This window comes from Streptomyces sp. NPDC055254, from assembly GCF_053606025.1.
The window spans coordinates 64695-120802 of the sequence record NZ_JBSGQV010000006.1; the positions used below are offsets into that span (position 1 = coordinate 64695).

Here is a 56108-nt window from a genome sequence, read left to right on the forward strand (position 1 = left end):
CGTCACGGCCAGCGGATTCTGGTCCAGCGCGGCGGCCAGCAGGGCCCGCCACGGCGTCAGCCGGGTCCAGGCCAGGTCGGTGTCGCCGGGCCGGTAGGCGGCGGCCCGCTCGGCGAGCACGCCGATCGGGTCGACGGCCGCCGCCGCGTCCGTGATCCGGCGCTGCGCGAGCGCGCCGATCGGGTCCCCGGCCACGTCGGCGGGGGCCTCGCCCGGCCACCAGGCCACCACGGGCGCGTCGGGCACGAGGAGCGGCAGGACCACCGAGCCCGCCTGATCGGCCAACGCGCCGTGCAGGCGCAGCAGTACGGTCTCGCCGGTACCGGCGTCCGTGCCGACCCGCAGCTCGGCGTCCAGCCGGCTCACCCGGCGCCGGTGCGGGCCGCGCGCGGTCCGCTTGATCACCGCGAGGATGCGGCACGGGTGCTCGCGCGCCGCCTCGGAGGCCGCCCGTACTGCGTCGTAGGCGTTCTCCTCGTCGGTGACGACGACGAGGGTCAGGACCAGCCCCATGGTGGGGCTGCCTATGGCCCGGCGGGCTGCGAGCAGGGCCCGGTCGACCTTGCTGGACGTGGTGTCGGTGAGTTCGGTCCGCATGCGGCGAGTCTGTCAGCGCCAACCCGGCGGCCGGCATTCCGGTTCGGCCGCAACGCCTCGCCCGGAACGCCTCGGGCCGGGCGTACGGGCCGAGGCGTACGGGGCGTACGGGCCGAGGCGTACGAGGCGTACGGGGTCACCTGCGCTTGCGCGCCGTCCCGAAGATCGACCGGGAGATCTCGCGGCCCACCTGCGTACCGATCGACCGGGCCAGCGAGCGGAACAGTCCGCTGCCCGCCACCTGTTCGGCCAGTGAGGGATCCCGTGCGGGCGCGCCGCGCGCCGCCTTCGCCGCCTCCCCGGACTGCTTCCGCGCCACCTTCTCGGCCTTCTCGACCGCTTCGGCAGCCGCGGCCGCCTCCGCCGCCGCCTCGGCGGCGGCCTGCTCGGCGCTGATCCTCTCGTACGCCGACTCGCGGTCTACGGGCTCCGCGTAGCGCGAGTAGAGCGGCGAGGCCTTCACCGCCCGCTCCAGCGCGGTCGGCTCGATCGGGCCCATCAGCGACCGCGGGGCGCGCAGCCGGGTCGCCGCGACCGGGGTCGGGGCGCCCTTCTCGCCGAGGACGGTGATCACGGCCTCGCCGGTGCCCAGCCCGGTGAGCAACTCCTCCAGGTCGTAGGCGGAGTGCGGGAAGGTCCTGACCGTCGACCGCAGTGCCTTCGCGTCGTCGGGGGTGAAGGCGCGCAGCGCGTGCTGCACGCGGTTGCCGAGCTGGGCGAGCACGTCACCCGGCACGTCCTTGGGGGTCTGCGTGACGAAGAAGACGCCGATGCCCTTGGAGCGGATCAACCGGACCGTCTGGGTGATGGAGTCGAGGAAGGCCTTGGAGGCGCCGTTGAAGAGCAGGTGGGCCTCGTCGAAGAAGAAGACGAGCTTGGGCTGCTCCAGGTCGCCCACCTCCGGCAGGTCGTGGAAGAGGTCCGCCAGCAGCCACATCAGGAAGGTGGAGAAGAGCTGCGGCTTGTCCTGGACCGCCGGGAGTTCCAGTACGGAGACGAGCCCGCGGCCGTCGGGAGCCGTACGCAGGAACTCGCCCGTGTCGAACTCCGGCTCCCCGAAGAAGTCCGCCGCGCCCTGCTGCTCGAAGGCGGTCAGCGCCCGCAGGATCACCCCGGCCGTCACCGTGGAGAGCCCGCCGACGCCCTTGAGCTCGGCTCTCCCCCGGTCGGAGACGAGGAAGGCGACCACCGCCCGGAGGTCCTTGAGGTCGATCAGCTCCAGGCCCTTGGCGTCGGCGTAGTGGAAGATCAGGCCGAGGGACTGCTCCTGCGTCCGGTTGAGCTGGAGCACCTTCGACAGCAGCACCGGGCCGAAACTCGTCACGGTCGACCGGATCGGGATGCCGGGGCCGATCCCGCCGAGCGAGTAGAACTCACTGGGGCAGCCGGTGGCCTCCCAGCGCTGGGCCACCTCGGCGGCGCGTTCCACGACCTTGGGGCCGGCGGCGCCGGGCGCCGAGATCCCCGAGACGTCGCCCTTGATGTCGGCGAGGAAGACCGGGACGCCGTGGGCCGACAGCTGCTCGGCGATGAGCTGCAGGGTCTTGGTCTTTCCGGTGCCGGTGGCGCCCGCCACCAGGCCGTGGCGGTTGAGCACGGACAGCGGGATGCGGATCTGGCGGTCGGGCAGGCACGCGCCGTCCCACAGGAGGGCACCCAGGTCGAGCGCGGGACCGGTGAAGGCGTAACCGGCGGCGATCTCGGACGCCTCGGGGCTCGCGGAGGGTCCGGAGGTCGCGGAGGGTCCGGAGGTCGCCACAGGGACGTCGGTATCGGCGGGGTCGGTGCTCTCGCTCATGGATCACTCCCGAATTAGCGCTGTCTGCCACTTTTGCACCACCGGCGCACGGCTGCGCCCGCAGGCACCGGCCCGGTAGGCTTTCCGTGTGATCTTCAAGCGCATCGGTAGCGGGCGGCCTTACCCCGACCACGGCCGCGAAAGCACGCGGCAGTGGGCGGACGTCGCGCCACGCCCGGTCCGGCTCGACCAGCTGGTGACGACCAAGGGACAGCTGGACCTCGAAACGCTGCTCGCCGAGGACTCCACCTTCTACGGCGACCTCTTCGCCCATGTCGTCAAGTGGCGGGGCGACCTCTACCTGGAGGACGGGCTGCACCGCGCCGTGCGGGCGGCCCTCCAGCAGCGCCAGGTGCTGCACGCGCGCGTCCTCGAAATGGACTGACGCGCGCCGACACCGGGCCCCGGAGCGGGCCGCCGTGCCGAGCCCAAGCGGGCCGCCACGAGGTCGACTCGCGGCCCGCTTGGGCTCGGCACGGGCCGGCGCGGGGTCCGCCGTCGCCGCGCCATCGCGCTGACGTGCGGAAACACGCTTCGGCCGGGCGCCGACGGCCGAGGACGTCCACCGCGGCGCGGCTGCGGGCTGCGCCGGAGGCCGCTTCCCCTTTCGTGGCGTATTGCGCCTTTCGGGTCACCATTGACCTATCAGCAGATCATTTAGTAGGCATCGCCCCCGACCGGCACTACGCTGCGCCCATGAGCATGCTCACTCCCCCCGGCATGGGCGGAAAGTACCGCGTCACGGGAGCTGCCTACCCCCGCATGAGCCGTAAGCGGAGCCGCCGTCGGATCGTCTTCGCCGTGCTCGGCTCGGTCCTCGCGCTCGCCCTCCTCGGCTACGGGGCTCTGCAGCTCATCGATGTGTTCCGCGGCGACAGCCCCAAACGGACCACGGCGGCCGGCGCCAAGGACTGTCCGACACCAGCCGCGAACGCCGCGGTCAAGGGCGGCCCCGCCGCTGCCTCGACCCCGCCCAAACCGGCCGTCGTGCTGCCCAAACCCGGCGACATCACGGTCAACGTCTACAACGCGACCCCGCGCGCGGGCCTCGCCAAGGCGGTCGGCGACGAGCTGCGCAACCGCGGCTTCCTCATCGGCAACGTCGGCAACGCCCCGGCCGACTTCGACAAGAAGGTCCCCGGCACCGGGATACTGCTGGGCTCCCCCGCGACCGACAAGGCGGCCTTCTCCGTCCTCGGCACCCAGCTCCCCGGCACCGCCCAGCAGACCGACACCCGCGAGGGCGCGGACATCGACCTGATCCTGGGTGACGCCTTCAAGGAGCTGAGCACCAAGGAGGACGCCGACAAGGCGTTGGCCCTCCTGGCCAACCCCGTGCCCGCGCCCGCGACCTGCTGACCCCGCCCCACTGAACCGGCCGGACCGCGTGCGCGGTCCGGCCGTATCCCCCGACGTGTCCTGTTCGGCGGAGCCGACGTGTCCTGTTCGGCGGAGCCGACGTGTCCTGTTCGGCGGAGCCGACGTGCCCTACTCGGCGGAGCCGTACATGCGGTCGCCCGCGTCGCCCAGCCCCGGCACGATGTAGCCGTGCTCGTTGAGCCGCTCGTCCACGGCGGCCGTCACGACCGTCACCGGCGTGCCCGCGAGCTCGCGCTCCATGATCTCGACGCCCTCGGGCGCGGCGAGCAGCACCACGGCGGTGACGTCGTCGGCGCCGCGCTTGATCAGCTCGCGGATCGCCGCGACGAGCGTGCCGCCGGTGGCCAGCATCGGGTCGACCACGTAGACCTGCCGCCCGGAGAGGTCCTCCGGCATGCGCGTCGCGTACGTGGACGCTTCCAAGGTCTCCTCGTTGCGGACCATGCCCAGGAAGCCCACCTCGGCGGTCGGCAGCAGCCGGACCATGCCGTCGAGCATGCCGAGGCCGGCCCGCAGGATCGGCACCACGAGCGGGCGCGGGTGCGAGAGCTTCACGCCGGTGGTCGGGCCGACGGGGGTCTCGATGTCGGCCTGCTCGGTGCGCACGTCGCGGGTGGCCTCGTACGCGAGGAGGGTCACCAGCTCGTCCGCGAGTCGGCGGAAGGTGGGCGAGTCGGTGCGCTTGTCACGCAGCGTGGTGAGTTTGTGCGCCACCAAGGGGTGATCGACGACCTGCAAACGCACAACTTCCTCCAAGACTCAGCTGCAGGGCTTCGACCTGCGACCTGCGACCCCGCTACCTGCAAAAACGGCCGCGGGACGCGACCGTCACCCAAAAGGCTACGCGCTGTCGCGGCCGCTTCGCGTCCCGAGCCGCGCCACGCCCCTGACGGCCTGCGGATGCGCCCCTCCCGGACCCCCAGCACGCTGGACTGGTGAGCAACACACCGGTCATAGCCGCCGTCGACGGATCCGAACACAGCCTCAGGGCCCTGGAGTGGGCACGGTCCGCGGCCCGCCGGCACGGCGCGTCCCTGCTGATCGTCCATGTCCTACCCGACCACGCCCAGTTGTACGCGGGGCGTCGGGCCTCACTGCACGACCCCGCGCAGCCGGAGCGGTTCGCGGACCCGGTCGAAGAGTGGATCCGGGCCCTGTTGGGAGGTGGCTCGGAGCTGCCGGACGGGGTCCGGTACGAGGCGCTGGAGGGCTCCGTGCCCGAGGCGCTGCGGGTGATCGGGTCCGGGGCCCGCATGCTGGTGATGGGCTCGCGGGGGCGCGGCGGGTTCGCCACCCTGCTGCTGGGGTCGAGCAGCCGGGCGGTGGCCACGACCGCACCGTGCCCGGTGGTGGTGGTCCCGCACGCGGAGCGGAGCGCGGAGGCCGCCGATGCCTCCTCGGACGCGGGCGGCGGCGAGGGGGCCGGCGGCGGTTCTCCCGGTGTCGGGCCTTCGGCCGGGCGGGTGGTGCTGGGGCTGCACGCGGCGGAGACGCCCGAGGACGTACTGGGGTTCGCCTTCACGGAGGCGGCCGCCCGGGGGACCACCGTCCAGGTGGTCTCCGCGTACGCCGTGCCGCCCTCGCCGACCCTGGTGATCGACAGCCCCTTCGCGGTGATCGCGCCGGAAGGGCTGGCGGACGAAGGGGACGGCGTACCGGCGGAGCGGGAGATGCTGCGCGCCCAGACGGAGCGCCTGGGGCCGTACCGGGAGCGGTTCCCGGACGTGCCGGTCGAGCAGGCCGCCGTACCCGGGGACGCGGCGGGGCGCCTCGTCGACGCCTCCCACTCCGCGGCGCTGGTCGTCGTCGGCCGGCACCACCCGCGCCGCCGGCCCAGGTCGCTGTGGATGGGCTCGGTCGCGAACGCCGTCCTCCAGCACGCCCGGGGTCCGGTGGCGGTCGTCCCCGCCCTCACGGACGATGCCTGACCTGCGCGGGGGTGGCATCAATCGCACCGTACGGGGGAAGGTGGTTGCGGGGGGTCTGCTTCGCGCCGGCGAAGGAGGAAGACCGGATCAGCCGGGGTGGTGGCGGATGCCCGACACGCAGCCGAGCGAAGAGTACGAGACGCCGGAGACGGCGGCGCAGCGCCGAGCGCGGCGCGCGCAGTTCTTGCGCGAGCTGAACGAGGCGCGCGAGCTGCGGGAGCGGGTCCAGCCCCGCCGCGCCCGTGCGGCCCGCATGCGCCAGCAGATGCGGATGCGCACCTTCCGCTGGTAGCCGGCGCCGCCCGCCGCCGCGTCCCGGGCAGGAACCGCCGAGCCGCGCCCGGCCGTACGCATGCCCGTGCGCCCGCGCCGCCGCCGCGCCGGGGGCGGCGCGCACCCGGACCCGTACCGCCCGCGCGGCGCGGCCGGCAGGGCGCCCGGTGGCGACACGGCCGAGCGGGAGTCGCCCGGAACCCGGGCTGCGCGGCCCGGCGCGCCCGGGGAGCGCCGGGTGCCCGCGGGCCCCGCGGAGGGCGGCCCGGGCAAGCCCCGCCAGGGATCCGGCCCCGGCACGGCACCGCCGCCCCACGGCCCCCGCCCGTGCCGCACGGCACGCGGCACGGCGCGACGCAAGCGCGGAAGACCTCTCGCAAAGCCGCCGTTTCTGCCACGATGCCGATTGGGCGGGGCACGGACGGCGAGCACACGGCCGCTTTGCCCCGGCCTCCGGCCGGGGGGACCTCCAACCGGCACGCCTAAGACCAGTGGGAGAGTCACGGTGTACTTCGCCGCACTGCTCGCGCGCACCGAAGACGGGTGGGAAGCGAGCGACATGGAACTCGACGACGTCGAGTCCCTCAGTGATCTGATCGATCTCGCCCGTTCCGCCGCTGTCGACGACGACACGGTGGTCGCCCTCATCGAGCAGGAGGACGCCTGGTTCGGCGTCGTCCGCGTGGACGGCGAGGAGGACCCTCGGTACTTCGTATCGAACGCCTCCGCGGCCGCCCGCAGCTCCTACGGCTCGATGCTGACCAAAGAGCTGCTGGGCAACGACGAGGAGGACGACGACGAACTCGACGAACTCGACCTCGACGGCACCGAGGACGGCGAGGAGGAGAGCGTCGCCGCCTTCACCGACGAGGACGACGACGTGGCCGGGACGGGCGGGACGGGCGCGGAACCGGTGCCTGCCGGTCCGCTCGGTGACCCCCGGCTGCTGGACGACCTCGGGGTGACCCACAAGGAACTGATGGCCCTCGACGGAGACGCCCTCTCGGAGATCGCCGACTCGCTCGGCGCCACCGAGGTACTGGAGGCCGTCCGCTAGTGACCGGCCCGCAAGTGACCCCTACCACCGACCCGTACGGCACGAACGGCATGCACGACGACACGAACGGCACGCAGGACACGCACGACTCGCACGACCCCGATCCCGTACGGGACCCGTGGCGGGCCTCCATGCGCCTGGCGCTCCAGGAGGCCGCCCGGGCGGTGCCGGCCGGCGACGTGCCGGTCGGCGCCGTCGTGCTCGGTCCGGACGGGGAACTCCTCGCCACCGGACACAACGAGCGCGAGGCGACCGGCGACCCCACGGCGCACGCCGAGGTGGTGGCGCTGCGCCGGGCGGCCGCCCGGCTCGGGGAATGGCGGCTCCCGGGGTGCACCCTCGTGGTCACCCTGGAGCCGTGCGTGATGTGCGCCGGCGCGCTCGTGCAGTCGCGGGTGGCCCGGGTCGTCTACGGCGCGGACGACGAGAAGGCGGGTGCTGCCGGGTCCTTGTGGGACCTCGTACGGGACCGCAGGCTCAACCACCGGCCCGAGGTGGTCCGCGGGGTACTCGCCGAGGAGTGCGCGCGGCAACTGACCGGCTTCTTCCGCACCCTCTGAGCCCGCCGGCGGCGGGCTCAGACCGGCGTGCGACCGGCGTGCGACCGACGTCCGACCGCTCCGCCGGATACGGATTTCAACACACAGGGCACCTTGGGCTAAGCTCTCTCTCGGTAGCGTGTCCGAGCGGCCGAAGGAGCACGCCTCGAAAGCGTGTGATGGTGCAAGCTATCCGTGGGTTCAAATCCCACCGCTACCGCTCTGATCGAGAGCCCCGCCCCGCAAGGGTCGGGGCTCTCGGCGTATGTCCGGTGCCCGGTGGCGCGTACCTCCGGCGGCCGCGGCCGGCCCCCGGCGGCCCCGCGGACGCGTCTTTCCCGAGGATTCCCGCGTGACCGCCCGTCGCTTCGGCCGTTGTCACGGCATGACCAAGACCCAGCGCATGCTCGCCGCCATCGCCCTCGCGGGGGCCGCCGCGGGCCTCGCCGCACCCGCCGCCTCCGCCGCCGAGCTCGCCCCCATCACCCTCCCGGACCTGCCGACGGCGGCTCCGGGCATGCCGGCGGGGGCCACTCCCGGCTCCGTCCAGGAGATCGGCGCCAAGCTCAACGAACTGAACCAGCTCAACCAGCTGATGGACCTGCCCAACCAGCTGTCGCCCGTGATCGACCCCGTACAGCCCGTCCTCGGCCTGGCCGGCGGCCTGGAGTAGCAGCGAAGTGAAGGTCCCGACCGAGGTCGGGACCTTCCACGTGGGGGACGGGGAAGTGGCACCGTGGGACAAGCCACTTCCCCCGACGAGGACAGACCTGCCGGTCCGAGCCGCCGTCAGGGGAAGCTCGCGGCCCGGACCCCGCAGTGAAGTCCCGTCCCTCACCCGCCGACTTCCTGCCAGAACCGGTGGGCTCACATCCGTTCTGCGCCCTGCCCGCCACCGTCCCGGCGGCAAAGGACCCGGACCGCCGGGTCATTGGTCCTGGAAGGGCAGGTGAGTGTCCAAACCTGACCGGTTAGACTCACCCGACTTTGCAGGACCGGTTGGGGAGGCCGACACCGCTCATGGACACCAAGAAGCTCGCCGTGGGTGCGCTCGTCGTCTTCGTGCTCTTCGTGATCATCACCCAACCGGTCAAAGCCGCCGACTTCGTACAAATAGGCTTCCAAGGGATCTCGGATGCCGCGTCCGGGATCGGCGAGTTCATGACCGAACTGGTGAACTGACCCCGTACGCTGAAGCGGCTTCCGGACTTCCCGGCCCCCCACTCCGACGGGTGGGGGGCTTTTTGCGTACCCACCGCTGGTCGCGATATCCCGATATGCCCAACTTGCCGTCAACACGGCGTTATCCGGTGCTTGCGTAGAGTGCACATCTCTTGTGATGCTATGACCGCTTTTGACGGATAAATTGACCGAAGGGGTGGCGTGACCGTGCCGGCCAGTACTGCGCCTCAGGTGCCACCCCAGCAGGACCCCCAGGTGCCGCTCCAGCAGGAGTCCCGGCAGGGACCCCGGCACGAGACCCAGCAGGAGGCCCGTCAGGAGCAGGCCGAGGAGCCTCCGGCCGCACTGATCGCGCCGACCGCACCGCCCTCGGCGACCGTGCCCGTCGCGCCGCTCACGCCGACCGCGCCCGTCGCACCGAGGCCGCCGAGCCGGGGTGCGGACACCCGGGCGCTCACCCAGGTCCTCTTCGGGCAGCTGAAGGGGCTGCAACCGGGCACCAGCGAGCACAACCGGGTGCGCGGAGCCCTGATCGAGGCCAACCTCCCGCTCGTCCGGTACGCGGCGGCCCGCTTCCGCAGCCGCAACGAGCCGATGGAGGACGTGATCCAGGTCGGCACCATCGGCCTGATCAACGCCATCGATCGCTTCGATCCGGAGCGCGGCGTGCAGTTCCCCACCTTCGCGATGCCGACCGTCGTGGGCGAGATCAAGCGGTACTTCCGCGACAACGTCCGTACCGTCCACGTGCCGCGCCGCCTGCACGAGCTGTGGGTGCAGGTCAACGCCGCCACCGAGGACCTCACGACCCTCCACGGCCGTACGCCGACCACCTCCGAGATCGCCGAGCGGCTGCGCATCACCGAGGACGAGGTGCTGTCCTGCATCGAAGCCGGGCGGAGCTACCACGCGACCTCTCTGGAGGCCGCCCAGGAGGGCGACGGCATGCCCGGCCTGCTGGACCGGCTCGGGTACGAGGACCCCGAGCTGGCCGGGGTCGAGCACCGCGACCTCGTGCGCCATCTCCTCGTACAACTGCCCGAGCGCGAACAGCGGATCCTGCTCCTGCGGTACTACAACAACCTGACGCAGTCCCAGATCAGCGCCGAGCTGGGAGTGTCCCAGATGCACGTCTCCCGCCTCCTCGCCCGGAGCTTCGCCCGGCTGCGATCCGCAAACAGGATCGAGGCGTAACCGGAACGAGTGGAGATCATCCGCATGTTTCCCGACAGATCGGACTCGCCCCTTCTGTCGCTGGAGATATATGTCGACTTGGCGCTACAGCGTGTTGCCGACATGTGACATTCTGCTGGAACCGCGTTTGCCGCAGCTCCGCCTCCGGTATTCAGGTGGAGGCTGCGTTCCTCCGACGGGCGCGCCGTACGCGACCGTCCGCGACCTCAAGGGGGTGGCATGTCCGTAGACCAGGGCAGCTCCAAGGTGCTCACGCTCGTCAAGAGCACGACGCCGGCAGCTCCGCCGGCGCCTGACCGCTCGGAAGCCATCGACACCCGCACCCTCTCCCGCTCCCTCTTCCAGCGGCTCGCCGCCCTGGACGCGGACAGCCCGGACCGGGTGTACGTACGCGACACCCTGATCGAGCTGAACCTGCCCCTGGTGCGGTACGCCGCCGCCCGGTTCCGCAGCCGCAACGAGCCGATGGAGGACATCGTCCAGGTCGGCACCATCGGCCTGATCAAGGCGATCGACCGGTTCGACTGCGAACGCGGCGTGGAGTTCCCGACGTTCGCGATGCCGACCGTCGTGGGCGAGATCAAACGATTCTTTCGGGACACTTCCTGGTCCGTGCGCGTCCCGCGCCGCCTCCAGGAGCTGCGCCTCGCGCTGACGAAGGCCAGCGACGAGCTCGCCCAGAAGCTGGACCGCTCGCCGACCGTGCCGGAGCTCGCCGCCGTGCTCGGAGTGTCCGAGGAGGACGTCGTCGACGGCCTCGCCGTGGGCAACGCCTACACCGCCTCCTCGCTCGACTCGCCCTCCCCCGAGGACGAGGGCGGCGAGGGTTCGCTCGCGGACCGGCTCGGCTACGAGGACACCGCGCTCGAAGGCGTCGAATACCGGGAGTCCCTCAAGCCGCTGCTCGCCAAGCTCCCGCCCCGGGAGCGGCAGATCATCATGCTGCGGTTCTTCGCGAACATGACGCAGTCGCAGATCGGCGAGGAGGTCGGCATCTCCCAGATGCACGTCTCCCGGCTCCTCACCCGGACCCTCGCGCAGCTGCGCGTGGGCCTCATCGGCGAGTGAACCGACCCCGCCCGGCCGGGCGGGGTTCACAATTAACGGAGCGTCAGGAACACTGGCGCGATGCGAACGGGATTCCGCACGCCCGCACTCCTCGTCCTGTGCTGCACGGCGGCCGCAGGCCTCACCGGCTGCGGCGGGCCGGCGCGGGACGGATACGTCGCCGTGGGCCCCGCGGCCCCGGGCCCCGAACGGGGCGCGGGGGACAACGTGGCGCCGCGGGGGCCGGTGGAGTTCCAGCGGCTCGGCGGCCCGTCGGCGGCGGGCGGCTCCCCGGAGTCGGCCGGTAGGCCCGCGGGCACCTCGGCGGACGCGTCGACCGGCACCCGCAGCGGTACGTCGGCAAGTGCCCCGGGGGCTCAGCAGCCGCTGGGCGGCAGCGGCGGCGGAACGCCAGCCGGCGCCGGGCCCGGGCGCACCGCGGCACCCGGCACGCCCTCGGCACCGGGCTCGTCGGCGGGCGCCGGTACGCCGCAGAGCCCGCCGGGCACTCCCGGCTCGCCGACGGACCCGGGCACCCGCCCCGGCACGACGCCTCCGGCCACCGCGGCGCGGCTGACGCTGTCCGCCCCGGTCAGGGCGGCCGCGGCCGACCGCTGGTGCGAGCGGGTCACGGTCACCTTCGTCAACGCCGGTACGATCGCCGCCCGTTCGGGGACGATCAGCTTCGCGACGCACATCATCGGCGCGCTCGGCGTCGACTGGGCGACGATCACCACCGCCCAGCCACTGCCCGCACCGATCGCGGGCGGGGCCTCGAAGACGCAGACCTACACGGTGTGCGTGGATTCCTGGCGGGTTCCGCTCGGCATGCGGGTCGAGACGCGGAAGGTCACCGCCACCTGGAGCTGAGCCGGGATGGCGGGACCGAGCGCGTGCTCCGATGCTCGGGCCGGCGCGGGCTCAGCGCAGGACCACCCAGAGCGCCGCGCCGAGACAGAGCGCGAGCGCGACGACCAGCCCCACCCGGACGGCCTGGTTCGAACCGCCCTCCTTCTGCTCCGCGCGGCGCTGCTGCCGGGCTCCCGGCCCCGCCTGCCTGGCCGGAGCGGCCTCCTCGACGAACGCCCGGAACATCTGAGTGCTGCCCGCGGGGTCGTAGTTTCCCTCGGGGCCCTGTGAGTTGTTGTTCGCAGCCATGGAGCAGGACCCTAGCGGGTTTTCCGATTCCTTTACCGCCCCGCCCCTGCGATTCATTTGCGTGTAGCAACCATCCGCTTCTATGGTTGCTCTAAGCAACAAGATGAGGGGCTGCCCGGTGACCACTCCCACCACAGAGCACACGGCCGCGGCGGGCGCCGACACCCGGTACCGCGAGCTGGCCCGCCAGCTCACCGGGATCGGCGCGGTCAAGCGTGAACTGGCCCGCAGCCTGCCCCCGCACTGCCCGGCCGGCGCCGCGGCCGTCCTCACCGTCCTCGACCGGCACGGCGAGATGCGGCTGAGCCGACTGGCCGAGTTCATGGCGGTCGACATCTCGGTGACCAGCCGGCACGTGGCGCACGTGGCCGACCGGGGGTGGATCGCGCGTGAGCCCGACCCGGGCGACGGCCGCTGCCGGATCCTGCGGCTCACCCCCGCGGGCCGGGACCTGCTCACCGAGCTCGGCGCCCGGTACACGGGCGCGCTGGAGAGATCACTGGCCGACTGGTCGGCCGAGGACGTCGACGTACTCAACACCCTGCTGGCTCGACTCCGATCGAGCTTCTCGTACCTCTAGTACCTAAGGAACCACATGGCTACGACCACACCCACCGGCGTGCGGGGAGGCGACGGCCGGTCGGAGACGACGTCCGACAGCACGTCCATGACCCACCCGCAGATCATGAAGGCGCTGTCCGGGCTGATGCTCGGCATGTTCGTGGCGATCCTGTCCTCCACGATCGTCTCCAACGCCCTGCCCCAGATCATCAGCGACCTGGGCGGTACGCAGTCCTCTTACACCTGGGTGGTGACGGCGGCCCTGCTGTCCATGACGGCGGCGACCCCGCTGTGGGGCAAGCTGTCCGACCTCCTCAGCAAGAAGCTGCTGGTCCAGATATCCCTGGTGATCTACGTCCTCGGCTCCGTGGTCGCGGGCATGTCCCAGAACACGAGCATGCTCATCGCCTGCCGCGTGGTGCAGGGCATCGGCGTCGGCGGCCTGTCCGCCCTGGCCCAGATCGTGATGGCCGCGATGATCTCCCCGCGCGAGCGCGGCCGGTACAGCGGCTACCTCGGCGCGGTCTTCGCCGTCGCCACCGTCGGCGGCCCGCTGCTGGGCGGGGTCATCACCGACACCTCGTGGCTGGGCTGGCGCTGGTGCTTCTACGTGGGCGTACCCTTCGCGATCATCGCGCTGATCGTGCTCCAGAAGACGCTGCGGCTCCCGGTGGTGCGCCGTGACGTCAAGGTCGACTGGCTCGGCGCCCTCCTGATCAGCGGCTCCGTCTCGCTGCTGCTGATCTGGGTGACCCAGGCCGGCGACTCCTACGCCTGGATCTCCTGGCAGACCTGGGCCATGACCGGCGGCGCGGTGGCGCTCGGCCTGCTGTTCGTCCTCGTCGAGTCCCGCGCGAGCGACCCGATCATCCCGCTGCGGCTCTTCCGGAACAAGACCATCACGCTCGCCTCGGCGGCCTCGCTGTTCGTGGGCATCGCGATGTTCTCCGGCACCGTGTTCTTCAGCCAGTTCTTCCAACTGGCGCGCAACGAGTCCCCGACGATGTCCGGGGTCCTCACGATTCCGATGATCGCCGGGCTCTTCGTCTCCTCCACCCTTTCCGGCCAGGTGATCACCAAGACCGGCAAGTGGAAGGCCTGGCTCGTCTCCGGCGGCGTGCTCCTGACGGCGGGTATCGGTCTGCTCGGCACCCTGCGGTACGACACCCCGTACTGGCACATCGCCGTCTACATGGCGCTCACCGGCCTCGGGCTCGGCATGATGATGCAGAACCTCGTCCTCGCGACCCAGAACCAGGTCGCTCCCGAGGACCTGGGCGCGGCGAGCTCGGTCGTCACCTTCTTCCGCTCGCTGGGCGGCGCGATGGGCGTTTCCGCGCTGGGCGCGGTGATGGCCACCCGGGTCACGCACTACGTGCAGGACGGGCTCGCCGCACTGGGGCCGAAGGCGGCGGCCATGGGCCACGGCGCAACCGGCGGGGGCGCGATCCCCGACCTCGACAAGCTGCCCGCGCCGCTGCGCGAGGTGGTCGAGTCCGCGTACGGGCACGGTGTCGGCGACGTGTTCCTCTACGCGGCCCCGTTCGCGCTGCTCGCTCTGGTGCTGGTGCTGTTCATCAAGGAGGTCGCCCTGAAGTCCGACCCGGCCGCTCCGGCCTCCCCGGCGGCCTCGTCCGCCGCGCCGGTGGACCTCCCGGCGGCGGCGGAGCGCGCGACCACGACCCCCGCCGGAACGGCCGCCAAGGCCTGACGCGCTGCCGGTCCACGACCGGCGCACGGGGCCGAGGCCGCTCCTCCGCAGAAGGCGGGCGCTCCAGAAGGCCGCTCCCTCCTCAGGGGGCGGCCTTCGGCTGGATCCCGGCGACCAGGACATCGAGCGCGAGGCAGAAGTCGCCGTCCGGCACCTGCCGGTGGCCGCGCGCCAGCGAGCGCAGCCGCGCGGGCCAGTCGTGCGTCGCCCGGAGGTCGGGAGGGCGAGCTCGCCCAGGGCCCTGTCCAGGGCGAGTTCGAGCAGATCGTGCTTGGTGTCCACGTACCAGTACAGGGACATCGTGGTGACCCCGAGCCCGGCGGCGAGCCGCCGCATCGAGAACCGGGCCGGCCCCTCCGCGTCGAGCAGCGCCACGGCGGCGCCGGTGATCCGTTCCCGGTCGAGGCCGGAAGGGGCCCCCGCCGGCGCCCGGCACGGGCGGTGGTCCTCGCGGCCGTCCACACACTGGTCCGGATCCCAGGCGTCGGCCGCGGTCACCATGGAGGGACCCTCCTCACGAAAGGTGGATCAGCCCGGAATGCCCGGTCCGCCCCCTTGATGCTAGGGCTTGTCCCCCGGATCGCGGGCGATCCGGGCCCGGGCCGAACCCGTCACGGCCCCGCTCCCGGGCCCCTCACGACGGAGGCCCGGGAGCGAGGGAGGCGGGTCAGGAGGAGCTCTGCGTCGGGGTGGTCAGGTCGTAGAACGTGGCGCCGCCCACGGTGGACGCCGTGAAGGTGGCCTTGACCCAGTTCTCGATGGCCGTGCCGCTCGCACCGCCCGGGCCGCCGCCCCGGGCGCCTGCCTCCGCGCCGCCGGCGGTGCCGCCCTGCGCGATGAACCAGTGGATCTCGCCGGCCTTCACGTACTCCTGGAACCGCTCCAGGGTCGGGGAGGGGTCACTGCCGTTGAAGCCGCCGATCGGCATCACGGGCGCCCCGGAGGCCAGCTGGTAGCTCGCCGCGTTCTGCGAGCCGATGGCGGCCGCCGCCCACGTGTACCGCGCGGCGTCGGCGCGCAGCGCCGCGGTGGCCTCCGCCGCGACCCGGGTGCCGCCGAGCAGCCCGCCGGGACCGCCCGGGGCGCCGCCGTTCCGCTCGGAGCCGCGACCGTCCTGAGCGCCGCCCCGGCTCCCGGGGCCGTCCTGGCCGCCCGCCCGGCCGTCCGGGGCTCCCGCTCCGGGCCGGGTCGGCGCGTTCGGCCCGGCGCCGGCGCCGGCCGGCATGCCGGGACCGCCCTGGCCGCCCTGGCTGCCCGGCGGCACGCCCGTACCGCCCTGCTGCTCCCCGCCGAAGGGGGCCCGCATCATGCCGCCCGGCCCGCCCCGGGACCCCGCCACCGCCGGTCCGGCCGTGACGATGGAACCGGTGTGCGCCGTGTCCACGGTGGTCAGGCAGTACGCGAACGGCCCGGCCAGCGCCGCCCCCAGCGCGAGCGCCGCCGTGGCCGGCACGAGACGTCGGCCCACCCGGACCGCGAACGGCAGCGCGACGGCGGCGAGCAGCCCGGCCACCAGCACGGTCCACCGCAGCCACGGCAGATAGCCGGTGGCCCGGCCGAGCAGGACGTACGACCAGACGGCGGTCAGGGCGAGGACGCCGGACAGGGCCAACACCGCCGCCCGGCTGCCCCGCTCCTCCCACAGCATCGCGACCCCCATCCCCACCAGCGCGGCCACGAACGGCGCCAGCGCCACCGTGTAGTACTCGTGGAAGATGCCCTGCATGTAGCTGAAGACGACGGCCGTGATCAGCAGCGAGCCGCCCCAGGCCAGGAACGCCGCCCGGGCCATGCCCTCCAGCGAGTCGGTGGCCCGGCGGGCCTGCCAGGTGATGACCAGTCCGGCCACGAGCAGGACCAGGGCCGCGGGCAGCAGCCAGGAGATCTGACCGCCGATGTTGCCGGCGAAGAGCCGGTCGATACCGGTATCCCCCCAGCCGCCACCGCCACCGGCCCTGGCACCGCCGCCCACGCTGCCGGTCTCGTTGCCGTTGATCCGCCCCAGGCCGTTGTAGCCGAGGGTCAGCTCCAGGAAGGAGTTGGTCTGCGAGCCCCCGATGTACGGGCGCGAGCCGGCCGGCCAGAGCTCGACGGCCGCGACCCACCAGCCGCCCGCCAGCACCATGGCGGCACCGGCGAGCAGCAACTGCCCCAGGCGCAGGCGCAGCCGGGTCGGCGCGCAGACGGCGTACAGCACGGCGAGCGGCGGCAGGATCACGAAGGCCTGCAGGGTTTTGGTCAGGAAGGCGATACCGACCGCGACCCCGGCCCAGACCAGCCAGCGGGTGTGCGCCCCTTCGAGGGCCCGCAGCACGCATGCGACGGTGACGGTCAGCAGCAGGGTCAGCAGCGCGTCCGGGTTGTTGAAGCGGAACATCAGCGCGGCGACGGGCGTGAGCGCGAAGGCGGCGCCGCTCAGCAGCGCCGCACCGGGCCCGAACTGACGGCGTACGGAGCCGTACAGGACCGCGGTGGTCGCGACACCCATGAGCGCCTGCGGGACGAGGATCTGCCAGGCGCCGAGCCCGAACAGCCGGACTGACAGCATCATCGGCCACAGGGCGGCCGGAGGTTTGTCGACGGTGATGGAGTTGCCGGCGTCGGAGGAGCCGAAGAAGAAGGCCTTCCAGCTCTCACTGCCCGCCTGCACGGCGGCGGAGTAGAAGGAGTTGGCGTAGCCGGACGCGCCCAGGTCCCACAGCAGCAGGACGGCGGTGGCGAGCAGGAGTCCGGCGAGGGCGGGGCGTTCCCAGCGGGGCCGGTCCGTTCGTGCCCCGGCCACGACGGGCGGGAGGAGCGGCAGTGCTGCCGTGGTCATCGGGTGTCCTTGTCCGTCGGTGTCACGAAGGTGGCGCCGCGCCGCTCGGGGAAGACCCAGGCGCGGAAGAGCAGGAACCGCAGCACGGTGGCGGCGAGATTGGCCGTGATCAGGACGGCCAGTTCGGTACCGCGCGCGGGCTCCGGCGTCGCCGCTCCGAGGGCGGCCAGGGAGCCGCTGGTCAGGGCGAGCCCGATGCCGAACACCACCAGTCCCTGGGCCTGGTGGCGCATGGCCCGCTCCCGGCCCCGCACGCCGAAGGTGAGCCGCCGGTTGGCGGCGGTGTTGGCGACGGCCGAGAGCAGCAGGGCGGCGCCGTTGGCGAGCTGCGCTCCGGCCCCGGCGCGGAAGGCGGAGTACAGGAGGAGGTAGAGCAGCGTGGACAGGGCGCCGACCGCGCAGAAGCCGAGCAGCTGACGGGCCAGCCCGCCGTCCACGCCGGGCAGGGCGGTGCGGTCGCGCGGATCGTCACCGAAGGGACGGGCGAGCCGGTCGAGCGGCAGAGCGCCGACGGCCAGGGCCCGGCCCACCCGCCACACGCCCTTGAGGTCCTCGGCCGCGGTCCGGGCGATGTGCACGGTGGAGTCGGGATCGTCGACCCAGTCGACCGGTACCTCGTGGATCCTGAGTCCGGCCCGCTCGGCGAGCACGAGCAGCTCGGTGTCGAAGAACCAGCCCGTGTCCTCCACCAGCGGCAGCAGCCGCTCGGCCACCTCGCGGCGGATGGCCTTGAACCCGCACTGGGCATCGCTGAAGCGGGCCGCGAGGGAGGATCGCAGCAGCAGGTTGTAGGCGCGGGAGACGAACTCGCGCTTGGCTCCCCGCACCACCCGCGAGGAGCGGGCGAGGCGGGTGCCGATGGCCAGGTCGGAGTGCCCGGAGATCAGCGGGGCGACGAGCGGCAGCAGGGCGTTCAGGTCCGTGGAGAGGTCCACGTCCATGTACGCCAGGACGGGCGCGTCGGAGGAGGACCAGACGCTGCGCAGGGCCCTGCCCCGACCCTTCTCCTCCAGTCGGACGCCGCGTACGCCCTCCAGTGCCCCGGCGAGCGCGGCAGCGACCTCGGGGGTCCGGTCGGTGCTCGCGTTGTCGGCGACGGTGATCCGGAAGGGGTAGGGGAAGGTGCAGGTGAGGTGCTCGTGCAGGCGGCGTACGCACGGTCCGAGGTCTTTCTCCTCGTTGAAGACCGGGATCACCACGTCGAGGACGGGCTCTCCGGACACGGGCGCGAGGGGCGCCCGTGCCGGAAGCGCGCCGGGGGAGGCGTCGGTTGGCATGCACCGAGCCTCGTGGTGCGGCCTGTCACCGATGTGTGGTGAGCCTGTGCCCCGTCTGTGAGTCCGGCTCCGCGGGGCCGGGGGATCCGGCGCGCGGCAGCAGGACCTCGAAGCGGGTCCGGCCCGGCTCGCTCCGTACGCCGACCTGACCGCCGTGGGCCATGACGACCGCCCGGACGATGGCGAGGCCGAGGCCGGTGGAGCCGGCCGCCCGGGAGCGGGAGGCGTCGCCGCGCGCGAAGCGCTCGAAGACATGGGGGAGGAGGGTGGGCGCGATCCCCGGACCGTCGTCCTCGATCCGCAGCCGGACGGCGGATGTTTCACGTGAAACATGGGCGGTGACGGTGGTGCCGGGCGGGGTGTGGGTGCGGGCGTTGGCGAGCAGGTTGACCAGCACCTGCTGGATACGGGCCGGATCGGCGCGCACGGTCGCGGGTTCGTCGGGAAGGCACAGGCGCCAGTGGTGCCCGGGCCCGGCGGCGCGGGCGTCGCTGACGGCGTCGACGAGGAGCGGGGCCAGGTCGGTGTCCGTGTCGGCGGCCGCCAGGGGGCGGCCGGCGTCGAGCCGGGCCAGCAGCAGCAGGTCCTCCACGAGGCCGGTCATCCGCGTGGCCTCGGACTCGATACGGTCCAGCGCGTGCCGGGTGTCGGGGCCGGGTTCCTCCCGTCCCCGACGGGTGAGTTCGGCGTACCCGCGGATGGAGGCCAGCGGGGTGCGCAGTTCGTGACTGGCGTCGGCGACGAACTGCCGGACCCGGGTCTCGCTCTCCTGGCGGGCGGTGAGCGCGGAGGAGACGTGGCCCAGCATCCGGTTCAGGGCCGCGCCGACCTGCCCCACTTCGGTCCGGGGATCGGCCTCGGCGTCCGGGACGCGCTCGTGCAGGGCGGGCTCGCCACGGTGCAGGGGGAGTTCGGACACACGGGTGGCGGTGGCGGCGACCCTGCGCAGCGGGCTGAGCGCGACCCCGACGAGCGCCTGCCCCGCGAGGGAGGCGGCGATCAGCCCGGCCAGGGTGACGGACACCTCGACGCCGATCAACGTGTGCACGGTGGAATCGACCCCGCCCAGCGGAAATCCGAGGGCCAGGCTGCCGTCCGGGGCGGTCAACACCCGGTACGCCCCGAGGTCCGGCAGCTCCGCGTCCACCGGGCCCGTCCGGCCCAGGACGGCCCCGCGCGCGGCGTCGGCCAGGGCCTCGGTCTGCGCTGCGGTGAGGGTCTGGCCGAGGTCGTACGCGCCCCCCTCTCCACGGGCGTTGCGGGCGGTCTTGAGGACCGCCCCACCGGGATCGAGCCGGAGCCCCACGGCGTTCAGCGGGTTTCCGGGGGCCAGGACGAAGGCGGCGCCGCTGTCGCGGGCCGCCTTGGCACCGGGGCCGTGACCGGCCATCTTCACGGAGGTACCGAGCTGGTCGTCCAGCTCGGCGACCAGGTACGAGCGCAGTGCCAGGGTGGTTACGGTCCCGATCGCGGCGCACACGACGGCGATCAGCGCCACCGCCGAGAAGACGAGCCGCGTCCGCAGGGACCACGGCCGCCCCGGCCGCCGCGGAAGCCGCGGCTTCCGGTACCGAGGCCGGTGTCGGGACCCGGACATCACAGTTCGGCGGGCTTGATCAGGTAACCGGCGCCGCGCCGGGTGTGGATCATCGACGGCAGGCCGGGGCCGCTCTCCAGCTTCCGGCGCAGGTAGGAGATGTACAGCTCGACCACATTGGCCTGGCCGCCGAAGTCGTACGACCACACCCGGTCCAGGATCTGCGCCTTGCTCAGTACCCGCCGGGGGTTGCGCATCAGGTAGCGCAGCAGCTCAAACTCGGTGGCGGTCAGATGGATCTCCCGACCGGCGCGGACCACCTCGTGGCTGTCCTCGTCGAGGTACAGATCACCGACGGCCAGCACCGAGCCGCCGCGGGCCGCCTGCGCGGCTCCCGAGCGCCGGACCAGACCACGCAGCCGGGCGACGACCTCCTCCAGGCTGAACGGCTTGGTGACGTAGTCGTCGCCGCCCGCCGTGAGGCCCGCGATCCGGTCCTCCACGGAGTCCTTGGCGGTGAGGAACAGCACGGGAACCTGCGGGATCTCCCGGCGCAGCCGCCCCAGGACGGCGAGCCCGTCCATGTCCGGGAGCATGACGTCAAGGACCACGACGTCCGGCCGGAACTCCCGCGCCGCCCGCACGGCGCCTGCCCCGTCGCCGGCGCTGCGCACCTCACAGCCCTCGTAGCGCAGGGCCATGGACAGCAGCTCGGAGAGCGAGGCCTCGTCGTCGACGACGAGCACCCGGCAGGGGCCGCCGTCGGGCCGCACCAGGGCCGACGGATTGCTGGTGGACGTGGACGCGGGGGAGGTGGTCGTCGCGGTCATGCAACCACGCTGCCGGGCGCCTCTGAGAGCGTTCTTGTCCCTCTCTGTGAATCTCCTGAGAAACGGGAGGGAGGGGGAGCGGTAGAGGGGGCGAGGGCAGAGGGGCGAGGGCAGAGGGGCGGGGACGGGCGGCGGGGACGGGCCGTGATCAGCCGGTGAGGCGGAAGAGCCGGGCCCCGTTGTCGTGGCAGACCGCCCGCAGCCAGTCGTCGCCGAGGCCGAGGCGTTCCAGGGCCTCCAACTGGTGCTCGTAGGGGTAGGGGATGTTCGGGAAGTCGGTGCCGAGCAGGATCCGGTCGCCGAGGTCCGCGAGGCGCCCCAGATCGCCGGGCGGGAATCCGCCGAACTGCTCGGAGAAGTCCGTGAAGGCCATGGTGGTGTCGAGCCGCACCTCGGCGTACCGGTCGGCGAGGTCGAGGAAGTCGGCGTACTCGGGCATCCCCATGTGGGCGATGATCAACGGCAGGCGGGGATGCCGGGCGAGCAGCCGGGCGATCGGCTCGGGGCCGGTGTGCTTGCCCGGGACGGGTCCGGAGCCGCAGTGGATCACGATCGGGACCCCGGCCTCGGCCAGTACCCCCCACACCGGGTCGAGGCGGTCGTCGTTCGGGTCGTACCCGCCCACCTGGAGGTGCGCCTTGAAGATCCTGGCCCCGCCCTCCAGCGCGTGGCCGACGTACGCGGACACGCCTTCCTCCGGGAAGAAGGTCCCGGTGTGCAGGCACTCGGGGGTCCGGGAGGCGAAGTCGGCGGACCAGGCGTTGAGCCAGGCGGCCATGTCGGGCTTGTGGGGGTAGAGCATGGCGGTGAAGGCGCGGACCCCGAACTCCCGCAGCAGCGCGACGCGCCGCTCCTCCACGAGCCGGTAGGTGATGGGCCACTCGACACCGGTCAGGGGTCCCACCGCGTCGAAGTAGTCCCACACCTTGTCCAGGACCCGCTCGGGCATGAAGTGCGTGTGGACGTCCACCAGTCCGGGCAGCCCGAGGCGCTCCCGGAAGCCGCGGACCGCCTCAGCCGTTGCGGGCAAAGCCGTGGCTCCGCTCGACGGTCGCGACGTGCAGGGTGTAGCTCTCGTACCAGTCGGCGCGGCCCTGCTCCATGGCGGCCTGGTGCCGCAGGTCCTCGCGCCATGCGGTGAGCGCCTCGTGGTCGCGGAAGTAGGCGACGGTGATGCCGAGGCCGCCGGGGGTGCGCGCGGATTCGTATCCGAGGAAGCCCGGATTCGCCGCGACGATCTCGTTCATCAGGGCGAGGGTTTCCTGATACCCGCTGTCGTCAGGGGTGCGGACATTGCTGAAAACGGCCATCAGATAAGGCGGTTCGAAAGCCGGTACCGGCTGGATGCTCATGTCCCCCACCCTCGGTCCCGGTGCCCGGGCCTGTCCACCGAAATGGGCCCCGCGCGGCGGAAGGGATCCAAGTCTTGACCCTGGCACGGCCGGTGGGCCGCTCAGAACAGTCCGCCCTGCTCCGCCGGCGGAACACCCGCGGAGAGGATCCGAGCCACCGGGACGGCCGTCACGGCCTCCCCGGCGGGCGCGATGAGTTCCCACCCCGCGAGCAGCCGGGTGTCCACCACCAGCCCGTCCGCGAGATGCAGATCGGGCCCGGCGGCGCCCGCCAACCGCCCCACGACCACCCCACCGGCCACCATCTCCGTCACCACCCACCCGTACCCGCCCACGCCACCCCGCCCACCCAACACGCCCGGCCCGCCTGACCCGCCTGGGGCGGCCGGCCCGCCCGGCCCACCAGCCCTGTCTGCCCCACCTGACCCGCCCGGCCCGTCCGGCCCGCCTTGGCCGCTCCGACCCGCAGACCCGCTCGGGCCGCCCGAGCCGTCCGCCCCGTCGAGCACACCCTGCCCACCGAACCCACCGAACCCGCCGAGCCCGCCGATCGCAGCGAGACCGAACGGCTCCGCGTGGTCGGTGATGTCGCAAGCCAGTCGCTCCAGCGACTCGGGCCACCCGGCCAGCGCCGCCGCCCGGGCGTGCAGCTCGGCGACCTCACGGGCCCGCTCGGTCGCGGGCGGCAGGTGCCCCCGTACCGCGCGCTTGCGGGCGTGCGCGATCCGGTCCGGCACCCCGAGGGCCGCCCGCAGCAGTTCCTCGGTACGCCGGGTGGCCATGAGCGGCCCCCGGCCCAGCCAGGTCCATGCCACGGCCGCCTGCTCCAGCAGCCGGACGGAGCCCCGCTCCTCGGCGGTGATGCCGACCTTGACCATGCCGGGCCCGAACCAGGCCAGGTAGACCCGGTAGGTGCGCGGGTCGGCCGCGTTGGTGTCGGCGGCCACCGAGAACGACCGGTCGACACGGGCGCATTCGGGGCACTGCGCGTTGCCGACGCGGCCGGGCACGACGGCGGCGGTGGGACAGGCGGTCCGCTTCCCCGCCCTGCGCACACCGAGGCAGCGCCGCTCCCCGCGCGCGGCGAAGGCCAGCCGCTGCCCGTACACGAGCGGGCTCACCCGCTCCGCGCGCCCCTCCCCGCACCACCCGATCGCGGGCCGGCCGTCCGTCCAACGGATCCCGGTGCACCGCCAGGTCACAGCGGCAGCGGCCGCTCGAAGAAGGTGTCCAGGACCACGGTGGCGTGCGTACCGCTGACACCGTCGATGGCGTAGAGCCTGCGCAGAACGTCCTGCAACTGCTCGGTCGAGGCCGTCCGCACCTTGACCAGCACCGAGGCGCTGCCCGCGATGATGTGCGCCTCCTGGATCTCGGGGATGGCGGCGAAGGCCTCACCGGCCTCTCCCATCCAGGCGTTGGAGTCGACCATCACATAGGCGAGCACCCCACTGCCGACCGCAGCCGGATCCACGTCGACCGTGGTCCGCCGGATCACCCCGCGCTCGCGGAGCTTGCGTACACGCTCGTGGGTGGCCCCGGCCGAGAGCCCGACGGCGGTGCCCAGAGCCGCGTACGACTGGCCCGCGTCCTGCTGCAGGCGCAGGACGAGCGCCCGGTCGATGTCGTCCACGCGATCTTCCTCCCATGAGCCCGTCGGCCCTTGCGAAGACGGTACCGGATTCTACAATCTCTCCCCAGCACCGAACAGAATTCGGCTCTACTCCTCCAATGGGAATCATGTCTGCCATAGCTGACCTCACCTTGTACGAGATTCTGGACGTAGGCTTCCGCACGGGCCCCTGCGCCAACGGGGACGCTCGCCTGGACCGGCTCTACGACGACCGACCGCATGCTGCGCCGGGACGAGGCGACCGGCGCGGTGCCCCTCTTCCGTTCCCCGGCCGGACACTCCAACGGCAACACCCTGGACCGCCAAGGCCGTCCGATCACCTGCGAGCAGGGCAACCGGCGCGTCATCCGCACCGAACCCGACGGCCGCCTGACGGTGATCGCCGACCGCTTCGACGGGAAGCGGCTCAACAGCCCCAACGACGCGGTGGTCCGCTCGGACGGCTCGCTGTGGTTCTCAGACCCGGACTTCGGCATCACCGACGACTACGAGGGCCGGCGCACCCCCAGCGAGATCAGCGCCTGCAGCCTCTACCGGACCGACCCGGCGACGGGCGGGGTCCGCATGGTGGCGGACGCCTTCCTGGGCCCCAACGGCCCGGCCTTCTCCCCCGACGAGAGCGAGCTGTACGCCGCGGAAACCCGCGCCGGCCACATCCGCGCATTGAACCACCGACGACGGCGCCCTCACCGACGACCGGGTCTTCACCGCCTACCCCTCGGTCGGTCTCGAACATGCCCTCGGCGGCCCGAGGAACAATCACCTCTTCATCCCGGCCACCACCTCCCTCTACTCCCTGGTGATGTCGGTGACCGGCCTCCCCCGCGCCCTCTGAGGAAACGCTACGTCCGGCTACCGGGCGACGAACTGCGTGAGGATCGCCTGCACCTCGTAGATGTCGACACCCTTCGTGAAGGTCTTCTCGATCGGCGCAGAGCTCCCGGATATCCAGATCTTGAGCTCGGCGTCGAGATCGAAGTGCCCGGCGGTCTCCACGGAGAAGTGCGTGATGCTCCGGTACGGGACGGAGTGGTACTCCACCTTCTTCCCCGTGAGCCCCTGCTTGTCGACCAGCACCAGCCGCCGGTCGGTGAACAGGATCGTGTCGCGGATGAGCAGGAAGGCGGCGTGCACCTGCTCCCCCTGCCCCAGCAGTCGCGCGTAGTCCCGCTGCGCCGACACCGGGTCGACGGTGTGCGCATTCCCGAACAGTCCCATGAGAGCCCCCGTTGTTTCGGATCCGGTCGATCTCCCCGAACCGTAGCCACCCACCCTCGTGACCCGCGTCCCCCGCCAGAGCCAGACCACCCCTGACATCCCCTGGGGGACGCCTCCCCACCGAGTAGGACCCAGGTACTACGCCCGGCCCGCACCGCGAGGGAAAACGCCAGAGGGCCCAGACTTTCGTCTGGGCCCTCTGGACTGCTGTGCACTCGGCAGGATTCGAACCTGCAACCTTCTGATCCGTAGTCAGATGCTCTATCCGTTAAGCTACGAGTGCTTGGCTTGCTGGGGTTTTGCGCCCCGCTGGCCTTGCGAGAACAACAATACATGGACCTCGCCGGGACGCGAAATCCATTAGCCAAACATCGCCTGACCTGCGAAAACGGCTTGAAAGAAGATCATCCGGCCGGGCTCGTCGCGAGTCCGCCGGCGCGCGGATCGGTGCCGGGTAGCCGCCCGAACGGATGTACTCGCGCAGAACGCACCGAAGCCCCGGTCCAGACGGACCGGGGCTTCGTGAAGTGCGGAGGCGGAGGGATTTGAACCCTCGATGGGGGGTAAGCCCCAAACCGCATTAGCAGTGCGGCGCCATAGACCGGACTAGGCGACGCCTCCAGCACACCCCCGCGTACGAGGGTGCGTGCAGATGATGACACAGCCGCGGGGCCCGTCACCAATCCGCTCCCACGGTACAAGGACGGAAGGGCCCAGAGCAAAGCCTTATGGCGAGGTGGTGCGACACCGGGACGCAACGTCGGCGCTCCCCGGTCGTTGGTCAGGCGTACGACGTACGGACGACCTGGAGTGCCCATGCTGAGTCTCGCCGCCTTCGCCGTCACCTCCGCCCTGGCCGCCGCGGCCGCCGGACCTCTGCCCCCGCTGCACCCACTGCCCCTCGACCGGTTGCTCTCCACGCCCGACCGGCTCACCATCGCCATGGCCGACACCGGGAACCGGCAGTTGGACCGCGCGTACCGGCTCGAATGCGACCCCACGGGAGGCGACCATCCGCAGGCGGTCGGCGCCTGCGCCCGGCTGGAGCAGCTCGCCAGGGAAGGGAGGGACCCGTTCGCCCCCGTCTCCAAGCGGCAGATCTGCACGATGCAGCACGGCGGTCCGGCCACCGCCCGCATCACCGGGTCCTGGCACGGGCACAAGGTGGACGCGACCTTCCGTCGGACCAACGGATGCGAAATCAGCCGCTGGGACGACTTGGAACCTCTCCTTCCGACTGGGCGTTCCTGACCTGGGAGGATGCACGGGATGGGCGGTATCCGCCGTCCATCGGCCACCCCGCCGCGGGGCTGTGGCCTTAGACTCCTCCCGTGACATGCCGGTAGTTGTGGTCAGGGAGGAAGCTCGTCGTGAGCAGCAGGCCATCCCGAGGCGCTGCTCGCCTCGCAGCAATACTCGACGCGCTTCCGGACGCGCTGTTGCTCGTCAACGCCAACGGCACGGTCGTCAACGCGAATTCGATCGCTCTTGAGGTCATGGAGAGCCCGGGCACCGGTCTCGTCGGCCGGGGTCTGCTCGACCTCCTGCCCGAATTCGACTCCAAGCTGATCCCCGGCTCCATGCGCCGGCCCGGCGAGGACGGGGGCGGCCGTACGAAGCCCACGCGCATGATCGCCCGCCGTACCGACGGCTCCGAGTTCCCCGTCGAGGTCACCAGCGCCCATCTCGACGGACGCGACGCCTACCGCGAGCCGCAACCCGGCTACACGGGTGACGAGCTGCTGATGCTCGTCGTTCGCGACCTCTCGCAGGCCGTGGACACCGAGGCCGAGCTGGCCCGCTCCCAGCGCCAGACCGAGATGATCCTGCGCGCCGCCGCCGAGGGCGTCGTCGGTACGGACACCGATGGCCGCGTCGTGCTGGTCAACCCGGCCGCCGCGCAGATCCTCGGCTACCGCGCCACCGACCTCGGCAACCGCGAACTGCACGGGCTGATCCAGCACTCGCGGGCGGACGGCTCGCCGTTCCCGTTCGAGGAGTCCCCGCTCGCCGACACCCTGCGCAGCGGTCGCAAGCACCGCGTCCGCGGCCAGGTGCTGTGGAACAAGACCGGGCAGCCGGTCGCCGTCGACCTGACCACCTCGCCCGTACGGGACGGGGAGCAGCTCGTCGGCGCCGTCATGACCTTCACCGACCGTCGGCCCTACGACGCCCTCGCCGCACGGCACGCGCAGTTGCTCGCCGTCCTCGGGGACTCGCTGCGCGGACCGCTCGACGAGCTGCGCGGGGAACTGGCGACGCTGGCGGCCGACGACGCCGGACAGCTGTGGCCCGAGGCCAACCAGCTGCTCCACCACCTGGCCGCCGGGTACTCCCGGATGACGACGCTCGTGGACAACGTGCTCGGCTTCCAGCGCCTGGACGCGGGCAGTGACCGGCTCACGAAGAAGAAGGTCCTGATCAACGCCGTCGTGGCGGCCGGCGTCGACGGGGCGGTCGAGCTGATCGGGCCGGGCCGCGCACAGTTCGCGGTGCACGCGCCGACGATCGAGGCCGAGGTGGACGCGGAGCGGATCGCGACCGCGCTCGCGCATCTGGTCGCCGATGTCGCGGGTGTGGACGCCACCGGCAAGACCCGCCAGGGCAGCGGCTACAGCGACTCGACGATCGTCGTGGCCGCCGCGCAGCGCGGGGACGTCGTACGGATCGAGGTGCGCGGGCCGTACGAGGGCGGCAGCCCGGTGCACGAGCCGATCGTGCGGGGGATCGTGGCCGCGCACGGGGGCGTGCTGCAGACGGTGGAGGTGCCGGGCGCGCCCGGCGGGGCCTACGTACTGGAACTGCCGTTGGGCTCGGGCGCCGGGACGGTGACCCTGCCCGAGCCGGCGGAGGAACCGGCCGGCGAAACGGCCACCGGGACCGCGAGTCCCGGGGCGGGCGGCGCGGGAGCGGGCGGCAAGGTCTCCGGCGGACGGCGCGCCCGACGCGGGGTGGACGCCTTCCTGGAGGACGGCGTGGAGGCCCCCGACGCGGCAGGCGCCGAGCAGCAGGCCGAGGGCGGAAGCGCGCTGGCGCTGCCGTCCGGACGGCGGCGGGCGGCCGAGGCCGGTGCCGCCACCGGTCCGGAGCTCGCCCAGTCCCCGGTGAACCCGGCGGGACTCGGTACAGGGCGCCGTCGCGGCCGGGCCGGTGACGACAGCGGTGAGGCCGGCCGGGGCGGCCCAGGGCGGCCCGTGCCGCCGCAGGGCAACGCCATGGCCGCGCTCCCGCCGGTGCCGGTCCCGTCCGGGCCCGTCCCGCCGACGTCGGCCCCGTCCGGGCCCGTCCCGCCGGCGCCGGCCCCGCCGGCTCAGATTCCGTCCGTGCCGGTCCCTCCGGTTCCGGTGACCGAACATCCCGCCGCTCGGCGGCGACCGCTTGCCCCGTCCGGTCCGGTGCAGCCCGGTGCGCCCGTGCCGGCGACCGGGCTCGGCCCCGCTCCCGCCCAGGCCCGGCCGATCGCGCCCGAGGGCGGGTTCGCGCTGCCGGCCGGGCCGACTCCGGCCGCGTCCGCTCCGCAGGCGCACGCCATGGCCGGTGCGGCGCCCGCTCCCGCCGAGACCGACGCAGACGGCGGGGCCGACGCTCCGGGCGGACGGCGCGGCCGCCGGGTGCTGGGTGCTCCCGCCGCCGAGGCCGAGGACCCCGCCGCGGAGTCGGCCGGGGCCGCGGAGGAACCCGTACCGCCGACCGGGCGGCGGCGCGCACTGCCCGCCAATCCGGCCTGGCCCGTTCCGGCGGCGCGGACCGCTCCCGAGGACGACCGGGCCTCCGGCCGGGTCGCGGTGCCCGGGGCCCGGCAGCCGCAGGACGTTCCGGCGGAGGGCCAGGCGGCGCAGCCGATCAGCGTGCGCGCGCTCGGCACCCTGGGGCAGGGCATCTCCGTCGACCCCAACGGTTCGGGGTCGGGTCGCCGGCGTCGGCTGGCCGAGCCCGCTCCGCAGGGCCGGGCCTTCGCCATAGGGGCTCCGGAGGCGGGTTCCGACGAGGGCCCCGAGCCGCTCGACGGGCCCGGCGGCGCCGTGGAGGTGGTCAACCGGCCCGTTCCGCAGCCGGTGGACGACGAGCTGCCCCCGGAGCCGCTGGACAACCCGCGCCGGCTGCTGGTGTGGCCCGCGCCGGACGTACAGACGCAGCAGGCGCTCAGTGACCGCGGCTACCGCCCGGTGATCGTGCACTCGCGCGAGGAGGTGGACGCGCAGATCGCCGCGTTCCCCGCCGCCCTCTTCGTGGACCCGCTGACCGGGCCCATCACCCGGACCGCTCTGCAGTCCCTGCGCCAGGCGGCGGTGGCCGCCGAGGTACCCGTACTGGTCACGGCCGGGCTGGGGCACGCCACGCGCGAGGCCGCGTACGGGGCGGATCCGGCCGTTCTCCTCAAGGCGCTCGCGCCGCGCGACAGCGAGCAGCACCCGTCCCGGGTCCTGCTGATCGAGGAGCACGACGAGATCGCGACCGCGCTGACCGCAGCTCTGGAACGGCGCGGGCTCCAGGTCGCCCGGGCGGGCGCCGATACCGACGCCGTGGAACTGGCGACGCGGATACGGCCCAATCTGGTGGTCATGGACCTCATGCAGGTGCGTCGTCGGCGGGCCGGGATCGTGGACTGGCTGCGTGCCAACGGCCAGCTGAACCGCACGCCGCTGGTCGTCTACACGGCGGCGGGCATCGACGCGGCCGAACTGCCGAGGCTGGCCTCGGGCGAGAGCGTGCTCTTCCTCGCCGAGCGGGCCACGACGGCGGACGTGCAGGGCCGCATCGTGGACCTGTTGGCCAAGATCGGCACCAACTAGTAATCCTGGCCCGATGGCCATCATCCAGACGAACGAGCAGACCGTCCCCGCCGACAGCGGGGAGGTGAACCTGCTGATCGCGCGGCAGGTGGACCCGGGACATGAGGAGACGTTCGAGGCCTGGGCCCACGGCATCCTGGAGACGGCCGCGGGCTTTCCCGATCATCTGGGGTACGGGCTCTTCCGTCCCGCGTCCGAGGGCGGGCCGTGGTTCCTGGTCCACCGCTTCCGCAACCAGGCGGCGTTCCAGCGCTGGCAGGACTCCGCCGAGCGGGCCGCGTGGTTCTCGAACTGCCTCGGCCACCACCACACCGAGATAGCCCGGCGGGAACTCCAGGGCATGGAGACGTGGTTCGCCCAGCCGGGTACGACCCGGCCGGCGCCGCCGCGGTGGAAGATGGCGGTGAGCTCGGGGCTGGCCATCTTCCCGATCTCGCTCGCGGGCAACGCCGTGCTCGGGCCGTACCTGGTGGATCTGCACTTCGTGCTGCGGACGGCGGCCTTCGCCGTCGTCTTCAGCACCCTGATGACCTACGTGGCCATGCCCGCCGTCAGCAGGCTGCTGCGGCCGTGGCTCACCCGGGGTTAGACCGTCTTCCCGGGTCGGGCCGCGGCCGCCTCGCTCAGTCCAGGGTGGTGACGTCCAGCGCGCCGTCCGCGTACTGCTTGCGGATCACCTTCTTGTCGAACTTGCCGACGCTCGTCTTCGGCACGGCATCGATGATCGTCCAGCGCTCCGGCAGCTGCCACTTGGCGATGGACTGGCCCAGGAACGCGCGCAGTCCCGCGTAGTCCACGGTGGCGCCCTCGTTGAGCACGACGGTCGCCAGCGGGCGCTCTCCCCACTTCTCGTCGGGGACGGCGACGACGGCCGCTTCGGCGACCTCGGGGTGAGCCATCAGCGCGTTCTCCAGCTCCACGCTGGAGATCCACTCGCCACCGGACTTGATGACGTCCTTGGCCCGGTCGGTGAGGGTGAGGTAGCCGTCGGGGCTGATCACGCCGACGTCGCCGGTCTTGAGCCAGCCGTCGGCACTGAACTTGTCCTCGGGGCGAACGGGTTCGCCGGCCGCGCCGCCGTAGTAGGCGCCCGCGATCCAGCTTCCCCGCACCTCCAGCTCGCCGGCCGACTCGCCGTCCCACGGCAGGAAGCCGCCGCCGGGACCGACCAGACGGGCCTCGACCCCTGCCGGGAACCTGCCCTGGGTGATCCGGTAGGGCCACTCCTCCTCGGCGGTCAGTCCGGCCGGCGGGTGCGCCATCGTGCCGAGCGGGGAGGTCTCGGTCATGCCCCACGCGTGGCAGAGGCTGACGCCGAGCTTGTCGTAGGCCTCCATCAGGGAGGGCGGACAGGCCGCGCCGCCGATGGTGACCTGCTGCATCGAACTCAGGTCGCGCGGGTTGGCCGTCACCTCGGCCAGCAGGCCTTGCCAGATGGTCGGGACGGCGGCGGCGTGCGAGGGCTTCTCCCGCTCGATCATCTCGGCGAGCGGGGCCGGCTGGAGGAACCGGTCGGGCATCAGCATGTTGATGCCGGTCATGAAGGTGGCGTGCGGCAGCCCCCAGGCGTTCACATGGAACTGCGGGACCACCACGAGGGTGGTGTCCTTGTCGGTCAGCCCCATCGACTCGGTCATGTTGACCTGCATGGAGTGCAGGTAGATCGACCGGTGCGAGTAGATGACGCCCTTGGGGTCCCCGGTGGTGCCGGAGGTGTAGCACATCGCGGCCGCCTGGCGCTCGTCCAGCTCGGGCCAGTCGTAGCTGTCGGAGCGGCCCGCGAGGAGCTCCTCGTACTCGTGCACGCGCACATCCAGGCCGTCGAGCACGGAGCGGTCGCCGATGCCGGAGACCACCACGTGCTCGATCGTCGGCAGATGAGGCAGGAGCGGGGCGAGCAGCGGCAGCAGGCTGCCGTTCACGAGCACGACGCGGTCGGCGGCATGGTTGACGATGAAGACCAGCTGCTCCGGAGGAAGCCGCAGATTGAGGGTGTGCAGAACCGCACCCATGCACGGGATCGCGAAGTACGCCTCGACGTGCTCGGCGTTGTTCCACATGAGGGTGGCGACCCGGTCGTCCTGCTGTACCCCGAGCTCGTCGCGGAGGGCGTTGGCGAGGCGCGTGGCGCGGGTACCGATCTCGGCGAAGCTGCGGCGGTGCGGCTCGACCTCCCCGGTCCAGGTCGTGACCTGGGACTTCCCGTGGATCGTCATCCCGTGTCGGAGTATGCGGGTGACGAGGAGCGGTACGTCCTGCATGGTGCTCAGCAAAGCGTCCTCCCGGTGAGCGCTGCGGCGCTGCGGCGGCTACGGCTGCTGCGATTCTGCGCACATACCGGTCGGCATGTCACTACCCCGGAGTGGAAACCGGTTCGTGTTTCACGTGAAACATCTCGCTGTTTCACGTGAAACATCCCCAAGGCCCGGGCTCACCGGACGGGTCAGCCCCGAACGGGGGTCAGCTCGGGGTCCTCGCGGAGCTTGCCCAGCGCACGAGAGACGGCGCTCTTGACCGTGCCGACGGAGACCCCCAGCAACTCGGCGGTCTGCACCTCGCTGAGGTCCTCGTAGTAGCGCAGGACGACCATGGCCCGCTGGCGGTCGGGGAGCCGGGTCACCGCGCGCCACATGGCGTCGCGCAGTGCCTGTGCCTCCGCGGGGTCGGCCGCCGGCGCCTCCTCGGACTCCGGCAGCTCGTCGCACGCGAACTCGTCGACCTTGCGCTTGCGCCACTGGGAGGTGCGCGTGTTCACCAGGGCTCGCCGGACGTAGCCGTCGAGCGCGCGGTGGTCCTCGATGCGGTCCCAGGCCATGTACGTCTTCGTGAGGGCCGTCTGGAGGAGGTCCTCGGCATCGCACGGATTGGCGGTCAGGGAGCGCGCGGTGCGCATCAGGACCGTGCCGCGGGTCCGGACGTACGCCGAGAACGACGGGTACGGCGTCGGGTTCGAGGCGAGCGTGCACACAGGCGGGGTCATGTCTCCACGCTAGGAGCGCCCGGCCGCCCTGGAATCGCCCGCAGGTGCCGAAGGAGGATCCACCTCAGGTTGTAGGCGCAGGGCGAACTCGACCTCCTGAAGGTGGAGGGTGCAGAGCCCCCGGGACCGGTGCTCAGCCCTCGGCGCCGAGGATCAGGCCGGAGGTCGGAACCCCGGTCCCGGCCGTGACCAGGGCGTGGGCCGCGCCCGCCACTTGGTTCACGGAGGTGCCGCGCAGTTGGCGGACGGCCTCGGCGATGCCGTTCATCCCGTGCAGGTACGCCTCCCCGAGCTGACCGCCGTGGGTGTTGATCGGCAGGGCGTCCGCGGCGACGAAATCGGCGGCCTCGCCGGGACCGCAGAACCCGAACTCCTCCAGCTGCATCAGGACGAAGGGCGTGAAGTGGTCGTAGAGGATGCCCACGTCGATGTCCGAGGGCCGGAGCCCGCTGGTGCGCCACAACTGACGTGCGACCACGTCCATCTCGGGAAGTCCGGTGAGGTCGTCGCGGTAGAAGGAGGTCATGCCCTCCTGGCGGCGGCCGGCGCCCTGCGCGGCCGCAGTGATCACGGCCGGGGCGTGCCGCAGGCTCCGGGCCCGCTCCGTGCGGGTGACGACGACGGCCTGCCCGCCGTCGGTCTCCTGGCAGCAGTCCAGCAGCCGCAGCGGCTCCACGATCCAGCGCGATGCGGCGTGGTCGGCGAGGGTGATCGGCTTGCCGTGGAAGTACGCGGCGGGATTGTTCGCGGCATGCCGGCGGTCGGTGACCGCGACGTGCCCGAAGGCCTCCGGCGTGAGGTTGTAGGTGTGCAGGTAGCGCTGTGCGGTCATGGCCACCCACGAGGCGGGGGTCAGCAGCCCCCAGGGCAGTGACCAACCGAGCGCCGCGCCCTCCGCCGAGGGCTCGCGCTGCTGGACGCCGGAGCCGAAGCGGCGCCCGGAGCGCTCGTTGAAGGCGCGGTAGCAGACCACCACCTCGGCGACTCCGGTGGCGACGGCGAGCGCGGCCTGCTGGACGGTGGCGCAGGCGGCGCCGCCGCCGTAGTGGATGCGGGAGAAGAAGGACAGTTCCCCGATGCCGGCCGCCTGCGCGACGGTGATCTCGGGGCTGGTGTCCATGGTGAAGGTGACCATGCCGTCGACGTCGGCCGGCGTGAGCCCGGCGTCGTCGAGGGCGGCGTGCACGGCTTCGACGGCGAGTTTGAGCTCGCTGCGGCCGGAGTTTTTGGAGAACTCGGTGGCGCCTATACCGGCGATCGCGGCACGGCCGCCGAGCTCGTCGCGGGCCCGGACACTCATGCGGCGCTCCCCGGGTCGAGGGTCACGGTGACCGTGCCGGTGACGTGATGACCCAGGCCGTTGGCGCCGATGACGCGGATCTCCGCCGTGTCCCCGTCGAGGGCCGTGACGGTACCGCTGAGCGTCATGGTGTCGCCCGGATAGTTGGGGGCGCCGAGTCGGATGGCCACCTTGCGCAGCACGGTGCGCGGACCGAGGCGGTCGGTGACATAGCGGCCCACGAGGCCGTTGGTGGTCAGGATGTTCATGAAGATGTCCGGGGAGCCCTTCTCCCGCGCCAGCGCGGCGTCGTGGTGCACGTCCTGGTAGTCACGGGAGGCGATCGCGCCCGCGACGATCAGGGTGCGGGTGACCGGAATCTCCAGGGGCGCCAGTTCCTCGCCGACTCTCATCGCTCAGCCCTCCTGCGCCAGTAGGTCGCCCAGTTCGGCCAGCAGCTCGCTGCCGCAGCCCAGGTACGCGTCCAGCTGGCGCCCCCAGAGGAAATGCCGGTGGACGGGGTGGTCGAGGTCGGCTCCCATGCCGCCGTGCAGGTGCTGACCGGCGTGGACGACACGTTTGCCCGCTTCGGAGGCCCACCAGGCGGTCGTGAGCGCGTGTTCACGCGCGGGGAGGCCTTGGTCGATGCGCCAGGCCGCTTCGTACGCGGTGACGCGGATCGCCTCGGTGTCCATGTACGCGTCCGCCGCGCGCAGCAGGACCGCCTGGTTGGTGGAGAGCGGACGGCCGAACTGCTCGCGGGTCGAGGTGTGCTCCACGGCCCGGGCGAGGGAGCCCGCGCATACGCCGGCCTGGAGGCCGGCGAAGGCGGTGCGGGCGGCGGCGAGCGTGTAGGCGTACGCGTCCGCGGATCCGTCGTCGTGGCCGCCCGCCGCCGCGGTGGCGGTTGCGGCGCAGGTCTCCGCCGCGGGGGCGGTGCCGGCGCAGGTCTCCGCCGCGGGGGCGGTGCCGGCGCAGGTCTCCGCCGCGGTGGCGGTGCCAGGGCCGATGCGTTCGGCCTCGGCGCCGGTCAGGTCCAGCCGGCCCGCCGACCAGGGCGCAGTGGTCTCCACGGCCGAGGTCCGTACGCCGGGCGCGTCCGTCCGTACGAGCCACAGAGCCCGGTCCGTGTCCGGGACCAGGACGTGCGTGGCCTCGCGCAGCCAGGGCACGACCGGGGCCGTCCCGGTGAGCCCGGCCCGCCCGGTGGTGCCCCTGACCCGCTCGGCGGTGATCCGGCCCCGGGCCGGGAAGGCCCCGGTGGCCACCGCCGCTCCCGTGCCGAGGGCGGGCAGCAGGCGGGCCCGCTGCTCGGCGCTGCCGTACGCGGCGACGGGGAGGATCCCGTACACGCAGGTGGCGGCGTACGGGACCTGCGCGGTGAAGCGGCCCTGTTCCTCCAGCAGCAGGACCAGGCCGAGCAGGCCGATGTCCTCGACGGCGGCCACCAGTCCGGCGGCGGTGAGGGCCTTCCAGAGCTCGGCGTCGCTGCCGGTACCGGCAGCGGCCAGGCGCTCATGGGTGGCGAGGTCCCGGAAGATCCGGGCGGCGAGGCCGGCCGCGGCGGCCTGCTCCTCGGTGGGGTGGAAGTCCATCAGCCGGCGCTCCCGCGGAAGACGGGGAGTTCGAGGCCGTCGTCGACGCGCAGGAACTCCAGCTGGACCGGCAGGCCGATCCGCACCTTGTCGTAGGGGACGCCCGTGATGTTGCTGACCATGCGGACCCCCTCGGCCAGCTCGACGAGCGCGACCGCGTAGGGAGGATCGAAAGCCGGGAAGGGCGGGTGGTGCATGACGACGTAGCTGAACACCGTGCCCGTCCCGGACGCCTCGACGGTGTCCCAATCGGGCGAAGCGCAGGTGTTGCAGCCGGGGAGCCACGGGAAGCGGAGGGTCTCGCAGTCGGTGCAGCGCTGGATCAGCAGCTTGTGGTCGCGCACACCGTCCCAGAAGCCCTGGTTGTCGCGGTTGACGACCGGCCGGGGACGCTGGGCGGCGGTCTGCGGCGACGGGCGCGGCGCTCGGGCGGGCCGGGTTGCCGAGCCCTGGGGGGCCTGCTGCACCGGCTCGGCCGGTAGTACCGGATCGGCTTGCCGTATCGGCGGGGCCTGCTGCACCGGCTCGGCTTCCCGTATCCGCTGGGCGTGCCGAGTGGCCGGTCGGTACTTCAGGATCCGGAAGCGGTGGGTCCCGGCGAGGGCTCCGTCCGCCCGGACGTCCATGCGGGTGGTCACGAAGTGCCCGGTGCCCAGTTTGGTCGTCTTGCGGGGCGAGACCGACTCGATGACGGCGTCGAAGGTGACCGCTTGGCCGGGGCGCAGCGGACGGAGGTACTCCTGCTCGCAGTCGGTCGCCACCACGGAGGTGAACCCGGCGCCGTCGAGCAGGGCGAAGAGCTCGTCGTGGGCGCCCGCCCGGTCCGTGTGGCCCGATAGCCCGCCCATCGTCCAGGCCTGCAGCATCGTGGGCGGAGCGATGGCGTCCGGCCCTGTGTAGGAAGAGTTGGCGTCGCCCATCGCCTCGCACCAGTGGCGGATCATCGCCTCGTTGACCAGGTCTTTCCCCCGGCCTCCGATGGCCGCGGGCGCTCCCTCGAAGGCCTGGAGCAGTGCGTGGAGACGGTCCGCCTCATCAGTCCCCACCGCCTCCCGGTTCCCCCGGGCCGTCGGCCCGGCCGTGTCCGCCGTCATCGCTTCCTGCCCTTCATGCCGAGCCGCATCGTCGCGACGATCTCCCGCTGGACCTCACTCACCCCGCCGCCGAAGGTGTTGATCTGGGCCGCCCGGTTCATCCGCTCCAGCTCACCGCCGGCGAAGGCGCCGGGTCCCCGTACCAAGGCCTCTTCGCCCACGACCTCCTGGCACATCCGGTACACCTCGACGGTGGACTCGGTGCCGAGGAACTTCACGCCGCTGGCGTCGCCGGGAGCCAGCGCGCCGCGGCCCACGTCCTGGACGAGGCGCCAGTTCAGGAGGCGTACGGCCGCCAGTCGCGCGTGCGCCTCGGCGAGCCGGGACCGCACCCACGGGGCGTCGGCGGGCCGCTCGCCCGTGCCGGGGTCGGGGGTGCGGGCATGGGTCAGGGCGGCTTCGTAGAAGTCCTCGGCCTGCATGCCGATGGCGGCTAGGGCGACCCGCTCGTGGTTGAGCTGGTTGGTGATCAGGCCCCAGCCGCCGTGCTCGGGGCCGACGAGGTGGCCGGCGGGCACGCGGATGGAGTCGTAGTAGGTCGCCGTGGTCGTGAGCCCCCCGACGGTCTCGATCGGCGTCCACGAGAAGCCGGGCGCGTCGGTGGGCACCAGGATGATGGAGACGCCCTTGTGCTTGGGAGCCTCGGGGTCGGTGCGGCAGGCGAGCCAGATCCAGTCGGCGTTCTGAGCGTTGGACGTGAAGATCTTCTGCCCGTCGATCACCCACTCCCCGCCCGTCGCCCCGTCCCGCACGGCACGGGTGCGCAACGAGGCGAGGTCGGTGCCGGCCTCGGGCTCCGAGTAGCCGATGGCGAAGACGAGCTCGCCCTTGAGGATCCGGGGCAGGAAGTAGTCCTTCTGCTCCTGGGTCCCGTACTTCATCAGGGTCGGGCCGACGGTGTTGAGGGTGACCATGGAGACGGGGGCTCCGGCCCGGTAGGCCTCGTCGAAGAACACGAACTGCTCGTCGGGGCCCCGGCCCTGCCCGCCGTACTCGACCGGCCAGCCGAGGCCGAGCAGGCCGTCTGCTCCGATCCGGCGCAGGAGTTCGCGCTGGCGGGCCGGATCCTCGGGCACCCCGTGCGGCAGCAGGCCCTGGAAGTACTCCCGCAGTTCGGCGCGGAGCAGCGACTGGCCTTCGGTCGGGGCGAGGTGCACGGCACTGGCCTCCCGGCGTCACATCATCGAATAAAACTGACTGTCCGTCAGATTTACCTGTGCTGTCAAGGCCGGGAAGCGCGCGACACCTCGGGCGCGCGCGAGGGCGCCCGCTGAGCTGGTCATACTTGCGGGAGAATCAGGGATTCCGGGACGGTTCGCCGGGATTCGGTGGTCAACTGCCGCACACGTGTTGAACCGCTCCGCCAGACTCCCGGTCGCGGACATGCCGAAAGGGCCGCGACGTCCGGGAACCCACCGTCTCCCGGGCCTGCGACCTTGCAATGCCAAGTGTCACGCCCCCGGCGCCCGCCGGGGCAAACCATCCGCGCCCCGCTCCGGGGCACCGCGTGGCGCGATCCACGGTCATGACCGACCGGGCTCCAGCGCCTGACGCCGTTCTGCCTTCTCGTGCTCGTACCGGTGGCTGCGCTCGTCTCGTGCCTGTGCCTGCGCCTTGCGCGTGCTTGTGCCTGTACTGGTGCTGGTACTCGTACTGCGACTGCGGATGCCGTTCCCGGGCTGCCGGACCACTCCGGTCCAAACTATGCGGCGAGCGCGAGCACGGCCCGGGAGGCACCGGCAGGGACGGTGGACGAAACGGCCGGGAGGACAGCGGAGGACGCCGTAGGGACTGCGCGTGCCAGCGGGGATCCGGCGGCGGCACCCGAGTCGGCGCCCATGGCCGCGGCGGTGGTCGACCGCCGGACGGACGGGGTCTTGCCGTGCGCCTCGGCGCGGATCCGCTGCTTGATGGTCGGCGGGAGCGAACCGCCCCGCATCATCGCCCGCCAGGTCCGCGGGGCCACGACGGCCGGCCGGCGCACGGCGACCGTGGTGGTGGTCCCAGCGGCGGAGGCCGATACGGAAGCGGCGGCCGGGGCAGCCTTCCCGCCGAATCCGAGGGAGGAGAGCAGGGCCGCGAGGGCGGTGAGGACGGTGGTCCAGATCGAGGTGAAGGTGCTGCGGTGAGCCATGACGAGGTACCTCAATTCGCGATGTTCCGACGGGCGGATCTGCATACATTCGTCATGATGTGGTCGCAACCGCACCGCCCCCACCACGCGCGCCGATCTTCCGACAAACACCACTCGGAAGGCCCAAAGAGACCCCACCGGGCCGTAATCCCGGCCATGGCCCTCGCCGACGTCGAGGGCTGGGACGGCTCCGCGCCTGCTCCGCAGCACCTGGGGCGCGGACCTGCTCGGCGACGAGGGCGTTCGCCCGGTCGCCTGCTCCAACGGCTGACCCGGGGCCCGGGAAACGAGCGCGGCCTCCGACCAGTGTCCTGATCGGAGGCCGCGCACCTGCGGTGGGTGTGGGATTTGAACCCACGGTGACATCGCTGCCACGACGGTTTTCAAGACCGTTCCCTTAGGCCGCTCGGGCAACCCACCTGGCCGGTACAGAGTACCGGTCGGTGGGGGCGGCGGGGGCGGGCGCGGTCAGGCCGTCTGGGCCTTGTCGTAGGCCGCCTTCGCCTCGTTGCCGAAGTACGGGCCGTACATCCGGTTCGGGAGGAAGGTGTAGCCGAAGCTGTTCACCGACACCTGGGTCCCCAGGCCGGTGGCCTCGTTGAAGTCCTGGAACCAGGGGCCGCCGCTGGAGCCGCCGGTCATGTTGCAGGACAGGCTGTGGTCCCTGGTCAGAAGGAAGTCCTTGCCGCTGTTTCCGCTGCAGTAGACCAGCTTCGTGCCGTCGTACGGGGCGGCCGCCGGGAAGCCGAAGGAGTACATCCTCTTGTTGTAGCCGCCGTTGAAGAGAATGCCCTGGGCTCCGACGACCTGGCTCAGCTTCTGGCCGTTCAGCGGGGCGACGACGGCGAGCCCGACGTCCATGTTCATGTCCTCGCTCGCGGCCCACTGGTCGGTGGCGAAGGTCTTGGTCGCCGACCATTGGCCGTAGGGCGCGGCTCCGTTGTCGTAGGCGGGAACGAAGACCCAGTTGGTGTGCCAGGCGCCCTGGTACTTCACGCAGTGGCCGGCCGTCATGACCGTGCTGCCGTTGGCGCTGGTGACCGAGTCGCCGGAGCAGGAGGCCGTCCGGCCGCCCATCGTGAAGAAGACGCGGCCGGAGGTCTTCACCACCGCGCCGCCGCCCGTCCAGGCCCCGCCCGGCTGCGGGAACGCCGTGGGCGACACTGCGGCCGTCGGGAGGACGCGGGTGGGGGACGCGGAGGCGGCGACCGGAGTGCGTTCCGTACCGGGGACCGCTGTGACGTCGAGCGGGGTGGCGCCGCGCATCCGCTCCGCGGTCCAGAAGCCCTGGGTGTGCTGCTGCCGGAAGGACGCGGGGGTGTCGGCCGCGACCGAGGGGGTGGCCGCGGTCAAGGCGCCCGCGATCAGGGCGCCCGCCGACAAGAGGACGGACACGGCTGTGCGATGACGATTCACGCATGACTCCTTCTGCCGTGCCCGGTCCGGTCCTGTCGGTCGGACCAGGGCAGGGTGGGGGTGAGAACGGTCGGTGCGGATCGGCTGTGCGAATGGTGCTGTGCAACTCGTGCTGTGCGAGTGGTGTCGTGTAACTGGTGCTGTGCATGGGTGCCGTGCGAGTGGTGCTGGGTGCGTGCTGCCGCGCGGGCGCCACGATGTGGCGGGTCCCGCGCCGTGTGTGCCGCTCGCCGGGGCAGAGTGGCACGGCCGGGCGTCGATGTCAGCGGGCAGGGGGAACGTTCGGTCGGTTCAGGCCATGTTTTGTCCAACTCCCGGCCTCCGCAGAGTCATACGGTGAGCAGCACGCCCGCGTACGAGACCCCGGCCACCACCACCCAGGCCCCGAGCCCCAGCACCGCGGCCCGGCCGCCCGTCTTGGACAGTGTCGGCAGGTGCACCGCGGTCCCGAGACCGAACAGGGCGGCCGCCAGCAGTGCCTCCTGAGCGGTGTGCGCCCAGTCCAGCGCCACCTCGGGCAGGACCCCCGTCGCCCGCAGCGCGGCGGCCGCCAGGAAGCCGGCGACGAACAGCGGAACCGGAGCGGGCCGACGTCCCGACGACGTACGCACCCCGCGCCGCCGGGCCCGTACGGAGAAGGCCACGGCCGCCACCAGCGGCGCCAGCAGCGCCACCCGCATCAGCTTGACCAGGACGGCCTCGCCGAGCGCGCCGGGGCCCGCCGTCTGCGCGGTCGCCACCACCTGGCCGACATCGTGCACGCTCGCGCCCACCCAGCGCCCGAACTCCACGTCGGAGAGCGCCAACGGCCCCTGCAACAGCGGGAGCACCGCTATGGCCAGCGTCCCGCAGAGGGTGACCAGTGCCACCGAGGCGGCCACGTCCTCCTCGTCGCTGCCCGACACCTCGCTCACCGCTCCGATCGCCGAGGCGCCGCAGATCGAGTAACCGGTGGCGATCAACAGCGGCTGGTCGCCGGGGAGCCCGAGCCGTCGGCCCAGCCAGAGCGTGCCGAAGAAGGTGGCCGCGACCACCCCCGCCACCATGGCCACCGTCGCCCATCCCAGCCGGAGCACCTGGTCCAGCCCGAGACCGAGGCCCAGCAGGACGATGCCCATCCGCATCAGCCGCCGCCCCGCCAGGGAGAGCCCCGGGCGCGCGACACCGCGGATGAAGGGGCGTAGACCGGGCAGGTGCGCCGCCGCGATGCCCAGCACCACGGCCGCGGTCAGCAGGGGGATCGCGGGGACGAGGCGGTGCACGCACCACGCCGTCAGCGCGCCGGCCACGGCGAACCCCAACCCGGGCCAGGAGGTCGATGTTTCACGTGAAACACGACCCGGCCGTGCCGCCCGGTGCGGCGGGCGGTTCAGCAGGGCCATCAGTCGGTCGGGAGCGTGTAGACGCGGCGGATGCTGGTACCCAGCCGGGACACGTTGGCTCCGTACACGTGCAGGGATATCGCTGTGGTGGCACAGGAGTTGCGCACCTTGTGGATGTCGCCGGGCGGAGCGAAGCCGCAGACCTCGCCCTGCCCGTTGACCACGTCCTCCGTGGCGACCAGGCGCGCCTGGTCCGCACCCGGTGCGAGCCGGTAGCGGCGTTCGCTCTCCTCGCCCTGGTGGACCCCTGCCACGCACCACGAGACGTGGTCGTGGATACAGGTCTCCTGCCCGGGCAGCCACACCAGCGCGACCACCGAGAAACTGCCGTCCGATTCCGCGTGCAGGATGTGCTGCCGGTAGCGCTCGGGATCGCCCTCGCGCTGCGCGGGGGTCAGGAGGTCGGGCGCGCCCAGGTGGGGTGCGAGCCGTTCGCCCACCAGGTAGGCGGTGAGGTCGGGTGCCAGGCCCCGGTCCACGACCGTACGGATCTCACTGACGAGGGCGGCCATCCTCGTGGTGGTACGGGCCGGCGTGGTGGTGGTCATACGCGCAGGGTGCTGCCGTCGTTCCATCACGTCCAACGACAGTTATGACCCCACATCCCAAGCACTGCTTATGGATGGTCCCGCAGTCGGCTTGAGGCGACCCGGTCGAGGGGCGGGCGGTCGGTGATCAGCAGCCGACCCTGTTCGCCGCGACCTGCCGCAGTGCGTCGAGCACCACCGAGGTCGCTGGAATCCGCAGGTGGTCGCGGTAGACGTAGGCGGCGATATGGCGCCGGGCGGCGGGTTGGAGCGCGCGACCGCATACCCGGCTGAGCGAGAGGGAGGGCAGCACCAGGGCGGGCATCATCGCCACGCCCAGTCCCTGTCCGACCAGGCTCTGCACCACCAGGTTGTCGTCGGTCGCGAACCGGATGTCGGGCACGAAGCCCAGCTCGGCGCACTCGTGCAGCAGGTTCGCCCGGCAACGCGGGCAGCCCGCGATCCACCGCTCCTCGGCCAGGTCGGCCAGGTGCACCGCGCGGCGCCGGGCCAGGGGATGGCCCGTCGGCAGCAGCACGGTCAGCTGGTCCTCCAGCAGCCTGACCTCGGCGACCTCGTCGGGTATGTCCTCGTGCAGCCCGGGATAGGTGAAGGCCAGGGTGATGTCGCACTCCCCGCGCTCCAGCCGTCGCAACGACTCCGGAGGCTCACCCTCCAGCAGCTCGACCTGGATTCCGGGATGGTCCTTGGCCAGGGCGCTGAGGGCTTCCGGTACGAGGGTGACGTTGGCGCTGGGGAAGCCGCAGAGCCGGACCCGTCCGGTACGCAGGCGGGCGTACGCCTTCAGCTGGGCCTCGGCGGCGGAGAGGCTGCCGAGTATGGTCTCGGCGTGCCGGGACAGCGATTCGCCGGCCTCGGTGAGCTGCATCTTCCGGCCCACGCGGGTGAACAGCGGGGTGCCGACGGCGCGTTCGAGCGCTTTCATCTGCTGGGTGATGGCGGGCTGGGTGTATCCCAGGACGCGAGCGGCCGCCGAGTACGAGCCGGCGGCGACCACCGCGTGGAAGGTCCGTATGTGCCGAGAATCGAACACTCACGAAGCATAAGCGGACGTTGGGAGGGGCCGTAGGCGGAATCCCGCCTACGGCCCCTCGCCGATCGAGCCAGTGGCCCCTACTTGTCGCCGACCCGCGAGCCGAGGGTGATGTCGACCGTGGTCGGCTTGCCGTCGCGCAGGTAGGTGAGCTTCACCGTGTCGCCCGGCTTGTACGTCCAGATCCGACTGATCAGGGTCGGGCCGCTGTCGATGGTCTTGCCGCCGAACTCGGTGATGACGTCGCCGGGCCTGAGTCCCGCCTTGCCGGCCGGTCCGGCGGGGTCGACGAGCTCGTTGGCCGCCGCGCCCTGCTCGGAGATCTTCGCGCCGTCCGTCTTGGCCTGGAGGTCCACCGAGACCGAGATGACCGGGTAGACCGGCTTGCCCGTCTTGATCAGCGACTCGGCGACGTTCTTCGCCTGGTTGATCGGGATGGCGAAGCCGAGGCCGATGGAGCCGGCCTGGCCACCGCCGAAGCCGCCGTTGCCCGCGGACTGGATCGCGGAGTTGATCCCGATGACCGCTCCGCGGCCGTCGAGCAGCGGGCCGCCGGAGTTGCCCGGGTTGATCGAGGCGTCCGTCTGGAGGGCGCTCATGTACGAGTTCTTGCTGCCGGAGCCGTCGCCCGAGGCGACCGGGCGGTCCTTGGCACTGACGATGCCGGTGGTGACCGTGTTGGACAGGCCGAAGGGGGCGCCGATCGCGATCGTGGCGTCACCGACCGCGACCTTGTCGGAGTCGCCCAGCGGCAGCGGCTTGAGACCGGCCGGGGGGTTCTTCAGCTTCAGGACGGCCACGTCGTAGCCCTCGGCCCGGCCGACGACCTCGGCGTCGTATTTCTTGCCGTCGGAGAACGTCGCCGAGAGCTTGCCGCCGTTCGCGGCGGAGGCGACGACGTGGTTGTTGGTGAGGATGTGGCCCTGCTGGTCGTAGACGAAGCCGGTGCCCGTGCCGCCGTCGCCGCCGCCCGCCGAGGCCTCGATGGTGACCACGCTGGGCAGGGCTCCCGAGGCCAGACCCGCGATGGAGCCGGCTTCCCGCTTGAGGTCCTTGGGGGTGTTGCCGGCACTGATCGTGGTCGATCCGGTGCCGTTGTCGCTGCGCTCGGCCGCCCAGTAGCCGACGCCGCCGCCGATGCCGCCCGCGAGGAGGGCTGCCGCGAGCACGCCCGCGACCAGACCGCCCCTGCCCTTGGGCTTGCGCGGCGGGGTGCCGTCGGTGGTCAGGGGTGCGCCCCAGACGCCACCGTGGCCACCGCCCCCGTACGCCGGGACCGCGGGCGGCGGGGGCGGCCAGCCCTCGGCACCGTACGCGGCAGGGGTGTGCGGGACGGGTACGTAGCCGGGGGCGTCGCCGTAGCCGGGAGCCTGGGGCGCCGGGGCGGGCGGGATCTGCTGCGTCGGCTCGGTGCCGGGGGCGTGCGCCGGCGGGAGCTGCTGGGTCACGGGCTCGGCTGCGGCAGGCGCCGCAGCCGGGGCCGGGGCGGGTGGGGCCACCGGGGGCTGGGCGGGTGCGGCCGGCGCCTGGGCCGGCGGTGCGTCCACCGGCCGGTAGGCGGGTGCCTGGGCGGGCGCGGGGGCGACCGGTGCCGCCGGCCCGGATACCTGCGTCTCGTGGGCCGGAGCAGGGGGTACGGACGGGGCCGCGGGGGGCGTTGGGGCCGCGGTGCCCTCGTTCTCGGTGCTCACAGCGCTCTCTCCTCGTCACACACGGCTTCAGAAATCTTTGGCGATCGGTCCGACTGAACGTTCGACGTGCCGCACAAGTTCCTGAGCAAAGCCTTTCCCATGACCCGTCAGAGCACTGTAAGCCGGACCTGTGCATCTCCTGCCATTCTTTATATCCGACATTTCAGATGCACCTCCAGGACCCTGCCCCGTCGTCCGCGTCCCACTCGGTGGCACCATGAGCCGGTGACCCACGCAATGCCGCGCCCCATCCAGGTCGTCGCCCACCGCGGCGCCTCGGAGGATGCCCCCGAGCACACCCTGGCCGCTTACCGCCAGGCGATCAAGGACGGTGCCGACGCCCTCGAATGCGATGTCCGGCTCACCGCCGACGGCCATCTGGTCCTCGTCCACGACCGCCGGGTGAACCGGACCTCCAACGGCCGCGGCGCCGTCTCGGCCCTGGAGCTCGCCGATCTCGCCGCCCTCGACTTCGGCTCCTGGAAGGACCGCGAGGAGTCCCCCGACTGGGACGCGGATCCCGAGCGCACCTCCGTCCTGACGTTGGAGCGCCTGCTGGAGCTGGCCTGTGACGCGGGGCGGCCGGTCCAGCTGGCCATCGAGACGAAGCACCCGACCCGCTGGGCCGGACAGGTGGAGGAACGGCTCCTCCACCTGCTGAAGCGCTTCGGCCTGGACTCCCCGCCCGCCGAGGGACCGCACCCGGTGCGCGTCATGAGCTTCTCCGCGCGTTCGCTGCAGCGGGTGCGGGCCGCCGCCCCGACGATCCCGACCGTGTACCTGATGCAGTTCGTCTCGCCCCGGATGCGGGACGGGCGGCTTCCGGCCGGGGTGAGGATCGCCGGGCCGGGGATACGGATCGTACGCAACCACCCGGGATACATCCGCAAGCTCCAGGGCGCCGGGCATTCCGTTCACGTATGGACCGTGAACGAACCGGGGGACGTTCAGCTGTGCGCTGATCTGGGCGTGGAAGCGATCATCACGAACCGACCTCGTCAGGTTCTGTCACAACTGGGCCGCTGACACCCCGTTTTGCGCACACTTCACCTGTGACACGCCGGTAACAGGGTGTGCCCCGGCGCATCCGTTCCGCATACGACCGACGTCAATGCGCCAGTGGGCCCCACTGAGGCGGTTTCCGGTCCAGGCCATTGGGGCATCCAGACCATGCGTGGGGCTAAGGAGGTTCCGGGGGTGGCGTTGGTGGTGGCACGGGAAGTGCCCACGTCGTCGTGCATGGACGTACGCCATGGTCCTGCGGGCGTGGGCGAGGCGAGGCACCGGATGCGTGAGCAATTGCGTATCAGCGGGGTGTCCGAATCGGTCGTGGACGATGCCGTACTGATCCTTTCCGAACTGCTCAGCAATGCCTGCCGTCACGGCCGGCCACTGGGCGCTCGGGAAGTCGGGGACGGGGAGGTGCGCGCCGCTTGGCGCGTCGACAAGGCGGGGCGACTGACGGTCGAGGTCACGGACGGCGGCGGGCCCACCCGCCCGGTTCCGGCGACGCCTTCGGTCACCGCGCACGGCGGGCGGGGGCTGAACATCATCAGCGCCTTGGCCCATGACTGGGGTGTCCGGGACGGAGCGGCGGGTGAGGTCACCGTCTGGGTGATCGTCGCCTGTGGGCCCCGGCACGTGGATTTCGCTACGCGCGTCGCGCCCCCGGCGATCGACTTCGGTTCGGCCTTCGACGATCTCGATCCCTGACAAGGAACGGACCGGAACCCCGACGAGGAACCCTGACCAGGATCCCCGCGGGTACAGCAGTAGCGGTCGTCCGCACGGGCGGCCGGACGGGAGCACACGCCGACCGTGCTCCCGGCCGCATCCCACCGGTTGCGGCGGTACGAACGGCTAGGCTCGCGCCCAGAGACGACGCCGTACCGCCGCAACCGGGAGACACCCACGATGGCCAAGAAGCGCCCCGCAGCCAAGACTGCAAAGCCGCAGCTCAACAACGGTGAGATCCCCGTGGTGGGCGCCCGTGAACCCTGCCCCTGCGGATCGGGGCGCCGCTACAAGGCCTGCCACGGCGCCGCCGCCGCGCACGCCGTCACCGAACACGTCCAGCGCCCCTTCGAGGGACTGCCGGGTGAGTGCGACTGGGTCGCGCTGCGCGAGCTCGTGCCCGCGGCCACCGTCCCGCTGGACCTCAAGGGCGGCCTGCCCGAGGGCGTTCCCTCCGTCACGCTGGTGACCGTTCTGCCCATGGCGTGGCCGGCGCTGCGCCGCGAGGACGGCTCCGTCCTTCTCGGCCTGCAGAACGAGTCGTCCACCGGTGACCTCGCGCGCGACATGGCCGACACCCTGGAGCGGGCGCTCGCGGCCGAGCCGGGCACGCCCGTCCCCGCCCGCCGTGTCCCGGCCGAAGGCCCCCGACTCCAGGATGTCCTGGACCTCGACGGCGGTTTCGAGCCTGTTGTGCACACCGGCTTCGAATTCTGGATTCCGGAATCGGAGAACGCCCAGAACGCCTCTCCGGAGATCGCGGCCTCTCTGGAACGAGCCAACGCGGCCGCCATTCCCACCGTCAAGCTGGCGGGCGTGGACGCGGCCTACTGGTGCGAGACCCCGGAGAAGAACCACCTGCGCTGGGTCATGCCGCACGCCGAGGAGAAGCTGCTCGACGCCCTCGCGCGGTTGCACGCGGCCGGTACGTCCTCGCTCGGTGAGGGCACCCGCCTCGTCGGTTCCTTCCGCGCTCACGGCCTGATGGTCCCCGTCTGGGACCTGCCCACCGGGGTCACCGCCGACGATGTGGAGAAGCCCGCCGCGGAGTTCGCGGAACGGCTGGCCGCAGCCCTGGCCGCGGACGCTCCCCTGACCGCGGAGGAGCGCCGGGCGCGCGGCGGACTCACCAACCGCCAGGTGACCCTCAGCTGACTCCACAAGCACGCACGGGGCCGGTGACCGGGGTCACAACTCCCGCTAATCGTCAGCAAATCGGTGTCTGAATATCAGAGATCGAATTTGCGAACAGGCGATCTCTTGTTACCGTTCTTGTAGCCCGGTCGCTGGTGCATCCCCCGTCGCCAGCGACCGGGCCCTTCCATTTCCCGCGGTTCTCAACCGTCACCCGGTACCGGTGAGTTGCTCCCGGACCGCAGCAGCAGCTTCCCTTCATCATCCGGAACTGCAAATTCCGCAACTGCCGAGTAGCCGTCCGGCGCACCGGTCGACGCCTCCCTCGGCGTCTCGCACAGGCCCGGCTCGTCACCCTCCCCCACCGCGCACCGGATCTGCACCGTGCGTCCGGCCGGGCCCATCACCGTCAGCACCGCGTCCAGGGCGCGGCCACTGGTGTTGCGGTAGTAAGTCCGGCCCCACGTAACCCCGTCGCTCACCAGGACGCAGGTCTGCGCCTCGACCCCGTGCGGCGAGGAGACCTCGGGACCGCAGCGGGAGTCCGTCCGGGGCTGCTCCCGCGGACCGGGCCGGTCGGGCCCGCTCACCGCCGGAGCCGGCGACGACGCGGAACCACGAGGTGCGGACTCCGGCTCCGACGTACGCGAGGACTCCGAAAGCCCCAGCGTCGAGAACAAGCCGCCGCCTTTCCCGTCGTCCTGACCGGCGAAATCCGGTCCGGCGATCGCTCCCGCCAGGGGGAGCGACAAGATGATCAGCACACCGGCGCCGATACCGATCAGGCGGAGATTCATTCGCCGAACATAGCGATGCAGGAATGGGGCGCGGAGATCCCCGCGCCCAATTCCCCGGTAAACCCGTCACGTCGACACCCGTACGAGTGACCGTTGAGGACGGCCGGTCAGTACGCGAGACGGCTGCCGCCGCCGGGGGCGCCGCTGCTCGCCTCCACCAGCGCGTCCACGACCGCCTCCACCTCCGGCAGCCAGACGGTCGAGGCCGAAACCGCGTCCCGCCCGGCCGTCGGTTCCCGCATCGGGCCGGGCTCCACCCGGGCCCCGGCCCGGGCCCGCAGGCGCGGCTCCCGTTCCCAGCGCACCCGGCCGCCACTGGACGCGGCGGACGGAGGCAGCAACAGGTAGCCGCCCTCCCCGTGGAAGCGCACCGAGGAAGGCACGTGGTCCTTGGCGTAGAGGAGTTCGCCGAGCCGTTCCAGGGAGTACGGCGCCACCAGCAGCGCCCAGCGGGTGGGCGTGGCCACGATCGGCCCGAGTCGCATCCCTTGCGCGTCCAGCCGTACCAGGGCCCGTGAGGCCGCGGTGGCCGGCAGGCTCACGGCGCACGGGGCGCTGCTGCCGGTCGCCATGAGGACAGGTGCGGTGGGCCGGTTGGTCCACCACCAGGTCAGCATCCGGGGGTCGGTGGTGGCGGCGAGCAGCCCCGGGTCGAAGGGGTGGGCGCCCGGGACGACGCAGTCGGGGTCGGGGCACGCACAGCGCGAGCCGTCCGTTCCGCAGCGGCCGACACCGGGCAGTACGGGCCACTTCCACACGGTGGCGCAGGTGAGCGCCGCTTCGAGGAGAGCCGGCGCGGCGCCCTGCTCCGGGTCGGGGCGCGGGGATTGAAATCGATCGCGGAGCCGCTGGAGACGCCTTCCGAGGATCTCGCGCATGAGCGCTCGTTCCTTTCCGTTGAACGCCGAGGGCCACATCACACCATGTAACAGGTGTCTCACTACACGTACGCGTTGAGCTCACTGTTCGCCTGAAGCAGGTTCATACGGTTCGTGCAGTCTTCTTACGGGTCCATCAAACGTCCGGCGGGGGCGGAGTGCGACCCGCACCGGTACCGAGACCGGCTGCCGCCGCTAAGGACGACGGTCCGCGTTGGGCGGTTCCCGGCGGGTGCCGGGGCGGCGTCAGGGACTGCCGGGCGGCGCCAACTGACCCCAGGAACTGGTGATTACGTACCCGGGCGGTCCGTGGCGCCCGCCCAGTCGATCCCGAAACCATCGGGTTCCAGCTTTTTTTGGCCAAGTTCTAGCCTTGGCTGGACAGTGAGTTGCCGCCCCACGGACACCAGGATTCCCAGCTGGGCAATGCTGGACATGCATCCACGTGTGCGTGTAGATGTGGATTCCTTGATGGCGGCGCAGCACGATCTGGGGGTTTGCGATGCTATATGGCGAATCGCACCAGGTGGAAAGGCGGACGCCATGAGCGCTCCGCATCTGCCGAAAGTGGCTGGAATCGATCCGGCAGTTACCGCGTCACCGCACACTGCGGCGCCCGCATCGCCGCGGAACGCCCCCGTACCGGTGCCTCCGCCCGCTGCGGGCAGCGTGATCCAGGACCGGCTCGCGGGCATGGTCTCGGACCTCACCACCCTCCACGAACTGACCGAGCGCCTGGCCCGCGCCAACGACCTCGACTCCTCCCTGCACGAGTTCCTGCGGGCAGGGGCCGCACTGGTCGGCGCCCGCCGGGGCCTCGTGATCCTGGAGCCCTCCGACGGACTCGGCCCCACGACCACGATGGGCCTCGGCCTCGGCCAGGCGGACCTCGGCCACATCGAGACCGTGCCGCGCAGCGCGACCTCGTACGGCCGCATCCTCGACGGACTTCCCGACGCCCACGGCGGCTCCGAGGTCCTCCCCGAACCGGGTGCGCCCGCCGGCGTCGGCGGCTTCGCCGCACCCGTCGACCCGCGCCACCGCGAGGTCGCAGCCCGGCTCGGCTACGCGGCCAGCTACGCCCTCCCGCTGACGGCCGAGGCCACCGGCCGGCTCGGAGCGGCCGTCTGGCTCTACGACGAGCAGGCCGAACCGAGCGACCGCCAGCGCGATCTCGCCGGGCTCTACGTCCGGCACGCCGCCGAGCACCTGGCCCGGATGCTGGAGGTCGAACGGTCCCGCTCGCGCCTGGCCACCGTCGCCGAGGAACTGCTGCCCAGCCGGCTGCCCCGGATCCCCGGGGTGCAGCTAGCCGCCCGGCACCACACCGGGCCGCGCGGCGGGGGCGACTGGTTCGACGCCCTGCCGCTGCCCGAGGGCGCGCTGGGGCTGGCCGTCGGCTCGGTCACCGGTTCCGGACCGAGCGCCGTCGCCGCGATGGGACGACTGCGCGCCTCCCTGCGCGCCTACGCCGTCATGGAGGGCGAGGACCCCGTCGCGGTCCTGTCCGACCTGGAACTGCTGCTGCGCCTGACCGAGCCCGCGCGCTCGGCCACCGCGCTCTTCGCCTACTGCGAGCCCGCCGAGCGCAAGATCCTGCTGGCCGGCGCCGGCCACACCCCGCCCCTGCTCATCGGCGAGCGCAGGACGGAGTACGTGGAGACCACGCTGTCCGCGCCGCTCGGGATGCTGTCCTGCTGGGAGGCGCCGAGCGTGGAGATCGAGCCCGCACCTGGAGAAACGGTGCTGCTCTACACGGACGGGCTACTGCGGCGCACCGGCGATCCCATGGACCGGGCGTACGCACGGCTGCACGCGGCCGCGGCCGCAGCCCCCCGTACCGCCCGCGAGGACCCGGCCGCCCTCTGCGACCACATCCTGCGGACCGTGCTGCCACAGGGGCAGCCGGCCGATGTGCCGGAGGACGTCGTCCTGCTCGCCGCCCGGTTCGAGTGAGCGGAGCGGTTGTCCCCCGGGTGCGGTGCGGACGGTATGTGCGAAATGGCACAGCACCTCACGGGGGTCATATCGCACATACTGGTTGAAGGTCCGCACCCCAGGGCCGTGCATGTCGTAGCTGAGGAGAAGACGTGGCTGACGAGCTCACCCCGGAGACCCCGGAAGAAGAGCAGCCCAAGAAGACGCCCAAGCAGCGCAAGAACGGGCTGTACCCGGGCGTCAGCGACGAACTCGCCGAGAGCATGCGCACCGGCTGGGCCGACACCGAGCTGCACGGCCTGGAGCCCGTGGCCCAGGCCCCGTACACCGCCGCCCGCCGCGCCGCGCTGTCGGCGCGCTTCCCCGGCGAGCGCCTGGTCGTGCCCGCCGGCCGGCTGAAGACCCGCTCGAACGACACGGAGTACCCCTTCCGCGCGTCGACCGAGTACGCGTACCTCACCGGAGACCAGACCGAGAACGGCGTCCTGGTGCTGGAGCCCACCGGGCCCACCGGCCACCGCGCCACGATCTACCTGCTGCCCCGCTCCAACCGGGAGAACGGCGAGTTCTGGCTGTCCGGCCAGGGCGAGCTGTGGGTGGGCCGCCGCCACAGCCTCACCGAGGCCAAGCAGCTCCTGGGCATCCCCGCCAAGGACGTGCGCGAACTCGCCGAGGCCCTCACCGAGGCCGAGGGCCCGGTCCGCGCCGTGCGCGGCCACGACTCGGTCATCGAGTCCGCCCTCACCGACAAGGTGACCAAGGAGCGCGACGAGGAGCTGCGCGTCTACCTCTCCGAGGCCCGCGCGGTGAAGGACGCGTTCGAGATCGCCGAGCTGCAAAAGGCGGTCGACTCCACGGTGCGCGGCTTCGAGGACGTCGTGAAGGTCCTCGACAAGGCCGAGGCGACCAGCGAGCGCTACATCGAGGGCACTTTCTTCCTGCGGGCCCGCGTCGAGGGCAACGACGTCGGCTACGGCTCCATCTGCGCCGCCGGCCCGCACGCCTGCACCCTGCACTGGGTCCGCAACGACGGCGACGTCCGCCCCGGCGACCTGCTGCTGCTCGACGCCGGTGTGGAGACGCGCGACCTCTACACCGCCGACGTCACGCGCACGTTGCCGATCAACGGCACGTACACCGACATCCAGCGCAAGATCTACGACGCGGTCCACGCGTCCCAGGAAGCCGGCATCGCCGCGGTGAAGCCGGGCGCGAAGTTCCGCGACTTCCACGACGCCTCACAGCGCGTGCTGGCGGAGAAGCTGGTGGAGTGGGGGCTGCTGGAGGGCCCCGTCGAGCGTGTCCTGGAGCTCGGTCTCCAGCGCCGCTGGACCCTGCACGGCACCGGCCACATGCTCGGCATGGACGTCCACGACTGCGCCGCCGCGCGCACCGAGGCGTACGTCGACGGCACGCTGGAGCCCGGCATGTGCCTCACCGTCGAGCCCGGTCTGTACTTCCAGGCCGACGACCTGACCGTGCCGGAGGAGTACCGCGGCATCGGGGTGCGGATCGAGGACGACATCCTCGTCACCGCGGACGGCAACCGGAACCTGTCCGCCGCCCTGCCGCGCGCTTCCGACGAGGTCGAGGCCTGGATGGCCCGGCTCATGGACGAGAAGAACCCCACGGGCTGAGCCCCGAACGCACGCGCGCCGGTGGGCGGGACCCCGTACAGGGCCCCGCCCACCGGCATGTCCGCGAGCGGCCGCGGGGTTCTCCCCACGGTGCACCCCGCTGTCTCCTCACGAGACCCTCAGCAGCGCGCCGTCGCGCCACTTCAGCATCTTGTCGAAGCTCACCACAGCGCCGCGGCCCGGCCGGTTGCCCAGGCACACGTGGTCCGCGAGCTCCGCGATCAGATTCAGGCCCCGCCCGTGTTCGTCCAGGGAGGGTCTGCGGCGGGCCACCGTCGCGGGCGGGAAGCCCGGACCCGAGTCGGTCACCTCGATGCGGCAGCGGTCCCCGTCCAGATAGGCCGTGACGTCGTACGCCTCGGCCCCGTCCGGTACGTCCCCGCTCCTGATCCCACCGTGCTCCACCGCGTTCGCGCAGGCCTCGCTCAGCGCCACCGACAGATCGAAGGAGATGTCCGGGTCCACCCCCGCGGTCTCCATCGTCCCCAGCAGCAGTCGCCTGGCGAGCGGCACGCTCGCGGCTTCGCGCCTCAAGTGGAGAGACCACCAGATGCTCATACGGTTACCTATTGCCGCCCTCGCCTGCCCGTAAGCCCCTCGGGGCCGTCCGGGCGCGCATTGCCCTCGTTCGGCCGATGCGACTCTCCCGGGCCCCGGTGTATGCGGGGGCCGGTGTCCGGCCGGCCGCGGGTCCGGCTGCCCCGGACCGCCCCGCCCCGCCCCGGCCTCGCCCCCGCCCCGTCGCGGTGGAACCGCAAAGGGACTCATGGGACCTTCCGGACCTGCCGTATGGAGGGGAGGGGCGCAGTGCGATGATGGCCCGGCCATGACTGCCCCCCACGCGACGCACGCCGGAGCCGGCCTCCGGCTGATCCGGGCCGCGGTGTTCACCGCGGTCTGCGTCGTGCTGTCCGCGACCGGGCACGCCCTGGCGTCGTGCGCCGCCGTGCCGTGGTGGTCACTCTGCCTCGGCTTCCTCGTGGTCTTCGCGGTCGCCGCCCCGCTCGCGGGGCGCCGGCCCACCCTGCCCGGCATAGCCGCCGGGCTCGCCGCCGGACAGCTCAGCCTGCACGCGTTGTTCGGCCTCGGCCAGCACAGCGCGGCCGCGGCCCAGGCCCCGGCGGGCCCTTCGGACAGCTCGCTCGCGGCGCTCGCGGCCCAGCTGGTGTGCGGGGGCAACACCGTGCCCCTGAGTCCGGACGACGCCCGGCAGATCCTGGAGGCCGCCGGGCTGGACCCGGCCGCCCTGGCCCAGCAGGCCGGACGGACCGGGCAGCTCGCGGCCCAGGCCCACGGCGCGCACGCCCACCTGGCGGACGCCACCACGGCGGCGCCCGCGGCGGGTCTGTTCAGCCCCGCCATGCTGCTCGGCCACCTGCTGGCCGCGCTCGCCGCCGGCTGGCTGCTCGGTCGCGGCGACGCCGCGCTCTTCCGGCTCGTCGAACTGTCCCGGGTCTCCGCCGAATCGGCCCCGGTACGGCCGCTGCGCGCGGCGCTGGCTTTCGTACGCGCCCTGCGCGCCGGGCTCCCGGGCGCACCCGCCCGAGCCCCGCGGACCCCCCGGACCGATGCGGACCCGGCGGTCGCCGCCGGCCGCGAACCCCTCCAGCACACGGTGATCAGGCGCGGGCCGCCCACGGCGCTCGCCCTCGCAGCCTGACGCGGCACCCTCCTCCCCGGGACACATGCGGGAGCACCGGTGCCGCGAACTCCGCGCGCGCCCGCACGCGGAGCCGTTGTCACCACCGCTTCCGTGGAGTGTTTCCCGCCATGAAGACCTCTCGCGTCTCCTTCGCCGCTGCCCTCGCCGCCGGTACCGTCCTCGTCCTCTCCGGCCCGGCCTTCGCCCACGTCGGCGTGCAGCCCGGCGAGGCCACCAAGGGCGGCTACGCGACCATCAACTTCAAGGTCCCCAACGAGCGCGACAACGCGTCGACGACCCAGCTGGAGGTCAACTTCCCGGTCGACCAGCCGCTGACGTCCGTCATGCCCCAGGACGTGCCCGGCTGGACCGTGAAGGTGGAGACGACCGACCTCGACAAGCCGCTCACGGTGCACGGCAAGCAGATCACCAAGGCCGTCACCAAGGTGACCTGGTCCGGCGGCAAGATCGAGTCGGGCAAGTTCCAGCAGTTCCCGCTCTCGGTGGGCAAGTTGCCCGAGAACGCCGACCAGATGGTCTTCAAGGCGATCCAGACGTACGACAACGGCGAGGTCGTGCGGTGGATCGAGGAGCCCAAGGAAGGCACGGCGGAGCCGCAGAACCCGGCCCCCGTCCTGAAGCTGACCGCGCCCGCGGCCGGCGACCACCACGGCGGCGGAGCCAAGCCCGGCGCCGAGGGAAAGAACGCCGACGAGCACAAGGACGACCACACCGAGGCCGCCCGGGGCGGCTCCGACACCACCGCGCGGGTCCTCGGTGTCGCCGGCATCGTCATCGGGCTCGGCGGGGTCGCCTTCGGCGTCTCCTCGCGCCGCCGCTCCGCCTGAGCGCCGCACCACCAGAACTTCGTAACGGCCCAGATCCCAGGGACATCTCTCCATGCGCACCACACGTGTGATGGTTGCCGCGCTCGTCGCGGCGGCCGCCCTCACGCTCTCCGCCTGCGGCGGCGAGCCCCCCAAGACCGGCTCCGTCACCCAGATCTCCGGTGGCCAGAGCGACACCAAGGCGGCGAGGGTTCTCGACCGCCCCTTCGACAAGCCGGAGCTCGTCCTCACGGACACCACCGGCAAGCCCTGGAACCTGCGTGAGCAGACCAAGGGCAAGCCGACGCTCATCTACTTCGGCTACACCAACTGCCCCGATGTGTGCCCGCTGACGATGAGCAACATCGCCGTCGCCAAGAAGGCACTGCCCAAGGCGGACCAGGACAACCTGCGGGTCGTCTTCGTCACCACGGACCCCGAGCGGGACACTCCCGACTCGCTCGGCGCGTGGCTGAGGGCCCAGGA

Annotated in this window: 52 protein-coding genes, 4 tRNA genes and 3 pseudogenes (2 of these 59 cut by a window edge); 26 read left to right on the top strand and 33 right to left on the bottom strand. The window is 72.3% G+C overall.

Annotated features, from left to right (window positions below; translation table 11 throughout):
- On the bottom strand, positions 1-597 hold the 5' portion of the coding sequence (gene opcA, locus ACWFQ8_RS08650; RefSeq protein WP_453785458.1) for a glucose-6-phosphate dehydrogenase assembly protein OpcA. The gene continues 336 nt to the left of window position 1, outside the view; 597 of the gene's 933 nt are visible here — the first part of the coding sequence; its start codon is at positions 595-597; its stop codon lies beyond the left edge, outside the window.
- Positions 598-733: 136 nt separating this feature from the next.
- Entirely contained in the window at positions 734-2395 is a 1662-nt protein-coding gene (locus ACWFQ8_RS08655; RefSeq protein WP_453785459.1) for a helicase HerA-like domain-containing protein, read from the bottom strand.
- Positions 2396-2483: 88 nt separating this feature from the next.
- Here ACWFQ8_RS08655 and ACWFQ8_RS08660 point away from each other — a divergent pair, with 88 nt between their 5' ends.
- The gene (locus tag ACWFQ8_RS08660) at positions 2484-2780 is read left to right on the top strand and encodes a type II toxin-antitoxin system VapB family antitoxin (RefSeq protein ID WP_384544094.1); all 297 of its coding nucleotides are present in this window, start codon (positions 2484-2486) and stop codon (positions 2778-2780) included.
- Between the two features lie 311 nt (positions 2781-3091).
- Positions 3092-3754, top strand: a complete 663-nt coding sequence (locus ACWFQ8_RS08665; RefSeq protein WP_453785460.1) for a LytR C-terminal domain-containing protein — start codon at positions 3092-3094, stop codon at positions 3752-3754.
- Between the two features lie 129 nt (positions 3755-3883).
- Here the strand turns inward: ACWFQ8_RS08665 and upp are convergent, their stop codons facing one another.
- Positions 3884-4519, bottom strand: a complete 636-nt coding sequence (gene upp, locus ACWFQ8_RS08670) for a uracil phosphoribosyltransferase (RefSeq protein ID WP_031141526.1) — start codon at positions 4517-4519, stop codon at positions 3884-3886.
- A gap of 191 nt (positions 4520-4710) precedes the next feature.
- Between upp and ACWFQ8_RS08675 the strand changes: the two genes are divergently transcribed.
- The 10 genes from ACWFQ8_RS08675 (at position 4711) to ACWFQ8_RS08720 (ending at position 11865) form a co-directional block, all read left to right on the top strand.
- Positions 4711-5703: a universal stress protein gene (locus ACWFQ8_RS08675; RefSeq protein WP_453785461.1), complete on the top strand. Its 993-nt coding sequence runs from the start codon at positions 4711-4713 to the stop codon at positions 5701-5703.
- Between the two features lie 106 nt (positions 5704-5809).
- A complete protein-coding gene (locus tag ACWFQ8_RS08680; RefSeq protein WP_453785462.1) occupies positions 5810-5995 on the top strand; it encodes a hypothetical protein in 186 nt (61 codons plus the stop codon).
- Between the two features lie 486 nt (positions 5996-6481).
- A complete protein-coding gene (locus ACWFQ8_RS08685) occupies positions 6482-7033 on the top strand; it encodes a tRNA adenosine deaminase-associated protein (RefSeq protein WP_453785463.1) in 552 nt (183 codons plus the stop codon).
- A 50-nt stretch (positions 7034-7083) separates the two neighbouring features.
- Positions 7084-7593 (top strand): tRNA adenosine(34) deaminase TadA, encoded by a 510-nt coding sequence (gene tadA, locus ACWFQ8_RS08690; protein ID WP_453785663.1) that lies wholly within the window; start codon positions 7084-7086, stop codon positions 7591-7593.
- Positions 7594-7705: 112 nt separating this feature from the next.
- Positions 7706-7792 (top strand) — tRNA-Ser (locus tag ACWFQ8_RS08695).
- A gap of 165 nt (positions 7793-7957) precedes the next feature.
- The gene (locus ACWFQ8_RS08700; protein WP_453785464.1) at positions 7958-8245 is read left to right on the top strand and encodes a hypothetical protein; all 288 of its coding nucleotides are present in this window, start codon (positions 7958-7960) and stop codon (positions 8243-8245) included.
- 347 nt (positions 8246-8592) lie between these two features.
- Positions 8593-8754: a hypothetical protein gene (locus tag ACWFQ8_RS08705; RefSeq protein ID WP_453785465.1), complete on the top strand. Its 162-nt coding sequence runs from the start codon at positions 8593-8595 to the stop codon at positions 8752-8754.
- A 378-nt stretch (positions 8755-9132) separates the two neighbouring features.
- Complete coding sequence (locus ACWFQ8_RS08710) at positions 9133-9948, top strand: RNA polymerase sigma factor SigF (protein ID WP_453785664.1); 816 nt, start codon at positions 9133-9135, stop codon at positions 9946-9948.
- A gap of 219 nt (positions 9949-10167) precedes the next feature.
- On the top strand, positions 10168-11016 hold the full coding sequence (locus ACWFQ8_RS08715) for an RNA polymerase sigma factor SigF (RefSeq protein ID WP_453785466.1): 849 nt from the start codon (positions 10168-10170) through the stop codon (positions 11014-11016).
- Positions 11017-11076: 60 nt separating this feature from the next.
- On the top strand, positions 11077-11865 hold the full coding sequence (locus ACWFQ8_RS08720; RefSeq protein ID WP_453785467.1) for a hypothetical protein: 789 nt from the start codon (positions 11077-11079) through the stop codon (positions 11863-11865).
- Positions 11866-11916: 51 nt separating this feature from the next.
- Here the strand turns inward: ACWFQ8_RS08720 and ACWFQ8_RS08725 are convergent, their stop codons facing one another.
- Positions 11917-12153 carry a hypothetical protein gene (locus ACWFQ8_RS08725; RefSeq protein WP_453785468.1) on the bottom strand — a complete coding sequence of 79 codons (237 nt, stop codon included), beginning with the start codon at positions 12151-12153 and terminating at the stop codon, positions 11917-11919.
- Between the two features lie 103 nt (positions 12154-12256).
- Between ACWFQ8_RS08725 and ACWFQ8_RS08730 the strand changes: the two genes are divergently transcribed.
- A complete protein-coding gene (locus ACWFQ8_RS08730) occupies positions 12257-12733 on the top strand; it encodes a MarR family winged helix-turn-helix transcriptional regulator (RefSeq protein ID WP_453785665.1) in 477 nt (158 codons plus the stop codon).
- A 15-nt stretch (positions 12734-12748) separates the two neighbouring features.
- Positions 12749-14425: an MDR family MFS transporter gene (locus tag ACWFQ8_RS08735; RefSeq protein ID WP_453785469.1), complete on the top strand. Its 1677-nt coding sequence runs from the start codon at positions 12749-12751 to the stop codon at positions 14423-14425.
- A 157-nt stretch (positions 14426-14582) separates the two neighbouring features.
- Here ACWFQ8_RS08735 and ACWFQ8_RS08740 read toward each other — a convergent pair.
- The 9 genes and pseudogenes from ACWFQ8_RS08740 to ACWFQ8_RS08780 form a co-directional block, all read right to left on the bottom strand.
- Positions 14583-14889: pseudogene (locus ACWFQ8_RS08740) on the bottom strand (TetR/AcrR family transcriptional regulator); the annotation flags it as partial.
- Positions 14890-15092: 203 nt separating this feature from the next.
- Entirely contained in the window at positions 15093-17243 is a 2151-nt protein-coding gene (locus ACWFQ8_RS08745) for an ArnT family glycosyltransferase (RefSeq protein ID WP_453785470.1), read from the bottom strand.
- Positions 17240-18520 carry a glycosyltransferase gene (locus ACWFQ8_RS08750; RefSeq protein ID WP_453785471.1) on the bottom strand — a complete coding sequence of 427 codons (1281 nt, stop codon included), beginning with the start codon at positions 18518-18520 and terminating at the stop codon, positions 17240-17242. Before ACWFQ8_RS08750 ends, ACWFQ8_RS08745 begins: the two co-directional genes overlap by 4 nt.
- Before the next feature lie 25 nt (positions 18521-18545).
- Positions 18546-20117 carry a sensor histidine kinase gene (locus tag ACWFQ8_RS08755; RefSeq protein ID WP_453785472.1) on the bottom strand — a complete coding sequence of 524 codons (1572 nt, stop codon included), beginning with the start codon at positions 20115-20117 and terminating at the stop codon, positions 18546-18548.
- Positions 20117-20887: a response regulator transcription factor gene (locus ACWFQ8_RS08760; RefSeq protein ID WP_453785473.1), complete on the bottom strand. Its 771-nt coding sequence runs from the start codon at positions 20885-20887 to the stop codon at positions 20117-20119. Before ACWFQ8_RS08760 ends, ACWFQ8_RS08755 begins: the two co-directional genes overlap by 1 nt.
- A 148-nt stretch (positions 20888-21035) precedes the next feature.
- Entirely contained in the window at positions 21036-21917 is an 882-nt protein-coding gene (locus ACWFQ8_RS08765) for an amidohydrolase family protein (protein WP_453785474.1), read from the bottom strand.
- Positions 21901-22239: an antibiotic biosynthesis monooxygenase family protein gene (locus ACWFQ8_RS08770; protein WP_453785475.1), complete on the bottom strand. Its 339-nt coding sequence runs from the start codon at positions 22237-22239 to the stop codon at positions 21901-21903. Before ACWFQ8_RS08770 ends, ACWFQ8_RS08765 begins: the two co-directional genes overlap by 17 nt.
- 101 nt (positions 22240-22340) lie before the next feature.
- Complete coding sequence (locus ACWFQ8_RS08775; RefSeq protein WP_453785476.1) at positions 22341-23441, bottom strand: DUF2797 domain-containing protein; 1101 nt, start codon at positions 23439-23441, stop codon at positions 22341-22343.
- Positions 23438-23872 (bottom strand): Lrp/AsnC family transcriptional regulator, encoded by a 435-nt coding sequence (locus ACWFQ8_RS08780; RefSeq protein WP_453785477.1) that lies wholly within the window; start codon positions 23870-23872, stop codon positions 23438-23440. Before ACWFQ8_RS08780 ends, ACWFQ8_RS08775 begins: the two co-directional genes overlap by 4 nt.
- A 107-nt stretch (positions 23873-23979) precedes the next feature.
- On the opposite strand from ACWFQ8_RS08780, the pseudogene ACWFQ8_RS08785 reads away from it, so the two are divergent.
- Positions 23980-24707, top strand: a pseudogene (locus tag ACWFQ8_RS08785) (SMP-30/gluconolactonase/LRE family protein).
- Positions 24708-24724: 17 nt separating this feature from the next.
- Here the strand turns inward: ACWFQ8_RS08785 and ACWFQ8_RS08790 are convergent.
- From ACWFQ8_RS08790 to ACWFQ8_RS08800, 3 genes are all read right to left on the bottom strand, one after another.
- Positions 24725-25090, bottom strand: a complete 366-nt coding sequence (locus ACWFQ8_RS08790) for a PH domain-containing protein (RefSeq protein ID WP_030707895.1) — start codon at positions 25088-25090, stop codon at positions 24725-24727.
- Positions 25091-25300: 210 nt separating this feature from the next.
- Positions 25301-25373, bottom strand: a tRNA-Arg gene (locus tag ACWFQ8_RS08795).
- Between the two features lie 247 nt (positions 25374-25620).
- Positions 25621-25711 (bottom strand) — tRNA-Ser (locus tag ACWFQ8_RS08800).
- A 195-nt stretch (positions 25712-25906) separates the two neighbouring features.
- On the opposite strand from ACWFQ8_RS08800, the gene ACWFQ8_RS08805 reads away from it, so the two are divergent.
- The 3 genes from ACWFQ8_RS08805 to ACWFQ8_RS08815 all read left to right on the top strand — a co-directional run bounded on the left by ACWFQ8_RS08805 (position 25907) and on the right by ACWFQ8_RS08815 (position 30472).
- Entirely contained in the window at positions 25907-26341 is a 435-nt protein-coding gene (locus ACWFQ8_RS08805) for an SSI family serine proteinase inhibitor (RefSeq protein ID WP_453785478.1), read from the top strand.
- A gap of 119 nt (positions 26342-26460) precedes the next feature.
- Positions 26461-29883, top strand: coding sequence for a PAS domain-containing protein (locus ACWFQ8_RS08810; protein WP_453785479.1), 3423 nt, complete (start codon positions 26461-26463; stop codon positions 29881-29883).
- A gap of 13 nt (positions 29884-29896) precedes the next feature.
- On the top strand, positions 29897-30472 hold the full coding sequence (locus ACWFQ8_RS08815; protein ID WP_453785480.1) for an antibiotic biosynthesis monooxygenase: 576 nt from the start codon (positions 29897-29899) through the stop codon (positions 30470-30472).
- Positions 30473-30506: 34 nt separating this feature from the next.
- Here the strand turns inward: ACWFQ8_RS08815 and ACWFQ8_RS08820 are convergent, their stop codons facing one another.
- From ACWFQ8_RS08820 to ACWFQ8_RS08885, 14 genes are all read right to left on the bottom strand, one after another.
- Positions 30507-32156, bottom strand: a complete 1650-nt coding sequence (locus ACWFQ8_RS08820; protein ID WP_453785481.1) for a long-chain fatty acid--CoA ligase — start codon at positions 32154-32156, stop codon at positions 30507-30509.
- A gap of 170 nt (positions 32157-32326) precedes the next feature.
- A complete protein-coding gene (locus tag ACWFQ8_RS08825) occupies positions 32327-32863 on the bottom strand; it encodes a SigE family RNA polymerase sigma factor (RefSeq protein ID WP_453785482.1) in 537 nt (178 codons plus the stop codon).
- 133 nt (positions 32864-32996) lie between these two features.
- Positions 32997-34163 (bottom strand): lipid-transfer protein, encoded by a 1167-nt coding sequence (locus ACWFQ8_RS08830; RefSeq protein WP_453785483.1) that lies wholly within the window; start codon positions 34161-34163, stop codon positions 32997-32999.
- Positions 34160-34555: a MaoC family dehydratase gene (locus ACWFQ8_RS08835; RefSeq protein ID WP_453785484.1), complete on the bottom strand. Its 396-nt coding sequence runs from the start codon at positions 34553-34555 to the stop codon at positions 34160-34162. The genes ACWFQ8_RS08830 and ACWFQ8_RS08835 overlap by 4 nt, the downstream gene beginning before the upstream one ends.
- Positions 34556-34558: 3 nt before the next feature.
- The gene (locus tag ACWFQ8_RS08840) at positions 34559-35737 is read right to left on the bottom strand and encodes an acyl-CoA dehydrogenase family protein (protein WP_453785485.1); all 1179 of its coding nucleotides are present in this window, start codon (positions 35735-35737) and stop codon (positions 34559-34561) included.
- Positions 35737-36831 carry a bifunctional MaoC family dehydratase N-terminal/OB-fold nucleic acid binding domain-containing protein gene (locus tag ACWFQ8_RS08845; RefSeq protein ID WP_453785486.1) on the bottom strand — a complete coding sequence of 365 codons (1095 nt, stop codon included), beginning with the start codon at positions 36829-36831 and terminating at the stop codon, positions 35737-35739. The genes ACWFQ8_RS08840 and ACWFQ8_RS08845 overlap by 1 nt, the downstream gene beginning before the upstream one ends.
- The gene (locus ACWFQ8_RS08850) at positions 36828-37988 is read right to left on the bottom strand and encodes an acyl-CoA dehydrogenase family protein (protein ID WP_453785487.1); all 1161 of its coding nucleotides are present in this window, start codon (positions 37986-37988) and stop codon (positions 36828-36830) included. Before ACWFQ8_RS08850 ends, ACWFQ8_RS08845 begins: the two co-directional genes overlap by 4 nt.
- 545 nt (positions 37989-38533) lie before the next feature.
- Positions 38534-38965, bottom strand: a complete 432-nt coding sequence (locus ACWFQ8_RS08855) for a DUF6344 domain-containing protein (RefSeq protein WP_453785488.1) — start codon at positions 38963-38965, stop codon at positions 38534-38536.
- 333 nt (positions 38966-39298) lie between these two features.
- Positions 39299-39385 (bottom strand) — tRNA-Ser (locus ACWFQ8_RS08860).
- Positions 39386-39433: 48 nt separating this feature from the next.
- Complete coding sequence (locus tag ACWFQ8_RS08865) at positions 39434-40381, bottom strand: trypsin-like serine peptidase (RefSeq protein WP_453785489.1); 948 nt, start codon at positions 40379-40381, stop codon at positions 39434-39436.
- Between the two features lie 329 nt (positions 40382-40710).
- Entirely contained in the window at positions 40711-41763 is a 1053-nt protein-coding gene (locus ACWFQ8_RS08870) for a YeiH family protein (protein WP_453785490.1), read from the bottom strand.
- Positions 41763-42311 carry a cysteine dioxygenase gene (locus ACWFQ8_RS08875; protein WP_453785491.1) on the bottom strand — a complete coding sequence of 183 codons (549 nt, stop codon included), beginning with the start codon at positions 42309-42311 and terminating at the stop codon, positions 41763-41765. The genes ACWFQ8_RS08870 and ACWFQ8_RS08875 overlap by 1 nt, the downstream gene beginning before the upstream one ends.
- A 127-nt stretch (positions 42312-42438) precedes the next feature.
- A complete protein-coding gene (locus tag ACWFQ8_RS08880; RefSeq protein ID WP_453785492.1) occupies positions 42439-43344 on the bottom strand; it encodes a LysR substrate-binding domain-containing protein in 906 nt (301 codons plus the stop codon).
- Between the two features lie 80 nt (positions 43345-43424).
- A complete protein-coding gene (locus ACWFQ8_RS08885) occupies positions 43425-45035 on the bottom strand; it encodes a S1C family serine protease (protein ID WP_453785493.1) in 1611 nt (536 codons plus the stop codon).
- A 237-nt stretch (positions 45036-45272) separates the two neighbouring features.
- On the opposite strand from ACWFQ8_RS08885, the gene ACWFQ8_RS08890 reads away from it, so the two are divergent.
- The 3 genes and pseudogenes from ACWFQ8_RS08890 to ACWFQ8_RS08900 all read left to right on the top strand — a co-directional run bounded on the left by ACWFQ8_RS08890 (position 45273) and on the right by ACWFQ8_RS08900 (position 47924).
- Positions 45273-46061 carry a glycerophosphodiester phosphodiesterase gene (locus ACWFQ8_RS08890; RefSeq protein ID WP_453785666.1) on the top strand — a complete coding sequence of 263 codons (789 nt, stop codon included), beginning with the start codon at positions 45273-45275 and terminating at the stop codon, positions 46059-46061.
- Between the two features lie 85 nt (positions 46062-46146).
- A pseudogene (locus ACWFQ8_RS08895) lies at positions 46147-46748 on the top strand (ATP-binding protein).
- A gap of 201 nt (positions 46749-46949) precedes the next feature.
- Positions 46950-47924 carry a DUF5926 family protein gene (locus ACWFQ8_RS08900; protein ID WP_453785494.1) on the top strand — a complete coding sequence of 325 codons (975 nt, stop codon included), beginning with the start codon at positions 46950-46952 and terminating at the stop codon, positions 47922-47924.
- A 182-nt stretch (positions 47925-48106) separates the two neighbouring features.
- On the opposite strand, the gene ACWFQ8_RS08905 is transcribed toward ACWFQ8_RS08900, so the two are convergent.
- Positions 48107-48700: a hypothetical protein gene (locus ACWFQ8_RS08905; RefSeq protein WP_453785495.1), complete on the bottom strand. Its 594-nt coding sequence runs from the start codon at positions 48698-48700 to the stop codon at positions 48107-48109.
- Positions 48701-48807: 107 nt separating this feature from the next.
- Positions 48808-49578: a bifunctional DNA primase/polymerase gene (locus tag ACWFQ8_RS08910; RefSeq protein WP_453785496.1), complete on the bottom strand. Its 771-nt coding sequence runs from the start codon at positions 49576-49578 to the stop codon at positions 48808-48810.
- Positions 49579-50004: 426 nt separating this feature from the next.
- Between ACWFQ8_RS08910 and ACWFQ8_RS08915 the strand changes: the two genes are divergently transcribed.
- Both ACWFQ8_RS08915 and ACWFQ8_RS08920 read left to right on the top strand, forming a co-directional pair.
- Positions 50005-51534: a PP2C family protein-serine/threonine phosphatase gene (locus tag ACWFQ8_RS08915; protein WP_453785497.1), complete on the top strand. Its 1530-nt coding sequence runs from the start codon at positions 50005-50007 to the stop codon at positions 51532-51534.
- A gap of 134 nt (positions 51535-51668) precedes the next feature.
- On the top strand, positions 51669-53153 hold the full coding sequence (locus ACWFQ8_RS08920; RefSeq protein WP_453785498.1) for an aminopeptidase P family protein: 1485 nt from the start codon (positions 51669-51671) through the stop codon (positions 53151-53153).
- A gap of 108 nt (positions 53154-53261) precedes the next feature.
- Here ACWFQ8_RS08920 and ACWFQ8_RS08925 read toward each other — a convergent pair whose 3' ends face one another.
- The gene (locus tag ACWFQ8_RS08925; protein WP_453785499.1) at positions 53262-53711 is read right to left on the bottom strand and encodes an ATP-binding protein; all 450 of its coding nucleotides are present in this window, start codon (positions 53709-53711) and stop codon (positions 53262-53264) included.
- A 268-nt stretch (positions 53712-53979) separates the two neighbouring features.
- Between ACWFQ8_RS08925 and ACWFQ8_RS08930 the strand changes: the two genes are divergently transcribed.
- From ACWFQ8_RS08930 to ACWFQ8_RS08940, 3 genes are all read left to right on the top strand, one after another.
- Complete coding sequence (locus tag ACWFQ8_RS08930; RefSeq protein ID WP_453785500.1) at positions 53980-54813, top strand: hypothetical protein; 834 nt, start codon at positions 53980-53982, stop codon at positions 54811-54813.
- 110 nt (positions 54814-54923) lie between these two features.
- Positions 54924-55643, top strand: a complete 720-nt coding sequence (locus ACWFQ8_RS08935) for a YcnI family copper-binding membrane protein (RefSeq protein WP_453785501.1) — start codon at positions 54924-54926, stop codon at positions 55641-55643.
- Positions 55644-55695: 52 nt separating this feature from the next.
- Positions 55696-56108 carry the 5' portion of an SCO family protein gene (locus ACWFQ8_RS08940; RefSeq protein WP_453785502.1) on the top strand. The gene runs 241 nt beyond the window's last position, so the window shows 413 of its 654 coding nt (coding positions 1-413); its start codon is at positions 55696-55698; its stop codon lies beyond the right edge, outside the window.

Coding starts and splice junctions, on each gene's coding strand:
- ACWFQ8_RS08725 (WP_453785468.1), bottom strand. CDS start 12,153: ATGGCTGCGAACAACAACTCACAGGGCCCCGAGGGAAACTACGACCCC.
- tadA (WP_453785663.1), top strand. CDS start 7,084: ATGCACGACGACACGAACGGCACGCAGGACACGCACGACTCGCACGAC.
- ACWFQ8_RS08900 (WP_453785494.1), top strand. CDS start 46,950: ATGGCCAAGAAGCGCCCCGCAGCCAAGACTGCAAAGCCGCAGCTCAAC.
- ACWFQ8_RS08910 (WP_453785496.1), bottom strand. CDS start 49,578: ATGCGCGAGATCCTCGGAAGGCGTCTCCAGCGGCTCCGCGATCGATTT.
- ACWFQ8_RS08755 (WP_453785472.1), bottom strand. CDS start 20,117: ATGTCCGGGTCCCGACACCGGCCTCGGTACCGGAAGCCGCGGCTTCCG.
- ACWFQ8_RS08890 (WP_453785666.1), top strand. CDS start 45,273: ATGCCGCGCCCCATCCAGGTCGTCGCCCACCGCGGCGCCTCGGAGGAT.
- ACWFQ8_RS08915 (WP_453785497.1), top strand. CDS start 50,005: ATGCTGGACATGCATCCACGTGTGCGTGTAGATGTGGATTCCTTGATG.
- ACWFQ8_RS08720 (WP_453785467.1), top strand. CDS start 11,077: ATGCGAACGGGATTCCGCACGCCCGCACTCCTCGTCCTGTGCTGCACG.
- ACWFQ8_RS08790 (WP_030707895.1), bottom strand. CDS start 25,090: ATGGGACTGTTCGGGAATGCGCACACCGTCGACCCGGTGTCGGCGCAG.
- ACWFQ8_RS08930 (WP_453785500.1), top strand. CDS start 53,980: ATGACTGCCCCCCACGCGACGCACGCCGGAGCCGGCCTCCGGCTGATC.
- ACWFQ8_RS08845 (WP_453785486.1), bottom strand. CDS start 36,831: ATGACGGCGGACACGGCCGGGCCGACGGCCCGGGGGAACCGGGAGGCG.
- ACWFQ8_RS08715 (WP_453785466.1), top strand. CDS start 10,168: ATGTCCGTAGACCAGGGCAGCTCCAAGGTGCTCACGCTCGTCAAGAGC.
- ACWFQ8_RS08875 (WP_453785491.1), bottom strand. CDS start 42,311: ATGACCACCACCACGCCGGCCCGTACCACCACGAGGATGGCCGCCCTC.
- ACWFQ8_RS08705 (WP_453785465.1), top strand. CDS start 8,593: ATGGACACCAAGAAGCTCGCCGTGGGTGCGCTCGTCGTCTTCGTGCTC.
- ACWFQ8_RS08665 (WP_453785460.1), top strand. CDS start 3,092: ATGAGCATGCTCACTCCCCCCGGCATGGGCGGAAAGTACCGCGTCACG.
- ACWFQ8_RS08830 (WP_453785483.1), bottom strand. CDS start 34,163: ATGAGTGTCCGGGCCCGCGACGAGCTCGGCGGCCGTGCCGCGATCGCC.
- ACWFQ8_RS08735 (WP_453785469.1), top strand. CDS start 12,749: ATGGCTACGACCACACCCACCGGCGTGCGGGGAGGCGACGGCCGGTCG.
- ACWFQ8_RS08840 (WP_453785485.1), bottom strand. CDS start 35,737: ATGGACTTCCACCCCACCGAGGAGCAGGCCGCCGCGGCCGGCCTCGCC.
- ACWFQ8_RS08905 (WP_453785495.1), bottom strand. CDS start 48,700: ATGAATCTCCGCCTGATCGGTATCGGCGCCGGTGTGCTGATCATCTTG.
- ACWFQ8_RS08770 (WP_453785475.1), bottom strand. CDS start 22,239: ATGAGCATCCAGCCGGTACCGGCTTTCGAACCGCCTTATCTGATGGCC.
- ACWFQ8_RS08815 (WP_453785480.1), top strand. CDS start 29,897: ATGGCCATCATCCAGACGAACGAGCAGACCGTCCCCGCCGACAGCGGG.
- ACWFQ8_RS08760 (WP_453785473.1), bottom strand. CDS start 20,887: ATGACCGCGACGACCACCTCCCCCGCGTCCACGTCCACCAGCAATCCG.
- ACWFQ8_RS08925 (WP_453785499.1), bottom strand. CDS start 53,711: ATGAGCATCTGGTGGTCTCTCCACTTGAGGCGCGAAGCCGCGAGCGTG.
- ACWFQ8_RS08745 (WP_453785470.1), bottom strand. CDS start 17,243: ATGACCACGGCAGCACTGCCGCTCCTCCCGCCCGTCGTGGCCGGGGCA.
- ACWFQ8_RS08655 (WP_453785459.1), bottom strand. CDS start 2,395: ATGAGCGAGAGCACCGACCCCGCCGATACCGACGTCCCTGTGGCGACC.
- ACWFQ8_RS08835 (WP_453785484.1), bottom strand. CDS start 34,555: ATGAGAGTCGGCGAGGAACTGGCGCCCCTGGAGATTCCGGTCACCCGC.
- ACWFQ8_RS08870 (WP_453785490.1), bottom strand. CDS start 41,763: ATGGCCCTGCTGAACCGCCCGCCGCACCGGGCGGCACGGCCGGGTCGT.
- ACWFQ8_RS08805 (WP_453785478.1), top strand. CDS start 25,907: ATGCTGAGTCTCGCCGCCTTCGCCGTCACCTCCGCCCTGGCCGCCGCG.
- ACWFQ8_RS08730 (WP_453785665.1), top strand. CDS start 12,257: ATGAGGGGCTGCCCGGTGACCACTCCCACCACAGAGCACACGGCCGCG.
- ACWFQ8_RS08825 (WP_453785482.1), bottom strand. CDS start 32,863: ATGACCCCGCCTGTGTGCACGCTCGCCTCGAACCCGACGCCGTACCCG.
- ACWFQ8_RS08855 (WP_453785488.1), bottom strand. CDS start 38,965: ATGGCTCACCGCAGCACCTTCACCTCGATCTGGACCACCGTCCTCACC.
- ACWFQ8_RS08680 (WP_453785462.1), top strand. CDS start 5,810: ATGCCCGACACGCAGCCGAGCGAAGAGTACGAGACGCCGGAGACGGCG.
- ACWFQ8_RS08750 (WP_453785471.1), bottom strand. CDS start 18,520: ATGCCAACCGACGCCTCCCCCGGCGCGCTTCCGGCACGGGCGCCCCTC.
- ACWFQ8_RS08935 (WP_453785501.1), top strand. CDS start 54,924: ATGAAGACCTCTCGCGTCTCCTTCGCCGCTGCCCTCGCCGCCGGTACC.
- ACWFQ8_RS08700 (WP_453785464.1), top strand. CDS start 7,958: ATGACCAAGACCCAGCGCATGCTCGCCGCCATCGCCCTCGCGGGGGCC.